Genomic DNA, 55,194 nt, shown 5'->3' with positions numbered 1-55,194 from the left:
ATCAGCCTCGGCAACCGTCAATTCCACCTGGCCGACATCGAGTTCGCCGAATGGGCGAGCGGTCGGCCGGGTTACGGCAGTGGCTACCTCGACGTCTACACCCGTGACGGCCAGCAGCACACGCTGTTCATCGACCTCCGGGACCGGTACGACAGCCAGGGATTCGAGTGGCTGCGGCACCACCTTGGACCCGATCGGCTCCGATAGTCCATCGGGCACGGCCCCGGCGGTGACCACCCGCCACCGGGGCCGCCATTTCAGCTCCTTCAGCTCTTGAAGAAGCCGCTCAGCAGGTTCGTCACGAACTGCGGCTGCTCTTCCATCACCCAGTGGTTGGCGTTCGGCACCACGACGGTGGTGACGTTGGTGGCCGCCAGCTTGCCCGTGTCGTCGCCGACCTCCGAGTTCATGCTGTACTGGCCGCCGACGCCGAGCACCGGGATGGTCAGCTTGCCGTTCTCGTCGATGAGGTCCTGGACCGCCCGCTCACCGACATCCTGCTGGCGGAAGAACTCGAAGCCCGCGTGGGTGCTGCCGGGCCGGCTGTACGCCTCGATGTACCGCTTGACCGTCTCCGGGCTGATCGTGCCGCCCTTGCCACCGGCCGGGCCCGCGTACACCGCCGAGTAGAAGACCTTCTCGCGGCCCGCCACCAGTTGCTCGGCCATGTCACCCTGCGGGCCGTTCACCATCGCGTCCCACCACAGGTAATCCGACTTCGTCTGCACGAAGTTGAGGTAGGCGGTGGTCGGCGGCGCCTCCAGGATGGCCAACTTGTCGACCTGGTCCCGGTATTCGGCCGCGTAGGCGAGGGCCACCCCGCCGCCCACATCATGGCCGGCCAGGTCGATCTTCTGGAGGCCGAGCTGCTGGGTGACCGCGTGCACGTCCGTGGCCAGCGTGAGCGCGGCGTAACTGCCCGGGGCGTCGCTGGGGGCCGGCTGGGAGTCGCCGAGGCCGCGCAGGTCGACCGCGATCACCGTGTGATCCTGGGCCAGTTGGGGCGCGATACCGCTCCAGGCCTGCCAGGTCTCCGGCCAGCCGTGCAGCAGCACCAGCGCCGGGCCGTGCCCGCCGACCACGTAGTGGATCCGGATCCCGTCGTTCTCCACGTACCCGTCCCGGAAGCCCGGGAGCGGGCCGGGGTGGTGGTGCGCGGCTTCCGGCGCCGCGTCGGCAAAAGTGGCACCCGAGGCGGTGACCAGGGCTAACGCGGCCGCTGCCGCTGCGCCTGCCAGACGCCAGTTCCAACGGTCCGTCAGTTTCTTTGCCATTGACACGATTTACCCCTTGCAAATGGTGATCAACTCAGGGTTCGCATCATAAGGACAAGCAGCCTCAGGGGTCACGGCAAGCCCACCACCCCAGCGACCGCCGGGCCCTCCGGTCCGAACGGGTGACATGGTGCATGCGGAGCCGGGGCAGACGGGAAGACGTCGTACACCAACCACCTCTGTCGAAAGGTGCCACCATGCGCCGCATCGCCGCCGTCCTCCTGGGAACCGCCGCGCTCGTCGGGCTCACGGTCACACCGGCAAGCGCCGGCTCCGACCCGACCACCGTGGCCCGCTGCATCGTGGGGGACACCACCGGCGGCCTCACCAATCCCATCGGGATCCCCAACGGAGTCCTCGGCTGCCTGAAGTAGCCGCATTCGCCCATCCGGCCGACAAGGTCACCCATCCCCAAGGAGAACTCAGCATGACCACACCACGTCGCTCCCACGGGACCGCGATCCTCGCCCTGGCAGCCGGCGCCGTCGCGGCCCTGCTGGCGACCGCCGCCCCGGCCACCGCCACCGCCGCCACCCCGCAGGGCGCGACCGGGAGCAGCGCTGCCGGGAGGAGCGCACCCACGGCGCGGGCCGGGGAGGTCTTCACCTGCACGTACATCGACGACAAGAAGGTGCCCGATGTGTACGGGCGAGGCTGCACACCCCAGAAGACCGGGGCCCTGTCCGACTTCACCATCCGCCCCGCCCTCCTCGGCTCCAGCTACCACTGCCAGACCGGCTGGGCCGACGGCCTTGAGGTGATCAACGGCTCCGGCTGCCAGAAGATCTCCTGACCGCTGCTCCCGCAGGCATGGCAGGGCCCCACCGGTTCCGCGGCTGCCGGTGGGGCCCTGCCATGCGCCACACGTGCGGTCACTCGCCGTCGAGCCGCCGGAGAATCTGTTCGAAGTCGCCGGAGTCAAGCAGACCGGCGATCACCTCGGCCATCTCAAGCGGGGTGGCGGGCGCTTCCGCCACAATGAGTCCATGGACTTCGACGACTCACGTCCCACGACATCAAGACTGTTGCTGGTTGACCGAGTCGGCTGGTTCCACCTGGAGCGGCCTGTGTTCATCGACGCGGGCTGCCGCTTCTGGACGGAGCCGCGAGCCCTGGTGGTAGAGACACCCGAGGGTGAGCAGCGGAGGTACGCGGGTTGGGTGTGCCGGTGAGGTCATCCGCCAAGCGGCAGCGGCACCGGAAAGCCCTGTCGGGCTCGTCAGGGGTCAGCGGGCCACGGGCCCCAACTTCGTGAGCCCGGCGCCGAATTACCACCGCCTGGGCTGCACCAAGAAGATGCCGTGGCCAGAAAGCCAAGTGCCGTCGCAACGTTGGACGACAGGTCGACAACCGTATCCAACACCAACCGGTCATCGGTCCACGGGGCGAACTCCTCCCGTAGCCGCTGCACCGCCTGCCAGGTCGGCTCCGGGAAGCCCTCGATCCCACGGGACCGGCTCTCCAGCCTCCGCCGATGCAGCGTCGGGTCCGAACACACCACCTCGATGAACGCCATCGGGACGCCGTGACGATCCGCCAGCGACCGCCATTGCCCCCGGGCCGCCTCCACAGCATTGACGGCATCGACGATCAGCGCCTGGCCCATGGCAAGCGCACCATCGGCCACGGCTTCGGCCACGACATACGCCGCCAGACCGGTGGGCTGACTACGCGCCACCCCCGCACGCCACATTGCTGCCTCGATCGGGTCAACGGAGACGACCGGAGCAGCCAGCCTCCGCCCCAACACCTCGGCAACGGAGCTCTTCCCCGCACCGGGCAGTCCTGCCATCACGATCAACATGACGACACCCTCGCACTCCTGACCGACTGTCGGTTGTCCGGTCACGCTCCACGCCGTCCACCGGGGAGTGTTCGCCTCGTGTGGGATACCGGACAGCTGCGACAAGACCGTCCACGCCACCACCGGCTGCCCGGATCGAAACCCGAACGCTGGCGGCCCGCAGGCCTGTTCACCACCGAGGCCCAGGCGCTGAGCGTCTGACGCACCCTCCCACCGCCCGCACCGCAAGTATGGCCTCGGCTACCTGCGGGCGGGGTCCAGCGCGGAGATCGCCGTGTTCACCAGGTCGGCCAGGTCCGGCTTCCCGTCGTGCTCCGCCCAGTACAGGACCGCCTCACTGGACGCCGCCAGCAGCGCCGCCACCAGCGCCCGCACCTCCAGCGCCTCGGCCGACTGCCCGGTCCGCTCGGCAATCAGCGCGGACAGCCGCTCACCGGTGTGCTGCTGCTCCACCAAAGAGCGGGCCCGGATCGCCGGCACCTCCCGGAAGAGCTGCATCCGCAGCAGCACCTCGTCGCGTTCGGCCGCGAGGATCTGCCGCAGCGGCCCGATCATCGCCTGGCGGAGCGACTCCATCAGCGGCTCGTCCGCCGGGCGGGACCGGAACCCGTTCTCCATCAGCGGGTCGTAGTCATCGCTGATGACCACGTCCTCCTTGGTCGGGAAGTAGCGGAAGAAGGTGCTGGGCGAGACCTCCGCCAGGGCCGCGATCTGGTCGACCGTGGTGGCCTCGTAGCCCTGCTCGGCAAAGAGGTCGAAGGCAGCCGAGCGGATCGCCCGGCGGGTCTTCAGCTTCTTGCGCTCGCGCAGGCCGAGCGGGGCCGCGAGGAGTTCCTCCAGCTCGGAGCCGGCGGCGGTTCGGGTGTCAGGCAGGCCGGGGGTCATGCCTTGGATTCTCCCTCACCCCCTGTCCGCCCCGGCATCCGCCAGGCGATCAACGCCGCCGAGAGCGCCGAACCGATCCCGCAGGCCAGCAGCACCAAGTTCATGCCGTGGATGAATGCGCCATGCGCGGAGGCGGCCAGCGCCTGGTCGTGCAGCTTGTCGGCGACCGCCTGGGCCGCCGAGACCGAGCCGCGAGCGGTGTGGGCGAGGGCGGCCGGGACCGTGCCGGTGCGCAACCGTGCGGTGTACCCGCTCGCCAGCAGGCTGCCGAGCAGTGCGACACCGATCGCGCTGGCGGACTGGCGCAGCGTCTGCAGCAGACCGGAGCCGACGCCGGCCCGCTCCTCCGGCAACGCCGCCATCGCTGCGCCCATGGCTGGGACCATGGTGAACCCCATGCCGACCCCGAGCAGCGAGAGCCAGAGCGCGGTGCGGCCGTAGCCGTCGCCCGTCGCGGTCGTGGCGCCGAGCAGCATCGACGCGGCTACCACCAGCATGCCCGCGGCGACCACCCAGCGGGCCGACAGCTTGGCGACCAGCCGCTCGGCCGCCCGCGCCGCGATCAGCAGGCCGACCATCAGGGGCATCAGCCGGAGCCCGGTGCCGAGCGCGTCGTACCCGAGCACCGCCTGCAGGTACTGCGGCAGCACGAAGAGCCCACCCACCAGCACGAAAGAGACCAGCACCGAGGCCACCGTGCTCCACCGGTAGACGCGGTTGGCGAGCAGGGTGAAGTCGACCATCGGGTGCGGCTGGGTGCGCTCGCGCCCGACCAGGCCACCGAGCAGCAGGACGGCCGCCACCAGCGCGGCCACCACCTTGCCCGACCCCCAGCCGTCGGCCGGCCCCTGGATGAAGCCGAAGGTCAGCGCGGCCAGCCCGAGCACCCCGACCGTGGCGCTGAGCGGGTCCACCCGTGGCACCGCCGGGTCCACCGACTCCGGCACCAGCCAGAGGCAGGCGACGATGCCGATCACGATCAGCGGGACGTTGATCAGGAAGATCGAGCCCCACCAGAAGTGGTTGAGCAGCAGCCCGCCCAGCATCGGGCCGAGCGGCATGCCGATCGCCATGCCCGCCGTCATCACCGCGACGGCGCGCGGTCGCTCGGCGGGGCTGAACAGGCTCGGCAGGATCGCGATGCCGAGCGGCATGATGAATGCGCCGCCGAGGCCCATCACGGCGCGCACGGCGATCAGGGTCTCCGCCGAATCCGCCAGCGTGCCAACCAGCGAGGCCGCCCCGAACAGCATCAGGCCCCCGATCAGTAACTTCCGCCGCCCGAACCGGTCGCCGAGCAGACCGGCCGGGAGCATCGCGGCGGCGAAGACCACCAGGTACGCGTCCACGATCCACTGCAGCTGCCCGGTGGAGGCACGGAGCTGGACCGACATGTCGGGCAGGGCGACGTTGAGGATCGTGCCGTCGAAGCCGATCACCAGCACGCTCAGGCAGACGGCGACCAGCGCCCACCAGCGGCGGTTTCCGTCCCGGGCCGACTCGGCGGGCGGGACGGGATCGGTTGGTGCGGTGGTGCTCGTGGTTCGGTCCATGCTCATGGCAGCCTCCTTTGAGAGCAACTTTCTTCTGACAGTAACTCTCAAATTCGATAGACTGTCAATATTGCTGGACGTCCATCTCCCGTTACGCCAGTCCTCCTGAAGCCTCCCTGCCGGCAGTTGCCTGGTTGCCTGGACCACTGGCGCCCGGCGGTTCGCTGTCGGCCCTCGCAGACCCCTCGGCGACGCCTGGCGATCCGAACCCCGGGGCTTCCCGGGCCGGATGCCGGGAAGCCCTCGCCTGCCCTACGGTCAGCCGGCCAAGGCGGCAGCGATGTCCGCATTACTGAGGGCGTTCCCACCGATGCCCCACGCACCGTCGCGGGCGTTCAGGATGTTGATCCAGGTGTCGTTACTGTCGTGCCCGTCGACCGTCAGGCGCTCGACGATGTCCGTGGCGGCGTAGATGAATTCGGCACGGGCCTCGATGGTGGGCAGGCCGATGTCGGGCAGCTTCAACTCGACCATGACGACCGGGCGATTCACGCCCCCGGCGTAGATGTGTTCCGGGGCGAGGATGTGGACGGTGCCGCCGACCATCGCGGTGAAGGCGGGGTTTGCGGCGAGGCCGCCGGCCTCCGCCAGGGCGGCGGTCAGTTGCGGCAGGATCTCGCGCTCTCCGGCGGGCGTGAGGACGCCGCGGGGAGCCGTGACGGTGATGGGCATGGGTCCCTCCAGATCAAGTAGTACGGACGTACTAGCTAGACCAGCTTCGGCTAGGATGGCCGTACTAGTCAAGAGGACGCGAGGACCGGAGGTGGCCTTGGCCAGGGAGACCCGCGAGCGCATGATCGAGGCGACCGTCATGGCGCTCCAGCACCGGGGCGTGGCGGGCATGTCGTTCACCGACATCCTGGCGAGCAGCGGCGCCGCGCGCGGTGCGATCTATCACCACTTCCCAGGCGGGAAGGCCCAACTCGTCGCGGAGGCCGCAGAACGCAACGGCTGCGAGGTCCGCGCGCGTCTCGCCGCCCTCCCGGCGGACAGTCCCTCAGGCGTCGTCGAAGCCTTCCTCGAACTGGTCAGGCCCGTTGTCGCAGCCTCTGCGGCGGGTGGCGGGTGCGCGGTCGCGGCGCTCACCGTCGGCACCGGTTCGGAGGCCGAGGACACGACGCTCCGTCAGATCGCGTCGACCGTGTTCGCCTCATGGGTGGATCAGCTCACCGAGCGGCTGACCACCGCCGGGCTCGACTCCGATGCCGCCGGCGACCTCGCCGGGACCCTGATCACGCTGCTCCAGGGCGCACATGTGATGTGCCGAGCCGTTGGCGACACCGCACCCTTCGAGCGGGTGGCGCGCACCGCGACCCTGCTGGTCGCGCACGGGTATACCGCCTGATCGGTGGTGCGGTGGTGGGGTGGTCGACAGAGGCCTGCCGACCGCGCCGCCCGGGCCGCGCCGGCATCCGCAACGTCAACGTCCATACCGGCGACGGCTATCACGGCCGCCCCGCAGACGCACCCTTCGACCTGGTCCCCCGAAACCGCCCCCCTCCCCCTCCCCCCTCCTCCTCCGATCACGTGGCGCGAAAGGTTATGGCTCGGCACGGCTACCGCAGGCTAACTTCGGACGATGCGGCTCTTGCATCTCTCTGACACTCATCTCGACCGGTCCGGTGGCCCCGACGCCGACGGGGCCGATGGCACTGCGGCGCTCCGCCACCTGCTGGCCGAACTGGGCCATCTGCACGACCTCGACGCGGTGGTGGTCACCGGCGATGTCGCGGACGACGGTTCCCGGGAGGCATACGCGCGGGCGCGTGGACTCCTGTCGGACTACGCCGGCCGACGAGGGGCGGACGTCTTCTACACGACCGGCAACCACGACGACCGCGCCGCCGACGAGGACGAGATGCGAGAGGTCATCGAAAAGCTCGGCCCCGCCACAGCGATCCGGAACTGAGCGTGCGCATGTCCGACTTCCCCAGGTCCGTGCGGGACTTCTACGACGAGCTGGCCCACGACTACCACCTCATCTTCCCGGACTGGGACGCGAGCATGGCGCACCAGGCCAAGGCGCTGGGCGGGCTGCTCCGCCGGCACCTGGGCGCGGGGCCGCACCGGATCCTGGACTGCTCGTGCGGGATCGGCACCCAGGCGATCGGGCTGGCGCTCGCTGAACATGACGTTGTCGCAAGCGACTTGAGCCCCGTCGCCGCCACCCGCGCGGCTGCCGAGGCGGCCGCGCGGGGTGTCCGGATGCCGGCGGCTGCCGCGGACATGCGGCAACTACCGTTCGCTTCAAGCATTTTCGACGCCGTCGTCTGTGCCGACAACTCGCTGCCGCACCTGCTCTCTCCGCAGGACATCCAAGCCGCGCTGCTCGGCATGCGGCGGGTGCTTCGCGACGACGGGCTGCTGCTGCTCACCGTCCGGTCCTATGACGAGGCGCGGCAGGGCAGGCCCACGTCGACGCCGCCCCAGGTTTCACAGACGCCGGGCGGCGAGGTGATCAACTTCCAGCTGTGGCACTGGCATGACGACGGCGAGCGCTACGACCTGGAGCACTTCCAACTCACCCCCGCCGCGAGCACCTGGGACGTCCGGGTCCGCCGAACCACCTACTGGGCGCTGACCAGCTCCCAGCTGACCGAGTTCGTGGCCGGGGCCGGCTTCACGGACATCAGCTGGCACACCCCGCCCGCCAGCGGGTACTACCAGCCCGTGCTCACCGCACGGCGCGCCCCCTCCGCGTAGTAGCCGGGAGCGACACCCCCGCAGGTCGATCAAGACCGATCAGTTTTGGAGAAGCCCAGGCCCCACGCCCCCGCCTAGCCTGAATTCCATGAACGACATCACCATTCACTGGACCTTCCTCCCCCACACCGACCCCGAGGCCTCGCTCGCCTTCTACCGCGACATGCTCGGTTTCGAGGTCCGCAACGACGTCGGCAACGGCACCATGCGCTGGATCACGGTCGGCCCGGCCAACCAGCCCGGCACCTCCGTCGTGCTGGAGCCGCCGCTCGCCGGACCGGGCTACACCGAGGAGGAGCACCGCATCGTCGCCGAGATGATGGCCAAGGGCACCTACGCCCGCCTCACCCTCGCCACCGCCGACCTCGACGGCGTCTTCGCCAAGGTGAAGGCCAACGGCGCCGAGGTCGCGCAGGAGCCGACCGACCAGCCCTACGGCGTCCGGGACTGCGCGTTCCGGGACCCGGCGGGCAACCTGGTCCGCTTCAACGAGGTGCGCTGAGCCCGCCGCCTCGTAGGCTGCAACAGCCCAGGCTGCGCAGACCACTCCCATAGGCTGCAGCGGCTCCCATAGGCTGCACCAGCCACTCGTAGGCCGCACCAACCAAGTGACCGCACCGGCGGGGGCCGCGAAGTCGGCCCCCGCCGCACCGATGCACGTAATGGAGAACCGATGAGCAAGGCCCCGCAGCAGGCGCCCGCCGCGCGGCACGCTGCCGACAGCCATGATCTGATCCGCGTGCACGGTGCCCGCGTGAACAACCTCAAGGACGTCAGCATCGAGATCCCCAAGCGCCGGCTGACGGTGTTCACGGGGGTGTCCGGCTCGGGCAAGAGCTCGCTGGTGTTCGACACCATCGCGGCGGAGTCGCAGCGGCTGATCAACGAGACCTACAGCGCCTTCGTGCAGGGGTTCATGCCGACGCTGGCCCGGCCCGAGGTCGACGTCCTGGAGGGGCTGACCACGGCGATCACCGTCGACCAGCAGCGGATGGGCGGGGACCCGCGCTCCACGGTCGGCACGGCCACCGACGCCAACGCCATGCTGCGGATCCTGTTCAGCCGACTCGGCGAGCCGCACATCGGCTCGCCCAAGGCGTTCTCCTTCAACGTCCCGTCGATCAGCGGCGCGGGCGCGGTCACCGTGGAGCGCGGCGGCAAGACCGTGAAGGAGCGGCGCAGTTTCAGCATCACGGGCGGCATGTGTCCGCGCTGCGAGGGCCGGGGCGCGGTCTCCGACCTCGACCTGACCCAGCTGTACGACGCTGACAAGTCGCTCGCCGAGGGCGCGCTCACCATTCCCGGGTACACGACGGCCGGCTGGAACTACCGGCTGTACAGCGAGTCGGGCTTCATCGACCCGGAGAAGCCGATCCGCAAGTACACCAAGAAGGAGCTGCACGACTTTCTCCACCACGAGCCGGTCCGGATGAAGATCGCGGGCATCAACATGACCTACGAGGGTCTGGTCCCGCGCATCCAGAAGTCCATGCTGGCCAAGGACAAGGAGTCGATGCAGCCGCACATCCGGGCGTTCGTGGACCGGGCGGTCACCTTCACCAGCTGCCCCGACTGCGACGGCACCCGGCTCAGCGAGGCGGCCCGGTCGTCGCGGATCGGCAAGGTCAACATCGCCGATGCGTGTGCGATGCAGATCAGCGATCTGGCCGCCTGGGTGCGTGGCCTTGATGAACCGTCAGTTGCCCCACTGCTCACGACACTTCAACACACCCTCGACTCGTTCGTGGAGATCGGCCTCGGCTACCTCTCGCTGGACCGGTCGTCGGGCACGCTGTCGGGCGGTGAGGCGCAGCGCGTCAAGATGATCCGCCACCTCGGCTCCTCGCTCACCGACACCACCTATGTCTTCGACGAGCCCACCACGGGCCTGCACCCGCATGACATCCAGCGGATGAACGAACTGCTGCTGCGGCTGCGGGACAAGGGCAACACAGTGCTGGTCGTGGAGCACAAGCCGGAGGTGATCGCGATCGCCGACCACGTGGTCGACCTCGGCCCCGGCGCCGGCTCGGGCGGCGGCACGGTCTGCTTCGAGGGCACGGTCGACGGCCTGCGCGGCAGCGACACCATCACCGGCCGCCACCTCGGCGACCGGGCGGCGCTCAAAGAGGCGGTGCGCGAGCCCAGCGGCACGCTGGAGATCCGCGGTGCGAGCGCCAACAACCTGCAAGACGTCGACGTGGACGTCCCGTTGGGGGTGCTCACGGTCATCACGGGCGTGGCCGGATCGGGCAAGAGCTCGCTCATCCACGGGTCGCTGCCACAACAGTCGGGGGCGACCGACTCCGGGGTCGTGTCGATCGACCAGGGGGCGATCCGCGGCTCCCGGCGCAGCAACCCGGCGACGTACACCGGGCTGCTGGAGCCGATCCGCAAGGCGTTCGCGAAGGCCAACGGCGTGAAGCCGGCCCTGTTCAGCGCCAACTCCGAAGGGGCCTGCCCGAATTGCAACGGCGCCGGGGTCATCTACACCGACCTGGCGATGATGGCCGGCGTCGCCACCACCTGTGAGGAGTGCGAGGGCAAGCGCTTCGACACCTCGGTGCTGGAATACCACCTGGGCGGCCGCGACATCAGCGAGGTGCTGGCGATGTCGGTGGACGAGGCCGAGGAGTTCCTCGGCACCGGCGAGGCGCGCACGCCGGCCGCACACACCATCCTCAAGCGGCTCGCCGATGTGGGGCTCGGCTATCTGACGCTCGGCCAGCCGCTCACCACGCTGTCCGGCGGCGAGCGGCAGCGGCTCAAGTTGGCGACCCACATGGCGGAGAAGGGCGGCGTCTATGTGCTGGACGAGCCGACCACCGGCCTGCACCTGGCCGATGTCGAGCAACTGCTCGGCCTGCTCGACCGGTTGGTCGACTCCGGCAAGTCGGTGATCGTGATCGAGCACCACCAGGCGGTGATGGCGCACGCCGACTGGATCATCGACTTGGGCCCCGGCGCGGGGCACGACGGCGGCCGGATCGTTTTCGAGGGCACCCCCAGCGCCCTGGTCGCCGCCCGCTCCACCCTCACCGCCGAGCACCTGGCGGCGTACGTCGGGGCCTGACCAAGATCAGCCGCAGGGCGGCGGCCAGGCCATCAGCTGCCGCAGGGCGGCGGCCAGGCCATCAGCTGTCGCGGGGCGGCGTGGTCGCCCGCCGTCTGCAGAGCCGTCGCAGCCCGGCGGTCGTACCGCGCGAGCAGCGGTTCGCCGGCCGGGCCGCGACCTGCTTACCCGACCGGCGGCCGATCGATGGCCCGCGTCGCGGTGCTGAACGGCGCCTGCGGTTCCCAGTGGGCCGGTAGGTCGCGCATCAGTAGGGCGCAGTCCACCGCCGCGCTGCCGGGCGGGAATTGGGCCGGGTCGTCGAAGTAGGAGGACTCGGCGGCGGCGACCTGGCAGGGCGCCATGTCCCAGGTGTCGGTGCGCAGGGTGACGACGTCCAGGTGGTCGGCGCGGCGGGGGCCGGGACGGGCGGGCTCGGAGAGGCCGCGGCTGCCGGCGCGGAAGAAGGCGGCCGCCTCGGCCAGGTCGTCGAAGAGGCGGCTGCCGGTCAGCTCGGGGGTGGTGGTGGCGGTGACGGATACCCGCAGGGCGTGGTCACGGGTGGTGAAGGACAGGCTCAACGTGTCGCCGGTGTCCCGGGTGCGGAAGTCGGCGCGGCCGTGTGGACCGGGAAAGAGGCGGCCGCCTGCCCAGGCGTTGAGGCGCGAGTCGGTGTCGCGGCGCGGTATGTAGACGCCCGTCTCGACGCCCGCCGGGCCGTCCCACTCGACGGCGAACCGGTGGGCGGCGTTCTCGCTGCGGGCGCCGAACCGCCAGGGCGCCCAGCTCGGACGGACCGCGCCGAGCCGGATCAGGCAGATGCCGGCGACGGCCTGCCCGTGGCTCAGCTTGGGCCGCAGCGGGGCGGGCAGGAGACGTGCGGCGATGTCCGGATCGACGCGGTAGTTCACCAGCAGCCGACGTTCGACAGTGCTGGCCATGGCGGGCTGGAGCATCAGACCTCCTCGTGGTCCGTGGTGCCCGGTGCGGTGCGCCACCTGGTGTGGCGCAGCACGATCTGCTCCGGACAGACGGCGCTGAGGAACCGTCCCACGCAGATCACCAGCCGGTCCTCGACCAGCGCGTAGAGGATCCGGTTGGCGTCCCGCCGCTCCGTGACCAGCCCGGCCTCCTTGAGCACCTTGAGGTGCCTGGAGACGGAGGGCCCGCTGATGGTGAACCGGGCCGCGATCTGCCCGGCCGCCAACTCGCCGTCCCTGAGGTCCTCCAGGATCTGACGCCTGGTCGGGTCGGCGAGCGCGCGGAAGACGCTCGCCTCGTCATCTGTCTGAGCCATGGTCAGTATTTAGCCTGATAGCTAAATTGCTAAACATGCAGGCTTCCAGGGGGTCGCCGGCAAGCGCACCCAAGCGCCGCGCCCGGGGCCGGATGACCGGTCCCGGGCGCGGCGGTAGCGCCGTGCCCGGGCCGGCCGGACCGACCTCGGGCACGGCAGCCGCGTCAGACCAGCGCCAAGCTGATCTGGTCGCCGAAGACCACCCAGTGCTGGCCGGGATCACGCGGGTCGCAGGGCTTGACCAGGATGTCCGGGGTGTCCCAGTCGTTGGCGAGGCAGTAACCGGGGGCAGTGGTGAGGAAGATCTGCTCGTCCGAGATGGACCAGTACTGCCCCTGGTCGCCGGCGTTGCACGGCTTCGACGAGACGGTCGGGGTGCCCCAGGTGTTGGCCAGGCAGTAGCCCGGCGCCCGGGTGAGCGAGATCTGGTCCCCTTCGATGGTCCAGTGCTGCCCCGGGTCGCCGGTGTTGCACGGCTTCGAGGAGACGGTCGGGACGTTCCAGGTGTTGGCGAGGCAGTAGATCCCGGGGGTGCGCGCGGCCCGGGGCGCGGTGGTGGTGGCCCCGGCCGCGGTGGCGGTGACGGGGAGGAAGGAGGCAGACAGCGCCAGCGCGGCGATGGCGACCGTCTTGCGGAATGCAATGGCCATGGAGCATTTTCCGTTCTCGCTGCGGAAGTTGTGCAGTTCGAGCACGAGCGGGAGGGGTTCGCCCAGCTCGGGCCCGAAGGAATTGCGATTGCTAGCATCGTCCGTCAGCGAATTGATGAAGCCCCGGATGGCGTACTTTCGCCCCTGCGAGTGAATGTGGGGCAGTCCGACGGCGCGTTCATCGATGTGCGCGCCCTGGAAGCATGCGTGAGCTCAGTGCGGCGGAAGCGCCGTCGCCGTGCCGACAGCCGCCAGCAGTTCGAAGGGCAGCTCCCGATCGCCCTGACCGATGGTCAGGGCGATCCAGCGGTCGGAGGACGGCAGTTCGGAGGACGGCAGTTCGGAGGATGGCAGTTCGGAGGATGGCGGCCGCCACACCTGCATGCTCCCGGCGAGGTTGCACAGGAAGGCCAGCGGCTCGGCAGCCTCCGGCGCGGTCTCCGGATCGTCGAGCCCGAGGTACGGCCACAGGTCGACCGTGGCCGGACTCCCCCAGCGTTCGGTCAACACCGCGGCCAGCGCGGCGAGATCGGCTGCCAGCTCCCGCTCGGCCGCATCGACGGTCTCCGCGCTGCGATCGTCCCAGAAGTCCTGGCTCTCCCTGAGCACGGCCACATGGTGTCCGGGCCCGCCCCAACTGGTGCCGTCCCAGGGCCGCTCCCCCTGCTCGGGGAACGGCCGGGCGGTCAACTCGTCGAGGATCGACAGCTGCTCGTCGATGGAACGCGTGAGGGGAGACCGGCTCGTCATGGGCGGAGCGTAGCCAGCACGGCCGACAGGCCACCTGGGGTGGCGGTCACTCACGGTCGACGGGCGGGCCGGCCGTGGCCGGCCGTGAGTGCCGTGTCGGCGGCGTCGAGGATCTTGCCGAAGGTGTGGGCGATGACGGGTTTGGCGAACACGCGGGTGATGGTCGCACCGAAGGGGAGGCGGACCTGGAAGGTGGTCGTCCACGCGACTTCGGTGCCCCCGGCGACCTCGGTGAAGGTCATCCGGCCGAGCTCGTGCCGGGACGGCGGGAAGCTGCGCTCGACGGTGTAGTCGAAGTCGTACGGCGGGTGGTAGCTGGTGACCCGCTCACGGAACCAGCCGATCGCCCACGTGTGCAGCCGGACCGCGCCCACTCCGTACGGCGCACCCGCACCCGCTCGGGCCAGTCGGGCCCTGAGGATGAGCGGGGAGCGGGTGTAGTTGGTGGTCGTGGCGCACCAGTCGAACACCTCCGCGATCGGCGCCGCGATGACGCGTCGAACGGTCAAGGTCTCCATCGTCGTCTCCCTCGTCCTGGCCGGTAGCGGTGCGGCCCGACGACCGCACCCGACAGGTGGACAGGGCACCGTCCGCGAATGTGACACCGCCGGGGGGTGCTGTGGGTCACTTCGCGGGCATCCGCGCGGGGGCTGCAGCCATTACTAGGTGTAGTCAAACAAACTCGCTCTTCCGTTCGATTCTGACTGGCTTTTGAACGAACGGATGTTCGATACTGACTCTGTGGCTACCCCTGTCCTGCTCCCCCAGGCGACGCCGGCGCCGTCCGAGGACGGTCCCGTGCCGGTTCCGGCTGCGCTGGCGCGGCTGCTGCCCGGGCGGGGACTGCGGCGCGGGGCGGCGGTTTCGGTGGCGGATGACGCGGGACTGCTGCTCGCGCTGGCCTCGGGCGGTGCGGGCGGTGCGGGCGGGGCCGATGCGTGGTGCGCCTCGGTCGGGCTGCCCGAGCTGGGGCTGCTGGCCGCCACCGGGTACGGGATCGACCCCGGGCGGCTGCTGCTGGTCGACGAGCCGGGGCGGCAGTGGCCCGAGGTGGTGGCGGCACTGGCCGGCGCGGTGGAGGTGCTGCTGCTTCGGCCGAGTACCGGGGCAGTGCCGCCGCAGCTGGCCGCCCGGCTCGGCGCGGTGCTGCGGCGCAGCGGCTGCGTGCTGCTGGTGGCCGGCCCGTGGCCCGGTGCGGAACTGCGGCTCAGTGTGCGGGCCAGCCGGTGGTTCGGGCTGGGCTCGGGGCACGGGCTGCTGTCGGGGCGGCAGGCGCAGGTGCTCGTCGAGGGTCGCGGGGCGGCGGCGCGCGGGCGGTCGGGGTGGGTGTGGCTGCCGGACGAGCACGGGGTGGTCCGGGGGCTGACCGAGGCCGAGCAGGCCGAGGTGGACTCCCACATGGACACCCGAGTGGGCTCTCATGTGGGCGCGGGCTCGGGCCTGGGCACCCGGGTGGAGCAGGCACGGGGCGGCGCACTCGCGCCCGCCGCCGTCGGGGTGGGGTTCGGCGAGCGAGGGCTGCCGGGCGACGCGGTGGGGCGGGGGCGGCTGACGGCGGTGTGAGATGACTGCGGTCGAGGAACGCGCGGGCGGCGACCCACTTGGTGGTGAGGCGACGGCTGGCGAAGGCGCAGGCGGTGTGGGCGACGTTGGTGGCGCAGGCGACGTTGGTGGCGCAGGCGACGCGAGCGGCAAGGGCTCAGGTGGTGACAAGGGTGCGGCCGCGGCGCGGGTGCTGGCGGTCTGGTACCCGGACTGGCCGATCATCGCCACCGGCGGACTGGCCGGCCCGGACGCGCTGGTCGCGGTGGTCGAGGACGGCCGGGTGCTGGCCTGTTCGGATGCGGCGCGGCGGGCCGGGGTGCGGCGCGGGCAGCGGCTTCGGCTCGCCCACCGGCTCTGCCCGGAGCTGCGGTTGCGCGAGCGGGATCCGGAGGCCGAGACCCGGCGGTTCGAATCCGTGGTGGCCGTGCTCACCGAGTTCACCCCGCGGGTGGAGGTGCTGCGGCCCGGGCTCTGCGTGCTGCCGGTCAAGGGGCCGGCCCGCTACTTCGGCGGGGAACGGGCGCTGGTCGGCTCGGTGCGTCGGGCGTTGGCCGAGCTGGCCGCCGAACGGCGGCCCCGAGGCGAGGCGGACCGCGAAACCGACTGGGGCGGCCCACTGACAGAGCCCCGGGAGGAGCCCGCCATGCTGCCACCCGGCCACCGGGTCGGAGTGGTGGACGGCGCCGCCACCCAGCTGACGAAACGCCAGGAGCAGGCCGACCCCCAGGCGCGGCCCGCCATGCTGCCACCCGGCCCCCGGGTCGGGGTCGCGGACGGGGTCTTCGCGGGCGTGCTGGCGGCGCGGGCCGGGGTGCTGGTGCCGGCCGGGCGGACGGCCGAGTTCCTGGCCCCGTACCCGGTCGGCGCGTTGGAGGACCCGGCGCTGGCGGAGCTGCTGGTCCGGCTCGGCCTGCCCACCCTGGGCGACTTCGCCCGGCTGCCCGCCGGGACGGTGGCCGACCGGTTCGGCCCGGCCGGGCGGTTGGCGCACCGGCTGGCCCGCGGCCTGGAGGCCCGCCCGCCGGCCGCGCCGGGGGCCGGGGTCGAGCTGGCCGTGGAGCACCGCTTCGACCCGCCCGAGCTGCTGGCCGAGCCGCTGGTCTTCGTCGGCCGCACCCTCGCCGAGCAGCTGCACAGCGGGCTCGCGGGGGCCGGGCTGGCCTGTCGGCGGGTCTCGGTCGAGGTGTCGTGCGCGGACGGCAGCTCGGCCGCCCGGCTCTGGCAGCACGAGGGTCGGCTCTCCGCGCCGGCGCTGGCCGAGCGGGTGCGCTGGCAGTTGCAGGCCTGGCAGGGCTCGGGGTTCTTCGCGCCGACGGCCGGGGGCTTCACCGCACTGCGGCTGGTCCCGGACGAGTTGGTGCCCGACCACGGCAGGCAGCTGGCGCTCTGGGGTCAGACCGTGATGGCCGACCGGGTGGAGCGGGCCGCCGCCCGGGTGCAGGCGCTGCTGGGTTACGGCGGGCTGAGCCGGGTCGAGCGGGTCGGCGGGCGCGGCCCGGGCGAGGTGCTGGTGCGGGTGCCGTGGGGGGAGCATCCGGAGCCGGCCGCCGATCGGGACGCGCCCTGGCCCGGGCGGCTGGGGCACCCCGCGCCCGGGGTGGTCTGGCCGGTGCCGGTGCCGGTGGCCGTGCTGGACGCCACCGGGCAGCCGGTCGGGGTGAGCGGCCGGGCGGAGGTGTCGGCGCCGCCCGCCGGGCTGCTGCTGGACGGCCGGCTGCTGGCGATCACCGGCTGGGCCGGTCCGTGGCCCGCGGTCGAGCAGTGGTGGGATCCGGAGCTGTCCCGGCGGCGGGCCAGGTTCCAGGTCACCCTGGCGGACGGCCGGGCGCTGCTGCTCGTGGTGGCGGGCGGCGGCTGGGCAGTGGAGGGCACTTATACGTAAGCACTTGTACAACAAGCCTCATACCTGAGCGTGGAGAGCATCTGATGGGATTCGACAGTCAACACCGCCTCCCCTGGAGCGAGTTGCGGCGCCGGATGACCACCGCCGCACCCACGGCGCTCCCCACCGCCGCACCCACGGCGCTCCCCGCCCCCGTACCGGTGGAAGCCCCGCCCGCGCCGCCCGCCGGCCTGCCCTGGGCCGAGCTGCATGTGCACTCCGCCTTCAGCTTCCTGGACGGTGCCAGCGAGCCGGAGGACCTGGTCGCCGAGGCACTCAGGCTGGGTGTGGAGACCCTGGCGGTGACCGACCACGACGGCCTGTACGGTGCGGTCCGGCTCGGCCTGGCCGCCAAGGGGACGGGCTTGCGCACCGTCTTCGGCGCCGAGTTGAACCTGCGCGACAGCCACGGCAGCGGCCTGCCCGACGAGCACCTGCTGGTCCTGGCCCGCTCCCCCGAGGGCTACCGCCGGCTCTCCGCCGTCATTGCCGCCGCCCAGCTGACCGGCGGGCACAAGGGGCGCCCGGACTACTCCTTCGCCGAGCTGGCCGAGGCACACGGCGGCGAGTGGGCGGTGCTGACCGGCTGCCGCAGCGGCCGGGTGCAGCGGGCCCTGGCCGAGCGCGGCCCCAAGGTGGCGGAAAGCGAACTCCGGTCACTGGCCGAGGCGTTCGGCCCGGAGAACGTCTTCGTCGAGCTGATCGACCACCGGCTGCCGGGCGACGATCCGCGCAATGACGCGCTGGCCCGGCTGGCGGACCGGACCGGGCTGGCCGTGGTGGCCTCCAACAACGTGCACCATGCGAGTCCGGCTGAGGGGCGGCTGGCCCAGGGGCTGGCCGCGCTGCGGGCCCGCCGGACCGTGCGGGAGGCGGCCGGCTGGACCAGGGCGGCGGGCACCGCGCATCTGCGGTCGGCGGCCGAGATGGAGCGCCGGTTGGCCAGGTTCCCGGGCGTGCGGCAGGCCACGGCGGAGCTGGGCCGTGCCTGCGCCTTCGAATTCACCGCGCTGACCCCGCAGTTGCCCGGGTTCCCGGTGCCGCCCGGCGAGAGTGAGTTCAGCCATCTGCGCGGGTTGACGCTGCGCGGCGCCGAGCGGCGGTTCGGCCCGAGGAGCGACCCGGACAACGCCGACGCCCACGCCCAGGTGGTCAAGGAGCTTGCCGTGATCGGGGAGTTGGAGCTGGCCGGCTACTTCCTGATCGTGCACGACATCGTGGAGTTCTGCCGGGCCGAGGACATCTGGTGCCAGGGGCGCGGCTCGGCCGCCAACTCGGCGGTCTGCTACGCGCTGGGCATCACCGCGGTGGATCCGATCCACTACGGGCTGCTGTTCGAGCGCTTCCTCAGCATGGAGCGGGACGGGCCGCCCGACATCGACCTGGACATCGAGCACCGGCGCCGCGAGGAGGTGATCCAGTACGTCTACCAGCGCTACGGGCGGGAGCACGCCGCCCAGGTGGCCAATGTGATCACCTACCGCCCCCGCCTCGCACTGCGGGACGCCGCCCGGGTGCTCGGCTACCCGATGGACCAGGTGAACGCCTTCTCCCGGCAGGTGGACTTCCACTCCGCGCCGCGCGAGGACGCCGTGATCCCGGCCGACGTGCTCGATCTTGGCCGCCAACTGCACGGGCTGCCACGGCACTTGGGAATCCACTCGGGCGGCATGGTGCTGACCCGGGAGCCGATCGGGCGAATCTGCCCGACCGAGTGGGCCCGGATGCCGGGCCGCTCGGTGCTGCAGTGGGACAAGGAGTCCACGGCCGGAGCCGGGCTGATCAAGATCGACCTGCTGGGCCTCGGCATGCTCTCCGCGCTCCACGACACCTGCGATCTGGTCGCCCGGCACCAGGGCGAGCACTGGGACTTGGCGAGCATCCCGCCGGACGACGAGGACGTCTACGAGATGCTCTGCCGGGCCGACACCGTCGGGGTCTTCCAGGTGGAGTCGCGGGCCCAGATGTCCACCCTGCCCCGCCTCAAGCCGCGCGGGTTCTACGACCTGGTGGTGGAGGTCGCGCTGATCCGTCCGGGCCCGATCCAGGGCGGCTCGGTGCACCCGTATCTGCGGCGCCGGGCCGGCCAGGAGCGCGCCGACTGCCCGCACCCGCTGATGAAGCGCGCCCTGGACAAGACCCTCGGGGTGCCGCTGTTCCAGGAGCAGATGATGCAACTGGCCATCGACTGCGCGGGGTTCAGCGGCGCCGAGGCGGACCGGCTGCGCCAGGCGATGGGCGCCAAGCGCTCCCATCAGCGGGTGGCCGAGCTGCGGCAGCGGCTGCTGGACGGCATGGCCGAGCGGGGCATCCCGCAGCAGGTGGCCGAGGACGTCTTCACCAAGATCGAGGCGTTCTCCAACTACGGTTTCCCGGAGAGCCATTCGATCAGCTTCGCCTATCTGGTGTATGCCAGCGCCTGGTTGAAGTACCACTACCCCGCAGCCTTCACCTGCGCACTGCTGGCCAACCAGCCGATGGGCTTCTACTCCCCGCTGAGCCTGATCTCCGACGCCCGTCGGCACGGTGTGAAGGTGCACCCGGTGGACGTCAACGCCAGTGCGGCGGGGCCGACTCTGGAGGGGCCGCGGGACGCACCGGCGATCCGGCTGGGGCTGGCCACGGTGCGCGGGCTCGGCGAGGAGCAGGCCGCGGCGGTGGCGGCGGGCCGGCCCTACCGGGATCTGGCGGACTTCGCGCAGCGGACCAGGCTGCCGGGGGCGGTGCTGGAGGCGCTGGCCACCGCCGGGGCGTTCCGCTGCTTCGGCCTGACGCGGCGTCAGGCACTGTGGGCGGCGGGCGCGGTGGCAGTCACCGGCGAGGCCGATCCGCTGCCCGGCACTGCCCCGGGGGCCGAGGCGCCGCAACTGCCGCCGATGACACCGGTGGAGGAGACCATCGCCGATCTGTGGGCGACCGGCGCCTCGGCCGACGGGCATCCGGTGGAGCACGTCCGCCCCGCGCTGCGGCACATCGGCGCCGTGCCCGCCGGAGAGCTGGCCGGTCTGGCGCACGGCTGCGAGATCATCGTGGGCGGCCTGGTCACGCACCGCCAACGGCCGCCCACGGCAGGCGGGGTGCTCTTCCTCAGCCTGGAGGACGAGACCGGCCTGATCAACGTGGTCTGCAACCGCCCGGTCTGGGAGGCCCATCGCCGCACCGCCCTGGACCGGGCCGGCCTGCTGATCCACGGCCGGTTGGAGCGCGACCACGGTGCGATCAACGTGGTCGCCACCCGGATCTCCGCGCTGCGGGTGGCGGTGCCCTGACCGGTGCCATGCGCCGGCCGGGGTCACGCGCTGCGAAGCAGCAGTGCGGAGAGCGGCACGAAGCCGCCGGGGCCGCCGGTGGCCGGGTCCTCGCCGCTGGTGCGGCGGATCAGGTTGACGGCGATCCGCTGGGCCCGCTCCTTGGCGCGTTCGGCGACCGGGCCCTGGTGGCGGCCGTCCACGGTGGCGGACCAGAGCTGCACCCAGCGGCCGTAGTGCTCGGCGGTCAGCGGCAGGGACGCGTGCGGGGCGAACAGGTTGCCGCGGTACTCACCGGTGCGCAGCAGCGAGCTCGCCCAGAAGTCGGTGATGCGCGGGAGGTGAGCCTCCAGGTCCATGCCGCCGAAATGCCGGCCGATCAGCGGGTCGGCGAAGGCGGCCGCGTAGAACCGGCGCAGCAGCAGTTCCAGGTCGCCCCGGGTGGCGATGTCGGTCCGCATACGGATCTCCTCTCCGGCCCCCCACCGTACTAGGGTGCAGGAGTGATCGAACTGGTGATCTTCGACTGTGACGGTGTGCTGATCGACAGCGAGCCGCTGGGCGTCGCCGTGGACCGGGTGGCGCTGGCCGACCTCGGGCTGCCGATGACGGAGCAGGAGGTCATCGACCGCTTCGTCGGGCATTCGCACGGCGCGAAGACCGCGCTGATCGAGAAGCTGCTCGGCCGCCCGCTGCCCGCCGACTGGTGGGAGCCGTACCGACCGCTGCACCGCGAGCTGACCGAGGAGCGGCTGGCCCCGGTGGACGGCATCACTGAGGCGCTGGCCGCCATCGAGCTGCCCAGTTGCGTGGCCTCCAACAGCAGCCACCGCTGGCTGCGCACCGGCCTGGGGCTGACCGGGCTGTACCAGCGGTTCGAGGGGCGGATCTTCAGCGGCGCCGAGGACGTGGCGCACGGCAAGCCCGCGCCCGACCTCTTCCTGCACGCCGCCCGCACCCTGGGCGCCGACCCGGCCGCCTGCGTGGTGGTGGAGGACAGCCCGCACGGCCTGGCGGCGGCCCGGGCGGCCGGGATGCCCTCGTTCGGCTACACCGGCGGGGTGATGCCGGCCGAGCGGCTGGCCGGTCACGGCACGGTGCTCTTCGACGACATGCGCAAGCTCCCCGAGCTGCTGGCCGCCCGTCACCGCGGCACCGAACTGGCAGGATGACCGTTATGACCTATCTCGCGGCCGACTCCCGCTACGCCTCGATGACCTACCGCCGCGCCGGGCGCAGCGGCGTCCAGCTGCCCGCCGTGTCGCTCGGCCTGTGGCACAACTTCGGCGACACCCAGCCCCTGGAGGTCCAGCGCGCGGTGCTGCGCCGGGCCTTCGACCGCGGCGTCACCCACTTCGACCTGGCCAACAACTACGGCCCGCCGTACGGCTCGGCGGAGCGCAACTTCGGCTACCTGTTCGCCCAGGACTTCCGCGCGTACCGCGACGAGCTGTTCATCGCCAGCAAGGCCGGCTACGACATGTGGCCGGGCCCGTACGGCGACGGCGGCAGCCGCAAGTACCTGCTGGCCAGCCTGGACCAGTCGCTGGCCCGGATGGGCCTGGACTACGTGGACGTCTTCTACTCGCACCGCTACGACCCCGACACGCCCCTGGAGGAGACCATGGGGGCGCTGGCCGGCGCGGTGCGGCAGGGCAAGGCGCTGTACGCGGCGATCTCCAACTACCCGGCGGAGCAGCACCGGGAGGCGGTGGCGATCCTGCGCGAGCTGGGCACGCCGGTGCTGCTCAACCAGAGCGCCTACTCGATCCTGGACCGGCGCCCCGAGCGGGAGGGCGTGCTGGATGCGGTGGGTGACACCCAGACCAGCCTGATCGCCTACTCCCCGCTCGCCCAGGGCCTGTTGACGGACCGCTACCTGACGGGGGAGGTGCCGGCCGGTTCCCGGATGTCGGTGGGGCACTTCCTGCGGCGGGAGGCGCTCACCCCGGCCAAGCTGGAGCAGCTGCGGTCGCTGAACCAGGTGGCCGAGCAACGCGGCCAGTCCCTCGCCCAGTTGGCGCTGGCCTGGGTGCTGCGGGATCCCCGGGTGGTGTCGGTGATCATCGGGGCCAGCAGTGTGGCCCAGCTCGACCAGAACCTCGACGCGCTGGCGGCCGGGCCGCTGGCTGCCGAGGAGCTGGCCGAGATCGACCGGCTGAGCGTCTGACACAGCGTCAGGCCATCCAGGACACCGTGCGGGCAGCCCGATGTCCGGCCCCTGCTGCTCAGGGGCCGGACATCTGGGTGATTGACGATATCTCAGCTACGCACGTTGGGCGCATACTTGTAGCCGACCCTGCGCACCGTGATGATGCTGCTACGGTGCGCCGCGCCCAACTTGCGGCGCAGGCGGGCGACATGGACGTCCACGGTGCGGCCGTCGCCGACGTGGCCGTAGCCCCAGACCGCGGTGACCAGGTGGTCCCGGGTGTGCACGCGGTGCGGGTGCTGGGTCAGGTGGGCGAGCAACTCGAACTCCAGGTAGGTGAGTTCGAGCGGTTGGCCGTCGACGTGGGCGGTCCGCCGCTCCAGGTCGACGCTGATGCCCCGGGCGGACGGGACGGGCGGAGCGGTCGGCGCCGCCGGGCGCGGAGCCGGCACCGCCGCCACTGGTGCCGCCGCGGCGACGGCGGTCGGCGCCGACTCGGCGGGCACCAGCACCAGGTAGCCGACCATCGGGCGGGCCGCGCCGGTCGGGTCCGACTGGGTGCCGTACTGGGCGAGCAGGCCCGGCGGCAGGGCGGATTGCGGAACCGTTGCGACCACGGTCGCACCGGTCGGCAGGGTGCCGAGCAACTCGGGTGGCAGCGGCAGCAGTTCAGGTGTCGGCGGCTGCCGACGCAGGTCGGCGGCGGTGGGCGGGTTGGTGACCGCGCGCAACGCTCGCAGCTGCGGGGCGGCGGGCGGGGTCAGGGTGACCGTAGAAGAAGGCATGGCAGCTCTTTCGCGCGAGAACGAGGGGTGGGCGTCGTCTGCGCGTCGGGGGACTCAGCGGTCCGCACCGCGTCACGAGGTCCGAGGACGTTGAGAGTCCGGGGACTTGAGGATCAGCGGTGGGCGAGCCGGGACGCGCGGTGCGAACCCGGACAGGTCTGGTCGAAGAGGTGCGGCTGCCGGGACGGCCAGAACGGCTCGAGGTCCTGGCGACCTCGGCTGCTGTCCACGGTGGTGTGCATAGGACCATTGAAGCAGATCAGCGCAGCGCGATCCATGCCAACGGGTGATCAGAGCGCCGATCACCGGGTTGACGACACCTCAGCGCCGCTCGATCGCGTGCTCCACCAACCGGGCCAGCAGCTCCTTGCCGTCCTCCCGGCGCCGCGCGTCGCAGAGCAGCACCGGCACATCGACCGACAGGTCGAGCGCGGCCCGGACGTCCTCCGGCGCGAACGTCTCGGCGCCGTCGAAGCAGTTGACGGCGACCAGGAACGGGATGCCGCGCTGCTCGAAGAAGTCCACCGACGGGAAGCAGTCGGCCAGCCGCCTGGTGTCGGCGAGCACCACCGCACCCAGCGCGCCCTGCGCCAACTCGTCCCAGACGAACCAGAACCGGTCCTGCCCGGGGGTGCCGAAGAGGTAGAGCGCCACGCCCGGGCGGATGTCGATCCGCCCGAAGTCCATCGCCACCGTGGTGGTCCGCTTGCCCGCCACCTGCGAGGTGTCGTCCAGCGGTCGGCCGAGCTCGCTCAGCCGTTCCTCGGTGCGCAGCGGCCGGATCTCGCTGACCGCACCGACCAGCGTGGTCTTGCCGGCGCCGAGGCCGCCGGCCACCAGGATCTTCAGCGCCGCCGCCGGCGCCCCGGCCAGACCACGGGGCGCGGTCGACGGTCGGTCAGAGTGCGCGTAGACCATTGATCACATCTCGGAGCAGGCGCTCGTCCGGCAGTTCGGCGAGCGGGACGGGACGGGTGACGTCGATCAGGCCAGCGGCGTGCAGGTCGCCGAGCAGCACCCGCACCACGCTGACCGGCAGATCGGTGTAGGAGCCCAGCTCGGCGACCGAGATCGGCCCGTCGGCGCTCAGCTGGAGCAGCGCTTCGTGCTCCGGGTCGAGCACCGGGGCCGGCTCGGTGGCGTCCCGGTCGGCTACGGGCCGCGCCGAGATCATCGAGATCAGGTCGAAGAACTCGTCGCCGGCGGGTCTGGCGCGCCCCCGGGTCATCGAGAACAACCGGACCACCGGGCCCGCCTCGTCGTCGAACCAGTGGTCCGGCTCCGTGGGCGAGCCCGGCTCCTGCGGGGTTCTGGCCATCAGGCGGGGTGCCGCGCCTCGGCGGCCAGGTGCTCTCCGACCCGCTTGACCAGCAGCGCCATCTCATAGGCGATCTGGCCGATGTCGGAGTCGGCGTCGGCCAGCACCGCCAGGCAGCTGCCGTCGCCGGCCGCGGTGATGAACAGGAAGGCCTCGTCCAGCTCGACCATGGTCTGCCGCACCCCGCCCGCGTCGAAGTGCCGGCCCGCGCCCTTGGCCAGGCTGTGGAACCCGGCGGCCACGGCGGCCAGGTGCTCGGCGTCCTCCCGGCTGAGGCCCTGCGAGGCGCCGGTCGCCAGGCCGTCGCTGGAGAGGATCACCGCGTGCCGCAGCGACGCGACCCGTCCCACCAGGTCGTCCAGGAGCCAGTTCAGCTCGCCGGCCGGCTGGTTCATTGCGGTCATCGATCAGATCCTTCCGCTGGTGCGGGTTGTGCTGGTTGAGGGGTGGCCGGCAGCGCCGGCGGGATCGGTGACGAGGCCAGGGCTCGTCGCGGTTCCGGGGCGGGCGTCGGCACGGTCCGCACGACCGGGGCCGGCGGCCGCGGGGCCGGGCGTTGCGGTCCGGCCGGGGCCGGGCGTTCGGGTGCGGCCGGAGCCGGGCGTTCGGGTGCGGCGCGGCCTCGGCTGAAGCCGCGTTGGAAGGAGCTGAAGGCGGCGCGGGCTTCTTCCGGCGAGCGGGCGGGAGCGGGGGCGGGCTGCGGGCGCTCGTCCCGTTCGCCCTTCAACTGCGGTGCCAGGTTGGCCTGCTTGACCCGGCGGGGCAGCAGCCCGCCGGCGGGGCGGCCGCCGGAGGACCCGTCAGCGGTCGAGGCACTCGTGGCCGACGGGACGGCCGTGACGGGGGCGTCAGCCCTGGCCGGAGCGTCAGCCGTGACCGCGGCGTCGGCCGTGACCGCGGCGTCGGCCGTGGCCGGACCGTCGGCCGTGACCGGGGTGTCGGCCGGCGTCGCCTCGGATGGCGCGTCAGACCGGCGGTGCCGCCCGGTGCCACCAGGTGCGGGCACCAGCACCGGACCGCCGGCCGCCCGGCGCCGCGGCAGCCCGCCCGGCGTGCGGGCCGGCTCGCTGCCGGCCGGCTGCGGTCCGGTGACCGCCCGGCCGTGGCCGCGCGTCCGGCCCCGGCGCGAAGGACCGCTCGCACCGCCGGCCACCGCCACCAGCTCGCGGTCCTTGTGCGGCTCGGCGCCGGGCGCGGCGGCCCGCGGGGTCGGCACCTGGCCGGGCACATCGGCCAGCAGCTCACGCGGGATCAGCACCACGGCGGTGGTGCCGCCGTAGGGCGAGGCGCGCAGGCTGACCCGGATGCCGTGCCGCCGGGCCAGCCGGCTGACCACGAACAGGCCGAGCCGGTCGGTGTCGGCCAGGTTGAACGGCTGCTCGACCTCCAGGCGCTGGTTGATCTCGGCGAGCGCCTGCTCGCTCAGGCCCAGGCCGCGGTCGTCGATCTCCAGCGCGAAGCCGTGCGCGACCACCTCGCCCTGCACCGTGACCTGGGTCTGCGGCGGCGAGAACACCGCGGCGTTCTCCACCAGTTCGGCGACCAGGTGGGTGACGTCGGCGACCGCGCTGCCGACCAGCCCGGTGCCGGGGAACGGGCGGACGATCACCCTGGCGTAGTCCTCGACCTCGCCGACGGCGGCCCGCACCACGTCGACCATCCGCACCGGCTTGCGCCAGGCCCGGCCCGGCGAACCGCCGGAGAGGATGATCAGACCCTCGGCGTGCCGCCGCATGCGGGTGGTCAGGTGGTCGAGCTTGAACAGGTCCTCGAGGTCGCCCGGGTCCTCGGTGCGCCGCTCCATGGTGTCCAGCAGGGTCAGCTGGCGGTGCAGCAGCACCTGGCTGCGCCGGGCGAGGTTGACGAAGACGGCGGAGACGCCGCGGCGCAGCTCGGCCTGTTCGACGGCCGCCTGGACGGCGGCCCGCCGCACCGCGTTGATGGCCCGGCCGACCTGCCCGATCTCGGCCGGCCCGAACGCCAGCTCGGGTGCTTCAGCGGCGATGTCCACCGCCTCGCCGTCCCGCAGCCGCCGCATCACCGCGGGCAGGCGGATGTCGGCCAGCTCGTCCGCGGAGTTGCGCAGGCCGATCAGCTCGCGGACCAGGCCGCGGCCGATCCGCAGCGAGATCAGCAGCGTGACCACGATGGCCAGCAGCCCGGCGATACCGGCGATGACGCCCCGCCAGAGCAGGCCCATGGCATAGGCGCGGGCCTGCTCGCCGAGGGCGGCGGCCAGCTTGGTGTTCTCGTTGTAGAGGTCGGAGAGCAGCGGGGTCACGGTCCCGTTCCAGCGGGTCTCGCTGATGAAGTGTGCGGCCTCGCTCGGGGAGGCGCTCTGGAACTCGCGCTCGGCCAGGTCGAGGTTCATCCAGTTGTCGCCGCTGTTCAGGCTCTGGTAGTAGCCCAGGTCGGGCTGGTCCAGCTCGTTGATGTAGATCTCGTAAAGGGCCTGCTGGTCGTGCATCGGGTCGATGACTGCCTGGTAGTCCAGCGCACCGGGGGTGTCGGTGTTGAGCAGGCCCTCCATGGCCGCGTCCTCTTGGGAGAGCATCTCGCGGGCCCGGCTGAGTTCGACCAGCACCATTCCCTGGCGGGGCAGTTGGCCGGTCTGCCGACTGAGGAACGCGGTGCGGAACTCGAAGGCGGGTTTGAGCAGGTCGGAGTAGCTGCTGATCGCGTACTCCCAGGAGAAGCTGTCCTGCCCGACCTGGCCGCGCAGGCCGGGCAGGTTGCCGAGGGACTTGAGGAAGTCCTGCAGCCGGGTCCGCTCGGTCCTGCCCAGCTGGCTGCCGGACGACCCGTTGAAGGTCCGCTGCAGCGCGGCCACGTCCTGGTCGGTGGTCTGCTGGGCCTTCAGGTAGTCGTCCTGCACTCCGGAGGCGGCGGGCCGGGCCAGCCGGAGCACCGCGGCCCGGCGCTCCACCTGCAGGTCGCGGGCCACCACGTCGACCGGGGCGCCGAAGGTGCGGTAGCTGGAGGCCACGTTCAACTGCTGCCGGAAGTCGCTGGTGGTGACCAGGGTGGCGTAGGCCCACAGGCCGACCAGGGCCACGATGGGCACCAGGAGCAGCGCGATGATCTTCGCGCGGATCGAGCTGCTGCGCAGACGCATGGAGTCCTCGGTCAGGTGTGCCCGCAACCGACCGGGCCGGGGCGCCGGGTCGATGGATCTGCGCGAGCTTACTACTGGATTGTGTGACGTTCGACGCGTCTGGTGGATCGTTTTTGAACATTTGTGGGCATGCGCATGACCGTTGGCACACTCGGGTATCAATCGTGCCCGTTCCATGGGGAATTCAGACTTCTCTGGGCAGCGCCCCGGCAATCCGCTACCGTCGCTTCCGGGGCCGCGGGCAAGGTCGCGATGGATCGGCGGGCGAACCACGGATCGTGCACGGCCTGCCGGGCGGGAGGCCGGACACCGTGCGCCAGCAGAACACCCCGCCCCTGGCCGGGCCCGCGTCGGGCGGCCTCGCGGACTCGGTCTACGACACCGCCGAACTCACTCCCCAGCTGGTCCTGTTGGCCCGCCGCACGGACGGCGGCGACCGCTGGCGGCCGGTCACAGCGGCCCGGTTCCGCGGCGAGGTGCTGGGACTGGCCAAGGGTCTGCTGGCGCGCGGGGTGCGGTTCGGCGACCGGGTCGCGCTGATGTCCAGGACCAGGTACGAGTGGACCCTCTTCGACTACGCGCTCTGGTCGATCGGCGCCATCCCGGTGCCGATCTACCCCACCGCGGCCGCCGAGCAGGTGCGCTGGATCCTCGCCGAGACCGGGGCGGTGGCCTGCGTGGTGGAGGACGAGGACCACGCGATGACGATCGGCGCGGTCTGCGACGCGCTGCCCGAGCTGACCGGGATCTGGCAGCTGGACCACGGCTGCGTGCGGTCCCTGACCGAGGAGGGCGCCGGCATCCCGGAGAGCCTGGTGCACCGTCAGCGCCTGGCCGTCACCCCGGAGACCATCGCCACCGTCATCTACACCTCCGGCACCACCGGTCGCCCCAAGGGCTGCCTGCTCAGCCACGGCAACTTCGCCGCCCAGGCCGACAATGTGCTGGCCGGCTGGAAGAGCGTGCTGTTCGAGACCGACGGTCAGCCCGCCACCCTGCTCTTCCTGCCACTGGCGCACGTGTACGGACGGATGCTGCAGGTGGCCGCACTGCGCGGCGGGATCCGGCTCGCCCACCTGGCCGAGCTGCGCGCCGAGGCGCTGCTCCCCGCGCTCGCGTCCTACCGGCCCACCGTGCTGTTCGCCGTCCCCTATGTGTTCGAACGGCTCTACGACGCCACCCGGATCGCCGCCGAACAGGCCGGTCGGGGCGAGCTGTTCGAGCAGGCCATGGCGGTCGCGGTCGACTGGGCCACCGGCAACGAGCGCCGCGCGCTGGGCCACGGCTCCGGCCCGGGCGCGACGGTGCGGATGCGTCACGTGGCCTACGACCGGCTGGTCTACCAGCGGATCCGGGCGCTGTTCGGCGGCCGGGTGCGGCATGTGATGTGCGGGGGGTCGACGCTCAGCCGCGAGCTCGGCCTGTTCTTCGCCGGTGCCGGGATGACCGTCTACGAGGGCTACGGACTGACCGAGACCACCGCGGCGATCATCGCCAACCCCGCCGACAGCCCCAAGTTCGGCACCGTCGGCCGACCCATCCCCGGCGCCGAGGTGGTGATCGCGGACGACGGCGAGGTCTGGGTGCGCGGCGGCGGCGTCTTCGCCGGCTACCTCAACCATCCGCGCTGCACCACCGAGGCACTGCACGACGGCTGGCTCGCCACCGGTGACCTCGGCCGGCTGGACGAGGACGGCTATCTGACCATCGTCGGGCGCAAGAAGGAGGTGATCGTCACCAGTAGCGGCAAGAACCTGGCACCGGCCGCGCTGGAGGAGCGGGTGCGGGCCCATCCGCTGGTCTCCCACTGCCTGGTGGTCGGTGACAACCGGCCCTACATCGCGGCGCTGATCACCCTGGACCCGCGGGCCCTGTCGCACTGGCAGCAGATGCACCGCCGGGCCGCGATGGACGAGTGGGCGATGCTCACCGACGAGGAGTTGCACCTGGAGATCCAGCGGGCGGTGGCGGCCGCCAACACCTCGGTCTCCCGAGCCGAGTCGATCCGGGCGTTCCGGCTGCTGCCGGGCGACTTCACGGTGGAGCAGGGGCTGCTCACCCCCTCGCTGAAGCTGCGCCGCAAAGCCATCGCAGAACACTTCGCCGCCGACATCGAGGCGCTCTACACGCCGTGAGCCTGACAGCCTGACGTTTCGCCAGTTCATCTGTCCACCCTTTGCGGCCCGCTGGGCTCGCGGACTACCTGCGCTGATCCTCAAGGCAGCCTTAACTCCCCGCACGCCCCCTTGACCTGACGGCTGGTCTAGTCCATTTTGTTCAGCACGCGGCCCGCTCCACCGGGTTCGCAACTCCGGGCAACCCGTATCCCACCCGTCCCGCGCTCCCCCGCCCGTGCGCGGAACGGCCCCCACACCTTCCCCACTGGAGAGGTTCCCCGCTCATGGAACGCGCCCAGAAGTCCCCCACCACCGAGCATCCGCCACCCGGCCGGCACCGGCGGCGGCGCACCACCGCGCTGACCGCCGTGGCCGCGCTCGGCCTGGCCGCCGGCACGCTCGCCGCCTTCAGCGGCGGGCAGTCCGCCCAGGCGGCCGCCAACACCGCGGCCGGCGCGGCGCTGAGCAGCAACTGGTACGCCTCCGCGCCGTATCTGATGCCGGAGGACAACTCCCCGCCGGACGCCGGCGCAGTGATGGACGCCACCGGCCAGAAGGCCTTCCAGCTGGCGTTCATCCTGGACGGCGGCAGCTGCTCGCCGGCCTGGGGCGGCACCTCCTCGATCGACACCGACACCACCATGCCCGCGGTGATCTCGCAGATCCGGGCCAAGGGCGGGGACGTCTCGGCCTCCTTCGGCGGCTACGGCGGCACCAAGCTCGGCCAGACCTGCGGCACTCCGGAGGCCACCGCCGCCGGCTACCAGAAGGTGATCACCAAGTACGGCCTGCACGCGATCGACTTCGACCTGGAGGAGCCGGAGTACGAGAACAGCGCGGCCATCCACAACGAGATCGGCGCCGCCAAGATCCTGCAGGCGGACAACCCCGGCCTGTACGTCTCGATCACCACGGCGGGCACCAATGCGGGCACCGGCTGGTTCGGGCAGCAGATGCTCAACGAGGCCAAGTCCCAGGGCTTCACGCCCGACAACTACTCGATCATGCCGTTCGACGGCGGGTTCAACGGCGCCGCCGCGCAGACCGCCGCGCTCACCCAGTTCAACTCCATCCTGCAGACCACCTTCGGCTGGGACGCGGCCACCGCCTACGCCCACGAGGGCGTCTCGATGATGAACGGGCGCACCGACGCGGCGGAGTACTTCACCCAGGCGGACTTCCAGACCGTGCTGGACTACGCCACCTCGCACGGGATGGCGCGCTACACCTTCTGGTCGGTCAACCGGGACCGCCAGTGCACCCCGGTGGTCGACCCGGGCCTGTCCGGCTCCTGTTCGAGCGTGACGCAGAACGCCTGGGACTTCACCAGGTACACGGTGAAGTTCGCGGGCGCCACCCCGGTGACCACGCCGCCGACCACCGCGCCGCCGACCACCGCGAGCCCGGGCGTGTGCACCGCACCGCCGTGGAACTCCGCCACCGCCTACACGGCGGGCGCCAAGGTCTCGTACAGCGGCCACGGCTACACCGCCAAGTGGTGGACGCAGAACGAGGTGCCGAGCGCCAGCGGGCCGTACGGTCCGTGGACCGACGACGGGCCCTGCTGAGCCTGCGCCCGGGTAAGCAGGACGGCCGTGCGGGTTGGGGGCCCCGCACGGCCGTGGTGCAGTCTGTGCCACTGCTGTCAGTGGCGCTGCTTGGCTGATGAGGGGTCAGCCAAGCATCAGGCGTTGGCCGCGAACTCCGGCAGGTAGGCGTCGGCCTGGCCGGCCGCGGTCGGGTGGTAGCTCTCGTTGGTCGGGATCGTGGTGCTGTGCAGCCACTGGTCGGAGTCGCCGCAGATCTCGTGGCCGGCGTCGAAGTCGCCTCTCACATCGGCGAAGCTGAAGCCGGCGTCGGCGGCGGCCTGGCTGATGACGCCGTCGATGACGTCGGCGGCACCGTCGATCGCGCTGCGCGAGGTGTCGCTGATGCCGAACACGCAGTTACCCGGGACCTGGTAGAGGTGCGGGTAGTCGAGCACCACCACATGGGCGTTCGGCGCCGCGTTGCTGATCGCCGAGAAGGTGTTCGCCAGCAGGCCCGGCAGGGTGTTCTGGGCGAACGACTCGGCGCTGTTGACGGAGCTCACGCAGGCGCTGGTGCCGCTCAGCACGCAGGTCTCCATGGTGTTGGCGAAGCCTGCGTCGTTGCCGCCGATGGTGATGCTGACCTCGCTGGTCGAGGAGTTGAGCGCCGAGACCTGGCTGTTCAGGACGTCACTGGTGGTGGCGCCGGAACAGGCCACGTCCGTGAAGTTGGACGCGTTCTGCGAGGCCCAGAGGTAGGGGTAGGAGTTGTAGCTGCGATCGCAACTGCCACTGCTGCCGACGTAGTTGCCGGCTCCCACCCCGGCCGAGTAAGAGTCGCCCAGCGCAACGTAGTTGACCGTGGCCGCGTTGGCGGGTGAGGCGAGGAAGAGGGTGCCGGCGGCGAGGGCGCTCGCCATGACCGCACCGGTGAGAACACGCGCGGAGCGCATGGGTCCTCCATTGGTAGGAGAGTGACGGGAGTTACTGGCTAGTACCAGCGGGACTGAGTAGACCAGTGGAAAGCGCCCCTCGGGAAGTGCTCATGCCAAAGTCGTTATCGTGAATTCTCTTGGCAGCCCCCAGAGTTGGCCGGAATGTAGAAGACCGTCCCGCCGGGGTGGCGTTCATCTGGCAATCGTCACAAAGGATTCACCGTCGACGGCCGCTCCGAGCGCGTCTCCACGGCCGCTCCGAGCGCGTCTCCACGGCCGAGACGCGCGTCGCACGGGCAGCACAACGGCCGCGCGGGCCCTCAAAACCCGCACGGTCGTTGCCGGTTGACCGCCCGAGGCGGCCGACCGGTCAGGCGTTCGCGGCGAACTGCGGCAGGTAGCCGAACTCCTGACCCGACGCGGTCGGGTGGTAGCTCTCGTTGACCGGCAGCGTGGTGCTGTGCAGCCACTGCGTGGAGCCGCCGCAGATCTCATGGCCGGCGTCGAAGGCGGCTCTCACGTCGGCGAACTTGAATCCGGCGTTGGCGGCGGCCTTGCTGATCACGCCGTCCAGGATGTCCGCGGCGCCGTCGATCGCGGACCGGGAGGTGTCGCTGATGCCGAACACGCAGCTGCCCGGGACCTGGTAGAGGTGCGGGTAGTCGAGCACCACCACATGGGCGTTCGGCGCCTTGGCGTGGATCGCCGCGTACGTCTGCGCCAGCCGGCCGGGCAGGCTGTTCTTGGCGAACGACTCCGCGCTGGACACCGCGCCCAGGCACTCGTCGGTGCCCTGCAGCACACAGGTCTCCATGGTGTTGGCGAACCCGGCGTCATTGCCGCCGATGGTGATGCTGACCTCGGTGGTCGACGAGCTGAGCGCCGAGACCTGGCTGTTCAGGACGTCACTGCTGGTGGCGCCGGAACAGGCCGCGTCGGTGAAGCCGGACGCGTGCCGAGCGGCCCACAGATAGGGGTAGGAGTCGTAGCTGCGATCGCAACTGCCGCTGCTGCCGACGTAGTTGCCGGTTCCCACGCCGGCGGAGTAGGAGTCGCCCAGTGCAACGTAGTTGACCGTGGCCGCATTGGCGGGCGCGGCGAGGAAGAGGGTGGCGGCGGCAAGGGAGCTCGCCATCAGCGCACCGGTGGCAACACGGGCAGAACGCATTGGTCCTCCATGGGGTGCTACGAGAGTTACTGAGTAGTACCAGTGGGACGCGCCACCTGGAAGCATCCGAACCGAATATGGCGCTACGGAATCCCTTAGTAGCCCTCGGTGCTGGTCCGGATGGAGCAAGCCGTCCCAGTGGCGGCCTTCGGCGGTGTGTTCGGTGACGGCGGCAACACCGCAGCACAACGGCCATGCGGGGCAGGGAGGGCCCCGCATGGCCGTTGTGCACAGCCGCGGCCGCGCTCATGGTGCGGGTGGCTCTGATGACGCTGGTGGCGCTGGTGGTCGTGATGGCCCGGCGTTGCGTTCGACTGGCGAGATCAGCCGATCATCCGGCCGGCGGTGATCAGGCGCTGGCCGAGAACTCCGGCAGGTAGCCGTACTGCTGGCCGTCCGCCGTCGGGTGGTAGCTGTCGCTGATCGGCCAGGTGGTGCTGTTCAGCCACTGGTCCGAGTCGCCGCAGATCTCGTGGCCCTGATCAAAGCTGCCTCTCACGTCGGCGAAGGTGAAGCCGGCGTTGGCGGCAGCCTTGTTGATCACGCCGTCCAGGATGTCGGCGGCGCCGTTGATCGCGGACCGGGAGGTGTCGCTGATGCCGAACAGGCAGCTGCCCGGGACCTGGTAGAGGTGCGGGTAGCTGAGCACCACCACATGGGCATTGGGCGCGTGGGAGTGGATCTGCGAGTAGGTGTTGGCCAGCAGACCGGGCAGGGTGTTCCGGGCGTACGACTCGGCGCTCGACACCGCGCTCAGGCACGAGCTGGTGCCGGACAGGACGCAGGTCTCCATGGTGTTGGCGAACCCGGCGTCATTGCCGCCGATGGTGATGCTGACCTCGGTGGTCGAGGAGTTGAGCGCCGAGAGCTGGCTGCTCAGGACGTCACCGGTCTTGGCACCGGAGCACGCCACGTCGGTGAAGTTGGCGCCGGTCTGGGCGGCCCAGAGGTAGGGGTAGGAGCTGTAGCTCCGAGAGCAGCTGCCGCTGCTGCTGTCGTAGTTGCCGGCACCAACGCCGGCCGAGTAGGAGTCGCCCAGCGCAACGTAGTTGACGGTGGCCGCGCTGGCGGGGGCGGCGAGGGAGACGGTGCCGGCGGCAAGAGCAGCGGCCGTGATCGCACCAGCAACAACACGAGCGAGACGCATTGAGCCTCCACGGGAGAGTGATGGGGGTTACTCAGTGGTACCAGTGACGCCCGTCCCCGGGAAGTGCCCATGCCAAATATGTTGATATGAATTCTCTTGGTAGAGTGCGGAGTTGGCCACGATGTAGCGAACTGGTCGCTTGAGACGGTGTTCGGTGACTATTCGTCACAAACGATTTCGAGCTCGAAGCCCTGACCGTCCACCAGGTGCACTGCCGCGCCGGTGTCCACGCGCAGCGTCCAACGAGCCGCGAGGGCGGCGCTCACCGCGGCCCGCGAGCCGTGCACCGCAAGATGGTTGAGTCCGGCGCGCAGCCGGTCGTGACCGCCGGGGCGCAGCGCCGGCGACTGCTCGAGCACCAGGTAGCTGTCGCCGAGGCGCCAGCTGCGTCCCGCGTCCCAGCTCTGGAACGGCAGGCATCCCAGGGCGAGCAACACCGGGGACCACTGCTCCTCGGCCAGCACCAGGTCGTCCACCCAGAGCTCGATGTGGTGGATGAACCCCCTGCGCGGCCCGGACATCTGGCTCCCCTCGGATCGTCAGCTTGCTCGCACCCGCCGGTCGCACCCGACCCTAGCCGACCCCGCGCGCATCGACCCGCAGAACCGAACATGATCCCGGCCACCCGTGGCAACCCTCACACCCCGATCGCTGCCCGAGCTGCGGTGGCACGAACCCCGGGCTGCGGTGCCACATGCGCCTGGCCACCCTGTGACGCACCCCGGACCGCAGTGCCACGCACACCGCCCCGGCGATGCACCCCGCAACCGCAGTGCACGGCCGTTCGCTCTGCAGCGCGCCCGGACCGCCGCGCCAATCGCACCCGGCCACCCTGCCGCGCCCCCGGACCACCGCGCGGCTCACACCCCGGGGAAGACCTCGCACCCCGTCACCGGCAGCTCCTCGATCTCCTCGTTCGCCGCCGCCGGCACCCCGAACTCCGCCACCGCGACCCGCACCGCAGCCCGCGCCTGCCGCAGCCCCGGCACGCCCCACCCCAGCAACTCGACTGCCAGGCCCGGCGCCACCAGCAGTCGCCGGTAGTGGCGCCCCGAGGCCGGGTCGGGCCTGCTCGGGCCGACCGCACGCAGCTCGGCGGCCATCCGGACCCGCGCGCACTCGTGCCCGTTGTTGGCGGAGCCGACCCGGTCGTAGAGGTAGCCCAGGTAGTGCGCCGGACCGATCACCGCTTGCGCCTCCTCGCCGGCCTCCCGCGCCAGCGCCGCCCCGGGATCCCCGGCGTCCTCCGCCTCCAGCGAGCCACCGGGCAGGCTGACCACGCCGTCCTTGGGGTTGATCAGGGTGAGCACTCGCCCGTCCGGCGCGAAGAGCCAGCCCCAGGACTGCTTCACGGGGAGCCACGGGGGCACCGGTTCCGCCGGCCGCCACGGCCAGCCTGCGGCTGGGCGACGCCGGACCCGGCCGAGCAGCTCAGCGATCTCTGCGCTGTACTCGATCCGCTGCATGGGGCCCCCTCCGGTCTCGGGCCGGTCGGTCCGGCTGCGCTGGTTCGTTCGCCGGCTTCGCCGCGCCGATCGGGGTTGCGCGGGGTCCGACCTGTTGATCTTCCCCGAACAGGCGGGCGATGAACAGCCCTCGCGCCCGCATGGGGCACAACCGCGACACGACTGCAGCACGTGTCGGACGCAACCGAGACTCGCCGCCTCCCAAGGGCCGTCACCTCACTCTCCCGCACCCGATGACACCCCCGATCCGCACCCCAACCCGAACCCGGCCCGGATCCGCACCGGCCCGCACCCCGGGCGCACCAGCCCCGCCCTCCGGTCCGGCAGCCGAGCCAGCAGCACCCGCAGCTCCTCGACGGCCAGCGGCGCCAGACCACCGCACGCCAGCCTCCAGCCGCGCACCGTGTGGCGCGGCGCCGCCCGGCTCCGGGCCGGCCCCGTACTGGCGGTCAGCAACTCACCACGCGCACCGCTCGCCAACCCGGCAGCCAGCAGCGCGCGGAACGCCTCGGCCTGCCGCTCCCCCGCGACCCGCCGACCGCCGGCCACACGGGCCTCATGCTCGGCGACCTGCCGCTGCTCGGCCCGCGCCCAGCGCAGCAGCAGCCGGTGACACCCCTCACCGAGCCCGCTCAGCAAGTCGTCATACAACCGCTCCGCAACCCGGACGGCCGCCCTCGCACCGGGCCGCCCGGCCAACTCCGCCAGGGCCACGGTCAGCCGCACCCGGGCCAAGTGGTCGTCGACCAGCGCGGGCAGCAGCTGCGCCATCCGCTGACCGGCATAGACGAACGGCTCGCCGGCCAGCTGCGGATCGGCCGCATACGCCACCTGTGCGGCCGGCGCACCGGGCCGCAGCCCGCGCACCATGCAGTAGTCCAGGTAGTCCACCGGCTCCAGCACCCGCAGGTGGACCGCCACCCCCTGACCGTCGATCCCGCGCAGCTGGCGCTCCGCCTCGCGCAGGTACCGCCCGTAGTCGGCCGGACCGCAGAGGCCGACCGCACGCAACCGGCCGTAGTCCATCGCGTCCGCCACGAGCGCGACCGCCACCGCCGCGCCGCCGGCCGCCGGCAGCGGCGCCGGAGCCACCAGGGACACCGCCTGCTCCATGATCACCACGTCCTCTCCCGGAACTGATCGAGTCGCTGTCACTTCGCCATCGAACCTACTCACTGCCACTGACAATCGACGTTCCGTCACCTTCGGAGCGCTCGGTCGAGGCTGCCGGGGTCGTCGGGGCCGCTGTTCTGTCAGAGGTGCCCGCTAGGGTCGAAGCATGCGACTGCTGCATACCTCCGACTGGCATCTGGGGCGCTCCTTCCACCGGGAGAGCCTCCACGAGGCCCAACACGCCTTCCTCGACCACCTGGTGCACGTGGTCGAAACCGAGCGCGTGGATGCCGTGCTGGTCGCCGGAGACGTGTACGACCGGGCGCTGCCCGGCCTGGAGGCGGTCGCGCTCTTCGACGAGGTGCTGCACCGGCTCGCCGACCTCGGCGTTCCGACCGTCTTCATCAGCGGCAACCACGACTCGGCCCGGCGGCTCGGGGTCGGCTCCGGTCTGATCCAGCGGGCGGGCATCCACCTACGGACCGATCCGGGAGCGGTCGCCAGCCCGGTGCTGCTGTCGGACGCGCACGGCGAGGTCGCGGTCTACGGTCTGCCGTATCTGGAGCCGGTGCTGGTCCGCGAGCGGTACGGGTTGGAGCGAGGCGGGCACGCGGCCGTGCTCGAAGCCGCGCTGGAGCAGGTCCGGGCGGACCTGGCCGACCGCCCGGTGGGCACTCGGTCGGTGGTGCTGGCGCATGCCTTCGTCACCGGCGGCGCACCGAGCGACAGCGAGCGGGACATCGCCGTCGGCGGCGTGGCCGGCGTGCCGGCCGAGCTGTTCGACGGGATCGACTACGTGGCCCTCGGCCATCTGCACGGCGCCCAGACCCTGGCCCCGCACCTGCGCTACAGCGGCTCGCCGCTGGCGTACTCCTTCTCCGAGGCCCGACAGCGCAAAACCATGTGGCTGGTGGACTTGGCGGCCGACGGCTCGGTGGCCGCCCAGCGGATCGACTGCCCGGTGCCCCGGCCGCTGGCCTGTCTGCGCGGCACCCTCGCCGAGCTGCTGACCGAGCCGGAGTACGGCGAGTTCGAGGACTGCTGGGTCCAGGCGACGCTGACCGATCCGAGCCGCCCCGCCGAGCCGATGGAGCAGCTACGCCGCCGCTTCCCGCACACACTCCAACTGCTCTTCGAGCCGGCCGAGGAGCCCACCGACAGGGCGGTCTCCTACGCCTCCCGGGTGCGCGGGCGAACGGACCTGGAGGTGGCCGAGAGCTTCGTGCGGCACGTCCGCCCCGGCGTCGAGCTGGTCGGGCGGGAGCGGGACTGGCTGCGCGAGGGCCTGGAGCAGGTCCGCACGGACCAGCAGCAGCGGGCGGAGCTGGCGCGATGAGGCTCCATCAGCTGACCGTCACCGCCTTCGGCCCGTTCGCCGGCCGCGAGCGGGTGGACTTCGACACGCTCACCACCGGCGGCCTCTTCCTGCTGCGCGGTGCGACCGGTGCCGGCAAGAGCAGCCTGCTGGACGCCGTGTGCTACGCGCTCTACGGCGAACTGCCGGGCACTCGGCGAGCGAACCGGATGCGCAGTGACCATGCCGACCCGGGGGTCCTCACCGAGGTGCGGCTGGAAGTCACCCTGGGCGGACGCCGGTTGGAGATCACCCGGATCCCCGAGCAACCGCGGCCGAAGAAGCGCGGCACCGGATTCACCGTGGAGAAGGCGCAGACCCTGCTGCGCGAGTGGGTGGCGGACGCCGGCGACGGCACGCCCGGCTGGCGGGCGGCCAGCCGCTCGCACCAGGAGGCCGGCGAGGAGTTGCTGCGCCTGATCGGCATGAGTCGGGAGCAGTTCTGCCAGGTGGTGCTGCTGCCCCAGGGTGACTTCGCGCGGTTCCTGCGGGCCGACGCGAGCCAGCGGGCGGAGCTGCTCGGCCGCCTCTTCGACACCGAGCGGTTCCGGCAGTTGGAGACCTGGCTGGGTGACCGGCGGCGCGACCAGGAGGCCGCCGTGCAGGCCGACCGGCACCGGCTGCGGGAGCTGATCAGCCGCACCGAGCAGGCGGCCGGCGAGCCCTGGCCGACCGAGGCGGCACCGGAGGAGGCGCTCGGCTGGGCTGCCGTGCTGCGCGAGTCGGCAGCCCAGGCGTTGGCGGTCCGCACTGCGGCACTCGCCGCTATTGAGCGTCACCATACGGACGCACAGGGTGAGTTGGCGGAGCAACAGGAGCTCGCCCGCCGCCAGGCCGAACACACCGAGGCGGTCAAGCACGCCGAGCGGCTGGCGGCCACGGCCGATCAGGAGGCGGCCGCACGGGAGCGGCTGACGCTGGCTCAGGCGGCGCTGACCGTGGAATCCGCACTCCGCCAGCACACCCAGGCCGCCGCCGCGCACGACCGCGCCCGTAACACCGAGGCCCAGGCCCGCGCCCACCTGACCCACGCCTGGGACCAGAGCCACCCCGCCCGCACCCCAGCGGGAGCCCCCAGCACTCCCCGCACCGAACCGCACGCGGACACCGCCACCCCGCTGGGGGCCCCCACCAGCCACCCCACCGCAGCCCACGCGGACACCACCGCGCGCCCCAGCGACCCCGCCAACCCCCAGACACCCTGGCCACCCACCACCCCGCCAGGAGCCCCCACCCCCACCGGGCGCAGCGGCAGCCCCGTAACCGCCACCACTCCCGTCCCCCATGCCCCCGCCGACCGCCTGGCGGCGGCGGAGGCCGCGACCCGGGAGGAGCTCGGGCGGCTTGAGGCCGCCGCGGCCGACGAGCGCCGAGCCGCCGCGCTCGCCGCCGAGCAGCAGCGGGAGGCGGCCGAGCGGCGGCGGGCCGAGGAGCTGGCCGAGGAGGCGGAGCGCTGGCTGGCCGAGCAGCAGGACGCCGCCGAGGCCCGCCACCAGCGCGAGGAGGCCGCCCGGGCCACCGCGCTGCGTGCCGAGCAACTCGCCGCCCAGCGGACCGAGGCCGAGCAGCGGGCCCAAGCCGCCCACCGCCGGGACGAGTTGCGGGCCCGGATCACCCACGACGAGCGCGCCCTGCTGCCGATCCAACAGGCCGCGCTGGCCGCCCGCGAGCACTCCCTCGATCTGCGTCAGCGCCGACTCGACGGCATGGCCGCCGAGTTGGCCGGCCGGCTGGGCCCGGACCAGGCCTGCCCGGTCTGCGGCTCCGCCGAGCACCCGGCCCTCGCCGTCGCGCCCACCGCCCCGGTCGGCGCGGCCGACGAGGAGGCCGCGGCCGCCGCCCAGCAGGCTGCCGAAGATGCCCGTGCCGCGGCCGAGCGCGCGCTGACCGAGCTGCGGCTGGGCGAGGCCGCCGCGACCGCGACCGCCGGCGAGCAGTCGGTCGACGACCTCGCCGCACACCTCGCCGAGCTCACCGAGCAGCACCGCGGCGCGCTGCGGGCGGGCGAGGAGCTGACCGTGCTGCTCCAGCAGCGGGAGCGGTTGGAGCAGCAGCACCAGCAGTTCACCGAGCAGTTGCGGCAGGCCCGGGATCGGGTGGTCGCCAGCACCACGGGCCTGGAGCAGCGGGCGGCGGAGCAGGCCGAGCTGGCCGCGCGGATCGCCGCCGCCCGGGGTGACGCCCCGTCGGTGGCCGCCCGCGCCGCCCGGCTGAGCCGCCTGGCGGAGGCTCTGTCCGCCGCCGCGCAGGCCGCCCGGGCCACCGAGCAGGCGGCAGCCCATCTGCGCGACGCCGAGCAGGAGTTGTCCCGCACCGCCGCCACGGCCGGTTTCGCCTCACCACGGCAAGCCGCCGGGGCCGCTCTGCCGCCCGCCGAACTGACCGCCCTGCGGCACCGTCTGGAGCAGCGGGCCGCCGAGCGGCGCAGCGTCGACCAGGCGTTGGCCCGCCCCGAGTTGGCCGCGGCCGCCGCCGCGCCGCCGGCCGATCCCGGCGCGGCCCAGGCGGCCCTGAACGCCGCGACGGCCGCGCTGCGTGCCGCCGCGGCGGCGGAGCACGCCGCCCACCAGCGGGTCGAGGCGCTGCGCGAGCTCGGCCACGGGCTGGCCGAGTTGGCCCGCGAGGCGGCACCACGGCTCGCGGAGTTCGGCGAGATCAGCCGACTGGCCCAACTGGCGGGCGGCACCAGCGGTGAGAACCGGCTGAAGATGCGCCTGGAGTCCTATGTGCTGGCGGCTCGCCTCGAGCAGGTGGCCGCCGCCGCGAGCGCCCGGCTGGTCAGGATGTCGGGCGGCCGCTACACCCTGGTGCACAGCGACGAGCGCAGCGCGGGCGGCAAGCGGTCCGGCCTCTCGCTGCTGGTGGTCGACTCCTGGACGGGCACCGAGCGGGACACCGCGACGCTCTCCGGTGGTGAGAGCTTCTTCGCTTCACTGGCGCTCGCGCTGGGCCTGGCGGACGTGGTGACCGACGAGGCGGGCGGCATGCCGCTGGACACCCTCTTCATCGACGAGGGCTTCGGCACCCTGGACGAGCAGGCCCTGGAGGAGGTCATGGACGTGCTCGACGGGCTGCGCGAGCGGGACCGGGCGGTGGGCATCGTCAGCCATGTCGCCGATCTGCGCCAGCGGATCCCGTCCCAGCTGCTGGTGCACAAGACCCGCCGCGGCTCGACCCTGCGCCCGACGACGGCGGACGCTCCCTGAGCCGGACGACCGACGCCCACCGCCGTCCCCTGGACCCGCGCCCACCGCCGTCCCCTGAGCCGGACGACCGCGAACGCCCCCTGAACCCGCGGGCAGGCGTCAGCCCGAGCAGGCGCTGCGCTGGGCCTGCTGCCAGGCGCAGCGCGGGCAGAGCGGGCTGCCCGCGGCCTCGGCCGGGTACTCGGTGGGTTCGCCGCACAGCACGCAGGCGGCGCGTGGGCCGTCGCCCCGGCCATCGCCCCGGTTGTCAGCCCGACCGTCACCACGACCGTCGGCCGGACGGTGGCCGGCCAGGTTCAGGGCGCGGAGCGGGTCATCGATGCCCGGCGCCGCGCAGTAGCCGCTGTCGTCGCTCACCCGAGCCCGCTCCTCCCGATCCCGCTCCTCCCGATCCCGCTCACCTCGATCACACCCACCCCGACCACGCCCACCCCGACCTCACCCCAGGAACGAGAGCCGGACGGTGCGCCGCGGGTTGTCGCCGTTGGTGTCGACCAGCACCACCGACTGCCAGGTGCCCAGGGCCATCCGGCCGCCGATCACCGGCAGGGTGGCGTGCGGGGCGATCAGGCCGGGCACGACGTGGTCGCGGCCGTGGCCGGGGCTGCCGTGGCGGTGGCGCCAGCGGTCGTCGGGGGGCAGCAGATCGCGCAGCACGGCCAGCAGGTCGTCGTCGCTGCCCGCGCCGGTCTCCAGCACGGCGACCCCGGCAGTGGCATGCGGCACGAAGACGTTGAGCAGCCCGTCCCGCTCGACCGCCACCTCCTTGAGGTACGTCGCGCAGTGCTCGGTGATGTCGAGCGCGACCTCGCGATCGCCGGTGATGATCTCGAAGATCCTGGACTGGAAGCTCTCGGCCATGGCGCCCATCCTGCGCTCTGCCGAGGCTTGGGGACAACTTCTCGCCCGTACCCGGGCATGTCTATGACCCGATGGGCGGATATCGCCCGTCGGGTCGACCGCCCCCGCGCCCGGCCCTCAGCGGGTCGGGACGCAGGGGTCCTTGCCGGACACCACCCGCCGGGGTCAGCCCCGGCTGCCGAACAGGCTGCGCTTGAGCCGCCGAAGCGGCGCGAGCAGCCGAACACGGGTGGTACTGCGGCGCGGGGCCGCATGGGTACTCACGCCACGGGGCGTCAGTTCCCTTATCAAACCGAGTGCCTCCGCGGTGTCGACCGTGGAGAGCGCGGGCGCGCCAAGCACTGACAGGTGGCGATCGATCCGCCGACCTGCCGCACCCGTGCCGCACTGAATGGCCGGCACGCGGGGCCTGGTCCGCACTTGCATGTGTTCCATCAGTAATTCCCACCCCTACGAGGCGCCAGGGCCGTGAGGCGAAGACTATCCGTGTTCGACGGTCCTCACGCAACCGTCCTGGTGTTCTTGCCACCGTATCGTGTGATGACAAGTCACGTGGCATCCGGTGCCCGGAGCTCGGTCACGACTGCGCATCGATGCGTCCGTAGCGGCCTGCTGACGACCCGTCACGCAAGTGATCGCGCAACCTTCCGGCGCCCCCATCCGCACGGCGGCCGGCTTCGCGACCGCCCGGCATTCACCCCCGCGGGCAGGCTCGCGCCGCGCGCGTGCCACCCTTGCGCTCCCCTTTGCGCACCCCTCGCGACCGCCTTCTCAGCCTCGGCACTCATTATTCAGAAACTGAACGCAAACGGGGGATTGACGTGGGGCTTCCTTCCAAGGAGTATCTGATTCAACGCGCGATACAAGCGTGAGCTCCACCGCGCGTTCGATATCTGAACACATTGTGTGATAACTTCCACCACTTCCTGGAACCAATGTCCGGCCGTCTCGACGCTGCGGCGGCCCGGCTTCAGGCAGTGGGGGATCGGCGGCCGGTCGTTGAGGGTCGGCCTGGCCGCCACAACCGACTGCCGGTGTCGTGCGCCTCCCGCTGGTGCGGCACCGGCGGTCGCCGTTGCGTCTGACAGCCACTGTTACGTCTCACCGTCGCCGTTGCGTCTCACGGTCGCCATTGCCCTGACGGCCACCGTCGCTCTGATGGTCACCGTTGCCTCTGTAGAGTGACGAGGTCAGGCGCCCCGCTCCGCGGCGGGCAGCCCCAGCCCGGAGAACAGAGAACAGGAAGCGCGTGCCAGCCCTCCTCAGCATCGTCGTCCCGGTCCACGGCGTGGAGCGCTTCCTCCCGCACTGCCTGGACTCCATCCTGGCCGGCCAGCAGGCCCAGGACTTCGAGGTCATCGCGGTCGACGACCTCTCCCCGGACGGCTGCGGCGCGATCCTGGACGAGTACGCCGCCCGAGACCCCCGACTGCGGGTGCTCCACCTCACCGAGAACCAGGGCCTGGGCGGCGCCCGGATCGCCGCGCTGCCCGAGGTGACCGGCGAGTTCCTGTGGTTCGTGGACAGCGACGACTGGCTGCCCGAGGGCGCCCTGGACGCCGTGCTGGCCGAGCTGCGGACCGAGCGCGCCGCCGAGGTGCCACTGGACGTGCTGATCACCGGCTTCAACCACGTCTACCCGGACGACAGCACCGAGCCCAACCCCTGGCGCCACCTGCTGGCCGGGTCACCGCTGGAGACTCCCGAGGGCAGCACCCTGCGCGCTCACCCGGCACTGCTGCGCACGGTGCTGTCGGTGTGGAACAAGGTGTTCCGCCGGGCGTATCTGGACGACCTGGGCGTCGCCTTCGGCCGCGGCTACTACGAGGACCTCTCGGTCACCTATCCGGCGCTGATGGCCGCCATCCGGCTGCGCTACCTGGACCTGCCCTGCTACAACTACCGCCGCGGCCGGCCGGGGGCGATCACCGCGACCTCCTCCCCCAAGCACGCCGACGCCTTCGCCCAGTACAACGCGATCTTCGCCTTCCTGGACCGCCACCCGGAGCTCGCCGACCTGCGCACCCTGGCCTTCGAACGGACCGTCAAGCAGGCGCTGACCGTGTACGACTCCCCCGGCCTGGTCCCCACCGAGTTGCGCGGCCAGTTCTTCGGCCGGATCGGCGAGCACTTCGCCGCCCACCGCCCCGACGGCTACCGGTTCCCAAGCGGGGTGACGGGCGTTCAGTACCGGCTCGCGGCGCGGGGCAGCCGGCGCGGCTACGACGAACTGCGCCGGGCCGGCCGACTGCTGCGCCGTGGTTGACCGATCCGCGGTCACCAGGAGCCAAGGACCCGGCACAGATGATATGAAGGGGCCTTCGGAAAAGTAACCGGCCGGTAACGCCGATTCGGACAGCTCCGGTGACCGGGGAGGGACACATGATCAAGATCATCACCAAGCTGGTGCTCAAGCCGTTCTCCAAGGCGGTCTACCGGCCCGTCGTCGAGGGCCTGGAGAACGTGCCGCGCAAGGGCGGGGTGATCCTGGCCAGCAACCACCTGTCCTTCATCGACAGCGTGGTGATCCCGCTGACCGCACCGCGTCCGATCAGCTTCCTCGCCAAGGTCGAGTACTGGCAGGGCAAGGGCTTCAAGGGCCGGGTGATGCGCGGCTTCTTCGAGGCGATCGAGGCGGTCCCGGTGAAGCGCGGCGAGATCCACCTGGCCCAGGTGGCGCTGGACTCCGCCCTGGCGGTGCTGGAGAACGGCAAGGCGTTCGGCATCTACCCGGAGGGCACCCGCTCGCTGGACAAGCGGCTCTACCGCGGCAAGACCGGGGTGGCCTGGCTGGCCCTGAAGGCGGGCGTGCCGGTGGTCCCGGTGGCGCTGGCCGGCACCGACGAGATCCAGCCGGTCGGCACCCGCCGCCCCCGGATCCGCAAGGTGACGGTCAAGTTCGGCGAGCCGCTGGACTTCTCCCACCTGCACGGCCAGGAGCGCAACGCCCGGGTCCGCCGCCAGGTCACCGACGAGGTGATGGCGGCCATCCACGCGCTCTCCGACCAGGAGTTGGCCGAGGTCTACAACGAGGTGCCCAAGGCCGCCTGAGCGGCCAGCACCCCCACCGGCTCCAGCCCCATCGCGGCCGACTCCGACTCCACCGGGTTCGACCCCACCGGGTCCGACCCCACCGGCGCCTGGTCGCCGCCCTCCCGGCGCAGCAGCGCGGCATAGCGGCCACCCTGCTCCAGCAGCTCCCGATGGGTCCCCAGCTCGACCACCCGGCCGTGGTCGAGCACGGCTATCTGGTCGGCCTGGCGGATCGTGGACAGCCGGTGGGCGATGGTGATCGTGGTGCGGCCGGCCGAGAGCGCGTCGAGCGCCTGCTGCACGGCCCGCTCGGTCCGGTTGTCCAGCGCGCTGGTGGCCTCGTCCAGGATCAGCACCGGCGGGTTGCGCAGCACGGTCCGGGCGATCGCCAGCCGCTGCTTCTCGCCGCCGGAGAAGCGGTAGCCGCGCTCCCCGACCAGGGTGTCGTAGCCGTCCGGCAGGCTCGCGATGTGGTCGTGGATCTGCGCGGCCCGGGCGGCGGCCACCAGCTCCTCGTCGGTGGCGTCGGGCTTGGCGAACCGCAGGTTCTCGGCGATCGAGGCGTGGAACAGGTAGGTCTCCTGGGAGACCACGCCGACGGAGGCCGCCAGGGTGTCGAAGGCGAGCTGGCGCACGTCGACGCCGTCGATGGTGACACGCCCGCCGGTGACGTCGTAGAGGCGGGGCACCAGGTAGCTCAGCGAAGTCTTGCCGGAGCCGGTCTCGCCGACCAAGGCCAGCGAGCTGCCGGCCGGCACGGTGAGGTCGATGTCGGCCAGGGTGCCGGCGGGCTGCTCGGTGTCGTAGCCGAAGTCGACCCGTTCCAGCCGGACTTCGCCGCGCACCTGGGGCAGCCGGATCGGCTCGGCGGGTTCGGCGAGCTCCACCGGCAGGTCCAGGTACTCGAAGATCCGCTGGAAGAGCGCCAGCGAGGTCTGCACGTCGACGCCCGTGGAGAGCAGCGAGACCGCCGGGCGGAACAGCGCCTGCTGCAGCGAGACGAAGGCCACCAGGGTGCCGATGGAGATCAGCGGGGCGCCGTGGTGGGCGGTCAGGCCCGCCGCCCAGTAGATCAGCGCGGGCATCGCGGCCATCACGATCTGGATGATGTTCATCCGCCAGCGCCCGGCCATGCTGGAGCGCACCTCCAGGTCGGCGAGCTGGTCGGACTGCTCGGCGAACGACCGGGAGAGCGAGTCGGAGCGCCCCATGGTGCGGCCGAGCAGGATGCCGCTGACCGACAGCGACTCCTGGACGGCGGAGGAGAGCACGGCGAGCTGCTTCTGCCGCTCGGAGGTGATCCGCTTGCGTTCCCGGCCGACCCGCCGGCTGATCCAGACGAAGACCGGCAGCAGCACCAGTGAGACCACGGTGAGCCGCCAGTCCAGCGCGACCATGGCGACCACGGTGGCCACCACGCTGGTCAGGTTGGAGACCAGTGAGGTGGCGGTGGAGGTGACGGTGGCCTGCATGCCGCCGATGTCGTTGGCGATCCGGGACTGCACCTCACCGGTGCGGGTGCGGGTGAAGAAGGCCAGCGACATCCGCTGCAGATGGGCGTAGACGGCGGTGCGCAGATCGTGCATCACCCGCTGGCCGACGGTGGTCGAGATCAGCGTCTGCAGCACGTTGAAGACGCTGTTGACCACGGCTGCGGCGATCATGCCGAGGACGAGCAGGCTGAGCAGGCCGGTGCGGCCGTGCGGGATCGCGGTGTCCAGTACGGCACGCAGCAGGAACGGGGTGACCACCGAGACCACTGCGGAGGCGGCCACCAGCAGGCCGACGACGGCCAGCCGGGCGCGGTAGGGCTTGAACAGGCACAGGATCCGCCGCAGTTGGGCGGGCGGGCGGGGCTCGCCCTCGGCGCGCGCGGGCGGCGTCCAGTCGATGCGGTCGGGCCTCACGACACCTCCAGGCAGGACGCGGACGGGTTGGCCGGCACTGGGCACGGCCACCTTGGCGAGGATAGCTCATTGTTAGCGTAACTAATAATGAGCTACCGTCACCGAATATTCCGCCCCAGCCGGGGTGACCCCGTCAGTACTTCCGGCCCGCCTTGCTGGACATCTTGCCGAGCCGCCCGCTGGGCAGCACCCGGCCCAGCGCCACGACCAGCTTGTAGCGCTTGCTGGGCACCGACAGGGCCCGGCCGTGGGCCAGGTCGCGCATCGCGTCGTCCACCACCCGGTCCGCGTCCAGCCAGGCCCAGGACGGGATGTTCTTGGTGCCCATCCCGGCCCGCTGGTGGAACTCGGTGTGCACGAAGCCCGGGCAGAGCACCATCAGCCGCACGCCGGTGCCCGCCAGGTCGCGCGCCACGCCCTGGGTGAAGCTCACCACCCAGGCCTTGGTCGCCCCATAGGTGCCGCGCGGCACGAAGGCGGCCACCGAGGCGACGTTCACCACTCCCCCGAAGCCGCGCTCCCGCATCCCGGGCAGTGCTGCGCTCGTCAGCCGCAGCACGGCCTCCACATGCACCTTGAGCATGTCCAACTCGGCCTCCAGCGGCACCTGGAGGAAGGTGCCGCGGTTGCCGAAGCCGGCGTTGTTGATCAGGATCCCCACCGGCCGGGCGTCGTCCCGCAGCCGGTCCTCGACCGCGCCGATCCCGGTCTCGGTGGCGAGGTCCGCGGTGAGCACCTCCGCATGGACGCCGTAGCGCTCGTGCAGTTCGGTCGCGGCGTCGTCGAGGCGCTTGGTGTCCCGGGCTACCAGCACCAGGTCGTGGCCTTCCCTGGCCAGTCGGCGGGCGAAGGCGGCACCGAGCCCGGCGGTGGCGCCGGTGATGAGGGCAGTTGTCATGACCCGACGCTAGCGGGTGGGCCGCGGCGGCGGCACGCGACCCTGTCCGCGTGCCGCCGCCGACTGCTACGGCAACGGTGCCTCAGTGGGGAGGTGGCGGCGGCTGCGTCCCGGTGCTGGGAGACGGTGGCTGCGCCGCAGGCGGTGCCGCGTATCCCCTGGGTGCTTCCACTCTGTGCGTACCGGCCGTCAGCGCCCAGATGATGAAGACGTCGATGGCGATGAGCACGATGGCCCAGAACGGGTAGTACGGCAGCCAAAGGAAGTTGACGACCATGTTGAAGCCGACGACGGCCACGCCGATCACCCGGGCCCACACCGCACCCGTGAAGATCGCGACGCCCGCGAGCATGATCAGGATGCCCAGGATCAGGTGGAACCAGCCCCAGCCGGTGACGTTGAACTTGTAGACGTAGTCACCGGTGATCACGTACCGGGTGTGGTTGGCGATCGCGGCGATGCCCTCGAACACCGCCATCAGGCCACCGAAGATCATGAGGCAGCCCGCGAACATGGTCCATCCGGTCGCGAACGGTTTCCGATAAGTCTCAGCGCCGCCCGGCGACATACTGACACTACTGCCCATTTCCGGTCTCCTTAAGGAGCAGACTGTCGCTGGTTCAGCGACCCGGTCGGAGGCCTCCTGCTATCAACGCTGGCACGGCACAACCCCGGCCGCTACTCAGGCGGTGGACGACAGCGGGGCCCAGCCCGAGAGCTGGAGCCCCGACACGGCGAACACCGTCGCCGTACTAGCCGCGCACGGCCTCCGGGGTCGGCGCCGGCGGCTGGGCCGACTGCCGGGCCGCGGCCTTGCGGGCCCGCCGGTAGAGCCGGTGCACCCGCTGCAGCGCGATCATCTCGTCCATCCGGTCGGCCAGGGTGAGCTGGTACTTCAGCTTCGCCGGGCCGCTGCGGAAGTCGGCGACCCGCTCGACGCCGATCGCCCGGAGCAGCCGGCTGACGTGCTCCTGGTAGAGCTTGCGGTAGTTCTTGTCGCCCTCCGGCAGCCACCAGAAGAACATCGGGATCTCCTCGACCAGGCAGTTGTGGTCGTAGGAGTCCAGGTACTCGCGGAACTTGGGCTCCGGGCGGGACGCCAGCCACTCGCGGACCAGCTCCATGGAGCGGACCCGGTCCACCAGGCCCCTGGGGTTGGTGTGCATCTGGGTGATCGAGACCTCGCCGGCCTCGCGCTCGCGCCAGTGGTAGATGTGGTCGCTCAGCACGTCCACGCTCTCGGCCAGGTAGTGGTGCGGCACGCTGACCGGCGCGTCCTCGTAGAGGATGCCCTCGGGGTAGAGGATGCCGGCGCCGTCGAAGAAGCTGCGGCGGTAGACCTTGTTCCAGGCGGTGCGGTCGGTGACCAGCGCCGGGAGCTCGGTGACATGGGTCTTCAGCCGGGTCTCGCGGAACGGCTTCACATGCGCGCCGGACTGGTAGTAGCCGACCGAGCGGAACCGCAGCACGTTGCCGCACGCGAAGTCGGAGCCGGTCTCGTCCAGCGTGCTGATCATCAGCTGGTAGGCGTGCGGCGGCAGGGTGTCGTCGCTGTCCACGAAGGTCAGGTACTCGGTGCCCTCGGCGAGGTTGCGCCAGCCGGTGTTGCGGGCCGCGCCCAGGCCCTTGTTCTGCTGGCGGACCAGCCGGAACCGGGCGTCCTTGGCGGCGTAGGCCTCGGCGATGGCGGCACTGGAGTCGGTGGAGCCGTCGTCCACCATCACGCACTCGAAGTCCGCGAAGGTCTGGGCCGCGATCGAGTCGAGGCACTCTTCGAGGTAGCGCTCGACGTTGTACACCGGGACGACGACGGAGAGGCGGGGGGCCATCGGCGGGGCGGGCCTTTCGATCAGGGGCGGTGCGACCCGGCCGGAGGCGATCGGGGCCGTGCGACCCGGCCGGTGGCCGGTCACCTTGGGTGACCGGCCATGGGTGCAGGCGCGATCCTACCGCTCGATCGGAGCAGGCGCCCAAGGCCGCCGCGCACGACGCCTTGGGCGGCCAGCGCGATCAGCCCTGGCGGCCGGCCCGCTCAGAGCCGCCGGAGCCGCCGGGCCGCCTCGTCGGCCGCGCCGCCGGCGCCGACCGCGTGCATCCGGCTCACCGCGGTCAGCGCCAGTCGGGGTGCCATCCGGGCCACCTCGCGGGAGCCGACGACGGCCACCAGGCTCGGCAGCACCCAGCGCATCGGCTGCATGCCGCGCAGCCAGGCCTGGGCGTAGACGTGCGGGGAGCGCCGGGCGATGCCCGCGACCAGCCGGTCCACCGCCGGGCCGATGGGGTAGGTGCGGTTGGCCGGCCACGGCAGCTTGGCGCGCATCTCGCGCATCAGCTCGTCCTGGTCGGCGCCGCGCACCATGTCGGTGTCGGTCCAACTCAGGTATCCGACGCCCACCTTGATCCCCTGGTAGGCGACCTCGGCGCGCAGCGAGTGGGCGAAGGCCTCCACCCCCGCCTTGCTGGCGCAGTAGGCGCTCATCAGCGGGGCCGGGGTGAGCGCGGCCAGCGAGGCGATCTGCAGCAGGTAGCCGTGCGACTCGGCGAGCGCGGGCAGGAACGCCCGGGCGGTGGCGATGCTGCCGAGCAGGTTGACCTCGATCACCCGGTTGTAGGCCGCCGGGTCGCTGTCCAGCATCGGACCGCCGATCGCGATCCCCGCGTTGGCCACCACGGTGTCGATCCGGCCGTACTTCTCCTTGATCGCCTGGGCGACCAGGCTCAGCCCCTCCAGGTCGGTCACGTCGGCCTCCCAGTAGCCGGCGTCCGGCCCGCAGAGCGCGGCAGCGGCCTTGAGCTCCTCGGGCTCAAGGCCGACCAGCGCGACCTTGGCGCCGCGGTCGGCGAGCTTGCGGGCCATCAGTGCGCCCAGCCCGCGGGCGGCTCCGGTGACCACGACGACCTGGGAGTGCAGCGGCGGAACGGTGGTCATGCGACATCGGTCCTCTCGGTGGGCAGGTGGGTGGTGACCAGCCGGCGGAGCTCGGCGGAGACCTCGTCGGGGCGCTCGACCGGGGACATGTGGCCGACGCCGGGCAGCAGGAGCCGGCCGTCGGGCTCGGCGAGGGCGGCGAGCATCGTCTCGGCGTGCGGCGGCGGGGTGAGCTTGTCGTGGCTGCCGACCAGCACGGCGGTGGGCGCGGCGAGCCGGGCCAGGCCCGCTCGGACGTCCAACTCGCAGAGCACCCGCCCCCAGTTGGCCCGCACCGCGCTCGGGCAGGCGTGCACCACCTCGGCGCACGCCCGCACCGCCTCCGGGCCGCTGTCCGGGCCCAGCACGCCGAATTTCAGCACCGCCTGGCCGGGCGCCGTGACCGGTCCCAACGGCAGCCGGGAGTTGAGCAGTTGACGATGGAACAGGCGGCGCAGTCCGGCCGGCAGCCAGCGCGGCGCCAGCCGGGCTTGGCGGACCAGATCGGCCGGTCCGGTGCTGCAGAGCAGCACTGCGGCGGTGCGTTCGGCGATCGCGGCCCGGCCGCCGGCCGCCATGATGGTCATCCCGCCCATGCTGTGCCCGGCGAGCACCGCGCGCTCCCCCGCCGGCACCACGGCGGTGACCACGGCCTCCAGGTCGTCGGCCAGCGCGTCGGTGGAGTAGCCGTGCCGGGTGGGCGGGATGTCGCTGCGGCCGTGCCCGCGCTGGTCGTAGGCAACCACCCGGTGGTCGGCGGCCAGCCGGTTGATCACCGGCGCCCAGAAGGCGATCGCGCAGGCCCAGCCGTGCGCCAGCACCACCAGCGGGGCGTCGGCGGGCCCGAAGGACTCGACGTTGATCCAGTGGCCGTCGGCGGAGCGGATCCGGCGGCGCTCGGCCGGCTCCGGGAGCAGGTAGTCGTTCATGCCATCACCCGCTGCTGGGAAGGGATCTGACGCTTGATCAGCTCGTACTCGGCGAGGTCGATGCGCCGGGTGGCGCGGCGGTAGGAGCTGGTCGAGCCGGGCCAGAGGGTGGTGTTCTTGCCGTCCTCGGTGAGGTACCAGCTGCGGCAGCCGCCGGTGGTCCAGACGGTGCGCGCCATCTTGTGCTGCAGGCGCTGGTTCCAGACCCGCTGGGCCCGCTCGGTGGGGTGCAGGGCGGTGGCGCCGAGCGACTGGAGGGTGGTCAGCGCCTCGACCATGTAGGTCAGCGAGGACTCGATCATCAGGATCATCGAGCTGTTGCCCAGGCCGGTGTTGGGGCCGATCACGAAGAACAGGTTGGGGAAGCCGTGCACGGTGGTACCGCGCAGCGCCTCCATCCCGCTGTCCTTCCACTCTTCGGCCAGGCTCTGGCCCCGGTCACCGAAGATCTTGGCCGCGACCGGCATGTCGGTCACGTGGAAGCCGGTGCCGAAGATCAGCACATCGGCCTCGGCTTCGGTGCCGTCGGCGGCGACCAGGGTGCTGCCGCGCACCTCGCGCAGACTGCTGGTGACCACCTCGGCGTTGGGGGCGGCCAGCGCCGGGTAGTAGCTCTGGCTGAGCAGGATCCGCTTGCAGCCGATCCGGTAGTCGGGCGTCAACTTGGCGCGCAGCACCGGGTCCTTGATCTGCTGGGCGATCTGCCGCTCGGCCATCCGCTGGACCAGCTTGAGCAGCGCGGGGCGCCGCACGAACGCGTCCACCTGGATCTCGCGGACCGCGAAGAGAGCCGCCCGGCGCAGCGCGGTGGTGGCCGGGACGGCGCGGTGCAGGGCCTTCTCCAGCGCGCTGATCTCCCGGTCGACCTTCGGCAGGACCCAGGCGGGCGTGCGCTGGAAGACCGTCAGCCGGCCCACCTTGGGCTGGATCGACGGGACGATCTGGATCGCCGAGGCGCCGGTGCCGACCACCGCGACCCGCTTGCCGGCCAGGTCGTAGTCGTGGTCCCACTGCGAGGAGTGGAAGACCTTGCCGGGGAAGTCGGCCAGCCCGGGCAGCTCCGGGATCTGCGGCGCGGAGAGCGGACCGGTGGCGGAGACGATCGCGTCGGCGGTCCACTGCCCCTGGCTGGTGGTGACCCGCCAGCGGGCCGCGTCGGACTCCCAACGGGCCTCGACGACCTCGTGGTTGAAGCGCAGGTGCGACCCGAGCCCGTAGGTGTCGGTGACCTGCTCCAGGTAGGCGCGGATGTCCGCCTGGCCGGAGAAGCTGCGCGGCCACTCGGGGTTGAGCGCGAAGGAGAACGAGTAGAGGTGGGACGGCACGTCGCAGGCGCAGCCCGGGTAGCTGTTGTCGCGCCAGGTGCCGCCGACCGAGTCGGCCCGCTCCAGGATCACGAAGTCGGTGATCCCGGCGCGGCGCAGGCGCACCCCGGCGCCGATGCCGCCGAAGCCGGAACCGATCACAACGACTCGCACATGCGGCGGGTCGGTGGGCTGGGCGCTGCGCGGTTTGGGGGTTCGGGCGGCCATGCGGGTCCTCTCTGGTGCACACGCGGGGTGGGGGCTCGGACCTCGGAGTTCGTGGGTGAGCTTAGGTGCCGTCCGCCCCGTTCCGGGACCCGTGGTCCTGGTGGACGGCACGGCGATGATCGTGCCAGTAATTACTGGCACGATGGGAGGGTAGCTGTTGACACTGAATCTCGTAAGGGGTCCGGCATGGCCGAATTCCAGGGCCCGCGCCCTATGCTGAGCCGTGTGGCGGAGATCGACGAGCAGCCGGCGGAGCAGCCCGCACGGGAGTACCGGGTGGAGGAGCTGGCCGCGGCCGCCGGCATCACCACCCGGACGCTGCGCTTCTACCGCGAGCGCAAGCTGCTGCCACCGCCGCGCAAGGAGGGGCGGATCGCCTGGTACGGCGAGGCCCACCTGTCCCGGCTGCGCATGATCACCGAACTGCTGGAGCGCGGCCACACCCTGGGCGGCATCGCCGAGCTGATCGGCGCCGGCGAGAGCGGGCGGGACGTCGCGGAGCTGATCGGCCTGGCCGACGCCATCATCTCCCCCTGGTCCAACGAGACGCCGGTCTCGATGAGCTGGGACGAACTGGCACAAGCCTTCGGCGACCAGCTGACCGACGCCAACACCGCCGAGTCCATGGCCCAGGGCTACATCACCGTCACCGAGGACGGCATCACCCACATCAGCCGCCGGCTGATGGAGGCCACGGTGGCGCTGATCCAGGAGGACATTCCGCTCGCCGCCGTGCTGGACGTCAGCCGCAAGGCGCAGGAGTACGCGGACGCGATGGCGGAGGTCTTCGTCGGCCTGATCCGCGATCAGCTGCTCGGCGCGCTCACCGGGGACGAGCCGCTGCCCCCGGGTGAGGCGGCGCACCTGACGGAGCAGCTGCTACGGGTCCGGCCGCTGGCGCGTACCGTCGCCGATGCGCAGTTCGGGCTGGCGATGGACCGCCGGGTGCACGCGGAGTACGACGAGGTGCTGCGGCGGCGTCAGGGCTGACAGTGAGGATGTGTGGTGGCTTCTCCGGCGGGTCTGACTCACGGGCTGACCGACGCCGGCTGGCTGTCCTTTGCGGGATTCGTCGGCC

General features: G+C 71.8%; 53 protein-coding genes (1 of these 53 only partly in view). 20 read left to right on the top strand and 33 right to left on the bottom strand.

Translation table 11 applies throughout. The features are described from left to right. On the top strand, positions 1-207 hold the 3' portion of the coding sequence (locus tag P3T35_RS35100) for a tetratricopeptide repeat protein (RefSeq protein WP_180356729.1). The gene continues 627 nt to the left of window position 1, outside the view; only the last 207 of its 834 coding nucleotides appear in the window; the start codon falls outside the window, past its left edge; it ends in the stop codon at positions 205-207. 59 nt (positions 208-266) lie between these two features. Here the strand turns inward: P3T35_RS35100 and P3T35_RS35095 are convergent, their stop codons facing one another. Then, positions 267-1,274: an alpha/beta hydrolase gene (locus tag P3T35_RS35095; RefSeq protein WP_101383607.1), complete on the bottom strand. Its 1,008-nt coding sequence runs from the start codon at positions 1,272-1,274 to the stop codon at positions 267-269. Positions 1,275-1,471: 197 nt separating this feature from the next. On the opposite strand from P3T35_RS35095, the gene P3T35_RS35090 reads away from it, so the two are divergent. Both P3T35_RS35090 and P3T35_RS35085 read left to right on the top strand, forming a co-directional pair. Beyond that, positions 1,472-1,648, top strand: a complete 177-nt coding sequence (locus P3T35_RS35090) for a hypothetical protein (protein ID WP_180356728.1) — start codon at positions 1,472-1,474, stop codon at positions 1,646-1,648. 53 nt (positions 1,649-1,701) lie between these two features. Beyond that, positions 1,702-2,067, top strand: a complete 366-nt coding sequence (locus tag P3T35_RS35085; RefSeq protein WP_101383606.1) for a hypothetical protein — start codon at positions 1,702-1,704, stop codon at positions 2,065-2,067. A 426-nt stretch (positions 2,068-2,493) separates the two neighbouring features. Here the strand turns inward: P3T35_RS35085 and P3T35_RS35080 are convergent, their stop codons facing one another. The 4 genes from P3T35_RS35080 to P3T35_RS35065 all read right to left on the bottom strand — a co-directional run bounded on the left by P3T35_RS35080 (position 2,494) and on the right by P3T35_RS35065 (position 6,188). After that, the gene (locus P3T35_RS35080) at positions 2,494-3,078 is read right to left on the bottom strand and encodes an ATP-binding protein (RefSeq protein WP_101383604.1); all 585 of its coding nucleotides are present in this window, start codon (positions 3,076-3,078) and stop codon (positions 2,494-2,496) included. A 240-nt stretch (positions 3,079-3,318) separates the two neighbouring features. After that, positions 3,319-3,963, bottom strand: coding sequence for a TetR family transcriptional regulator (locus P3T35_RS35075; protein WP_101383603.1), 645 nt, complete (start codon positions 3,961-3,963; stop codon positions 3,319-3,321). Beyond that, positions 3,960-5,522 (bottom strand): MFS transporter, encoded by a 1,563-nt coding sequence (locus P3T35_RS35070; RefSeq protein WP_280709142.1) that lies wholly within the window; start codon positions 5,520-5,522, stop codon positions 3,960-3,962. The genes P3T35_RS35075 and P3T35_RS35070 overlap by 4 nt, the downstream gene beginning before the upstream one ends. Positions 5,523-5,774: 252 nt before the next feature. Further along, the gene (locus tag P3T35_RS35065; RefSeq protein WP_101383602.1) at positions 5,775-6,188 is read right to left on the bottom strand and encodes a hypothetical protein; all 414 of its coding nucleotides are present in this window, start codon (positions 6,186-6,188) and stop codon (positions 5,775-5,777) included. A 121-nt stretch (positions 6,189-6,309) separates the two neighbouring features. On the opposite strand from P3T35_RS35065, the gene P3T35_RS35060 reads away from it, so the two are divergent. The 5 genes from P3T35_RS35060 to P3T35_RS35040 all read left to right on the top strand — a co-directional run bounded on the left by P3T35_RS35060 (position 6,310) and on the right by P3T35_RS35040 (position 11,292). After that, positions 6,310-6,861 carry a TetR/AcrR family transcriptional regulator gene (locus P3T35_RS35060; protein ID WP_218976736.1) on the top strand — a complete coding sequence of 184 codons (552 nt, stop codon included), beginning with the start codon at positions 6,310-6,312 and terminating at the stop codon, positions 6,859-6,861. Between the two features lie 243 nt (positions 6,862-7,104). Next, a complete protein-coding gene (locus P3T35_RS35055; RefSeq protein WP_180356727.1) occupies positions 7,105-7,425 on the top strand; it encodes a metallophosphoesterase in 321 nt (106 codons plus the stop codon). Positions 7,426-7,433: 8 nt separating this feature from the next. Next, complete coding sequence (locus tag P3T35_RS35050) at positions 7,434-8,219, top strand: class I SAM-dependent methyltransferase (protein ID WP_101383599.1); 786 nt, start codon at positions 7,434-7,436, stop codon at positions 8,217-8,219. Between the two features lie 88 nt (positions 8,220-8,307). Further along, positions 8,308-8,721, top strand: coding sequence for a VOC family protein (locus P3T35_RS35045; RefSeq protein ID WP_101383598.1), 414 nt, complete (start codon positions 8,308-8,310; stop codon positions 8,719-8,721). Positions 8,722-8,892: 171 nt separating this feature from the next. Beyond that, positions 8,893-11,292, top strand: a complete 2,400-nt coding sequence (locus tag P3T35_RS35040) for an excinuclease ABC subunit UvrA (RefSeq protein WP_101383597.1) — start codon at positions 8,893-8,895, stop codon at positions 11,290-11,292. Positions 11,293-11,456: 164 nt separating this feature from the next. Here P3T35_RS35040 and P3T35_RS35035 read toward each other — a convergent pair whose 3' ends face one another. The 5 genes from P3T35_RS35035 to P3T35_RS35015 form a co-directional block, all read right to left on the bottom strand. After that, complete coding sequence (locus tag P3T35_RS35035; RefSeq protein WP_101383596.1) at positions 11,457-12,227, bottom strand: DUF2071 domain-containing protein; 771 nt, start codon at positions 12,225-12,227, stop codon at positions 11,457-11,459. Beyond that, positions 12,227-12,568 (bottom strand): metalloregulator ArsR/SmtB family transcription factor, encoded by a 342-nt coding sequence (locus tag P3T35_RS35030; RefSeq protein WP_101383595.1) that lies wholly within the window; start codon positions 12,566-12,568, stop codon positions 12,227-12,229. Before P3T35_RS35030 ends, P3T35_RS35035 begins: the two co-directional genes overlap by 1 nt. Before the next feature lie 164 nt (positions 12,569-12,732). Beyond that, a complete protein-coding gene (locus P3T35_RS35025) occupies positions 12,733-13,218 on the bottom strand; it encodes a ricin-type beta-trefoil lectin domain protein (RefSeq protein WP_101383594.1) in 486 nt (161 codons plus the stop codon). Between the two features lie 213 nt (positions 13,219-13,431). Continuing rightward, complete coding sequence (locus tag P3T35_RS35020) at positions 13,432-13,968, bottom strand: hypothetical protein (RefSeq protein WP_101383593.1); 537 nt, start codon at positions 13,966-13,968, stop codon at positions 13,432-13,434. 50 nt (positions 13,969-14,018) lie between these two features. Then, on the bottom strand, positions 14,019-14,486 hold the full coding sequence (locus P3T35_RS35015; RefSeq protein ID WP_101383592.1) for an SRPBCC family protein: 468 nt from the start codon (positions 14,484-14,486) through the stop codon (positions 14,019-14,021). Between the two features lie 223 nt (positions 14,487-14,709). Between P3T35_RS35015 and P3T35_RS35010 the strand changes: the two genes are divergently transcribed. From P3T35_RS35010 to P3T35_RS35000, 3 genes are all read left to right on the top strand, one after another. Further along, on the top strand, positions 14,710-15,531 hold the full coding sequence (locus P3T35_RS35010; RefSeq protein WP_143676984.1) for a hypothetical protein: 822 nt from the start codon (positions 14,710-14,712) through the stop codon (positions 15,529-15,531). 76 nt (positions 15,532-15,607) lie between these two features. After that, positions 15,608-17,395, top strand: coding sequence for a DNA polymerase Y family protein (locus tag P3T35_RS35005; RefSeq protein WP_218976735.1), 1,788 nt, complete (start codon positions 15,608-15,610; stop codon positions 17,393-17,395). Positions 17,396-17,439: 44 nt separating this feature from the next. Next, complete coding sequence (locus P3T35_RS35000) at positions 17,440-20,664, top strand: error-prone DNA polymerase (RefSeq protein ID WP_101383589.1); 3,225 nt, start codon at positions 17,440-17,442, stop codon at positions 20,662-20,664. A 23-nt stretch (positions 20,665-20,687) separates the two neighbouring features. Here P3T35_RS35000 and P3T35_RS34995 read toward each other — a convergent pair whose 3' ends face one another. Beyond that, on the bottom strand, positions 20,688-21,104 hold the full coding sequence (locus P3T35_RS34995) for a group III truncated hemoglobin (protein WP_101383588.1): 417 nt from the start codon (positions 21,102-21,104) through the stop codon (positions 20,688-20,690). A gap of 42 nt (positions 21,105-21,146) precedes the next feature. Here P3T35_RS34995 and P3T35_RS34990 point away from each other — a divergent pair, with 42 nt between their 5' ends. Then, positions 21,147-21,815 carry an HAD family phosphatase gene (locus P3T35_RS34990; RefSeq protein WP_280709131.1) on the top strand — a complete coding sequence of 223 codons (669 nt, stop codon included), beginning with the start codon at positions 21,147-21,149 and terminating at the stop codon, positions 21,813-21,815. A 5-nt stretch (positions 21,816-21,820) separates the two neighbouring features. Then, on the top strand, positions 21,821-22,813 hold the full coding sequence (locus P3T35_RS34985; RefSeq protein ID WP_101383587.1) for an aldo/keto reductase: 993 nt from the start codon (positions 21,821-21,823) through the stop codon (positions 22,811-22,813). A 92-nt stretch (positions 22,814-22,905) separates the two neighbouring features. On the opposite strand, the gene P3T35_RS34980 is transcribed toward P3T35_RS34985, so the two are convergent. The 6 genes from P3T35_RS34980 to P3T35_RS34955 all read right to left on the bottom strand — a co-directional run bounded on the left by P3T35_RS34980 (position 22,906) and on the right by P3T35_RS34955 (position 28,013). Further along, a complete protein-coding gene (locus P3T35_RS34980) occupies positions 22,906-23,580 on the bottom strand; it encodes a winged helix-turn-helix domain-containing protein (protein WP_101383586.1) in 675 nt (224 codons plus the stop codon). A gap of 113 nt (positions 23,581-23,693) precedes the next feature. Next, complete coding sequence (locus tag P3T35_RS34975; protein ID WP_267286679.1) at positions 23,694-23,822, bottom strand: hypothetical protein; 129 nt, start codon at positions 23,820-23,822, stop codon at positions 23,694-23,696. Between the two features lie 79 nt (positions 23,823-23,901). Then, positions 23,902-24,498 carry an ATP/GTP-binding protein gene (locus tag P3T35_RS34970; protein WP_101383585.1) on the bottom strand — a complete coding sequence of 199 codons (597 nt, stop codon included), beginning with the start codon at positions 24,496-24,498 and terminating at the stop codon, positions 23,902-23,904. Next, a complete protein-coding gene (locus P3T35_RS34965) occupies positions 24,479-24,898 on the bottom strand; it encodes a DUF742 domain-containing protein (protein WP_101383584.1) in 420 nt (139 codons plus the stop codon). Before P3T35_RS34965 ends, P3T35_RS34970 begins: the two co-directional genes overlap by 20 nt. Then, entirely contained in the window at positions 24,898-25,302 is a 405-nt protein-coding gene (locus tag P3T35_RS34960; RefSeq protein WP_101383583.1) for a roadblock/LC7 domain-containing protein, read from the bottom strand. Before P3T35_RS34960 ends, P3T35_RS34965 begins: the two co-directional genes overlap by 1 nt. Beyond that, positions 25,299-28,013: a nitrate- and nitrite sensing domain-containing protein gene (locus P3T35_RS34955; RefSeq protein WP_180356726.1), complete on the bottom strand. Its 2,715-nt coding sequence runs from the start codon at positions 28,011-28,013 to the stop codon at positions 25,299-25,301. Before P3T35_RS34955 ends, P3T35_RS34960 begins: the two co-directional genes overlap by 4 nt. A 311-nt stretch (positions 28,014-28,324) precedes the next feature. Between P3T35_RS34955 and P3T35_RS34950 the strand changes: the two genes are divergently transcribed. Together P3T35_RS34950 and P3T35_RS34945 are read left to right on the top strand one after the other, a co-directional pair. Next, a complete protein-coding gene (locus P3T35_RS34950; RefSeq protein ID WP_101385455.1) occupies positions 28,325-30,148 on the top strand; it encodes a long-chain fatty acid--CoA ligase in 1,824 nt (607 codons plus the stop codon). Positions 30,149-30,414: 266 nt separating this feature from the next. Further along, positions 30,415-31,698, top strand: coding sequence for a carbohydrate-binding protein (locus P3T35_RS34945; protein WP_101383581.1), 1,284 nt, complete (start codon positions 30,415-30,417; stop codon positions 31,696-31,698). Positions 31,699-31,814: 116 nt separating this feature from the next. On the opposite strand, the gene P3T35_RS34940 is transcribed toward P3T35_RS34945, so the two are convergent. From P3T35_RS34940 to P3T35_RS34915, 6 genes are all read right to left on the bottom strand, one after another. Next, positions 31,815-32,612 carry an SGNH/GDSL hydrolase family protein gene (locus P3T35_RS34940; RefSeq protein ID WP_101383580.1) on the bottom strand — a complete coding sequence of 266 codons (798 nt, stop codon included), beginning with the start codon at positions 32,610-32,612 and terminating at the stop codon, positions 31,815-31,817. Between the two features lie 352 nt (positions 32,613-32,964). Next, entirely contained in the window at positions 32,965-33,762 is a 798-nt protein-coding gene (locus P3T35_RS34935; protein ID WP_101383579.1) for an SGNH/GDSL hydrolase family protein, read from the bottom strand. A gap of 349 nt (positions 33,763-34,111) precedes the next feature. Then, positions 34,112-34,909: an SGNH/GDSL hydrolase family protein gene (locus P3T35_RS34930; protein ID WP_101383578.1), complete on the bottom strand. Its 798-nt coding sequence runs from the start codon at positions 34,907-34,909 to the stop codon at positions 34,112-34,114. A 158-nt stretch (positions 34,910-35,067) separates the two neighbouring features. Beyond that, a complete protein-coding gene (locus P3T35_RS34925; protein ID WP_101383577.1) occupies positions 35,068-35,430 on the bottom strand; it encodes a glyoxalase in 363 nt (120 codons plus the stop codon). Positions 35,431-35,769: 339 nt separating this feature from the next. Further along, positions 35,770-36,375, bottom strand: a complete 606-nt coding sequence (locus tag P3T35_RS34920; protein WP_180356725.1) for a hypothetical protein — start codon at positions 36,373-36,375, stop codon at positions 35,770-35,772. Between the two features lie 216 nt (positions 36,376-36,591). Then, positions 36,592-37,497, bottom strand: coding sequence for a hypothetical protein (locus P3T35_RS34915; RefSeq protein WP_143676983.1), 906 nt, complete (start codon positions 37,495-37,497; stop codon positions 36,592-36,594). Between the two features lie 157 nt (positions 37,498-37,654). Between P3T35_RS34915 and P3T35_RS34910 the strand changes: the two genes are divergently transcribed. Further along, positions 37,655-38,824: an exonuclease SbcCD subunit D gene (locus tag P3T35_RS34910; RefSeq protein ID WP_101383575.1), complete on the top strand. Its 1,170-nt coding sequence runs from the start codon at positions 37,655-37,657 to the stop codon at positions 38,822-38,824. Continuing rightward, on the top strand, positions 38,821-42,048 hold the full coding sequence (locus tag P3T35_RS34905; RefSeq protein WP_101383574.1) for an SMC family ATPase: 3,228 nt from the start codon (positions 38,821-38,823) through the stop codon (positions 42,046-42,048). Before P3T35_RS34910 ends, P3T35_RS34905 begins: the two co-directional genes overlap by 4 nt. 99 nt (positions 42,049-42,147) lie before the next feature. Here the strand turns inward: P3T35_RS34905 and P3T35_RS34900 are convergent, their stop codons facing one another. The 3 genes from P3T35_RS34900 to P3T35_RS34890 all read right to left on the bottom strand — a co-directional run bounded on the left by P3T35_RS34900 (position 42,148) and on the right by P3T35_RS34890 (position 43,344). After that, positions 42,148-42,369: a hypothetical protein gene (locus P3T35_RS34900; protein WP_280709148.1), complete on the bottom strand. Its 222-nt coding sequence runs from the start codon at positions 42,367-42,369 to the stop codon at positions 42,148-42,150. Between the two features lie 117 nt (positions 42,370-42,486). Then, positions 42,487-42,909, bottom strand: coding sequence for a secondary thiamine-phosphate synthase enzyme YjbQ (locus P3T35_RS34895; RefSeq protein ID WP_101383572.1), 423 nt, complete (start codon positions 42,907-42,909; stop codon positions 42,487-42,489). 165 nt (positions 42,910-43,074) lie between these two features. Beyond that, complete coding sequence (locus tag P3T35_RS34890) at positions 43,075-43,344, bottom strand: hypothetical protein (protein WP_101383571.1); 270 nt, start codon at positions 43,342-43,344, stop codon at positions 43,075-43,077. Between the two features lie 814 nt (positions 43,345-44,158). Between P3T35_RS34890 and P3T35_RS34885 the strand changes: the two genes are divergently transcribed. Together P3T35_RS34885 and P3T35_RS34880 are read left to right on the top strand one after the other, a co-directional pair. Then, positions 44,159-45,175 carry a glycosyltransferase family 2 protein gene (locus P3T35_RS34885; RefSeq protein ID WP_101383570.1) on the top strand — a complete coding sequence of 339 codons (1,017 nt, stop codon included), beginning with the start codon at positions 44,159-44,161 and terminating at the stop codon, positions 45,173-45,175. Positions 45,176-45,291: 116 nt separating this feature from the next. Further along, on the top strand, positions 45,292-45,960 hold the full coding sequence (locus P3T35_RS34880; protein ID WP_101383569.1) for a lysophospholipid acyltransferase family protein: 669 nt from the start codon (positions 45,292-45,294) through the stop codon (positions 45,958-45,960). Here the strand turns inward: P3T35_RS34880 and P3T35_RS34875 are convergent. The 7 genes from P3T35_RS34875 to P3T35_RS34845 form a co-directional block, all read right to left on the bottom strand. Further along, the gene (locus tag P3T35_RS34875) at positions 45,933-47,849 is read right to left on the bottom strand and encodes an ABC transporter ATP-binding protein (protein ID WP_101383568.1); all 1,917 of its coding nucleotides are present in this window, start codon (positions 47,847-47,849) and stop codon (positions 45,933-45,935) included. The two genes, P3T35_RS34880 and P3T35_RS34875, sit on opposite strands and share 28 nt — an antisense overlap. Positions 47,850-47,982: 133 nt before the next feature. Beyond that, a complete protein-coding gene (locus P3T35_RS34870) occupies positions 47,983-48,747 on the bottom strand; it encodes an SDR family oxidoreductase (protein WP_101383567.1) in 765 nt (254 codons plus the stop codon). An 82-nt stretch (positions 48,748-48,829) separates the two neighbouring features. Further along, positions 48,830-49,333: a hypothetical protein gene (locus tag P3T35_RS34865; protein ID WP_280709116.1), complete on the bottom strand. Its 504-nt coding sequence runs from the start codon at positions 49,331-49,333 to the stop codon at positions 48,830-48,832. Between the two features lie 166 nt (positions 49,334-49,499). Continuing rightward, on the bottom strand, positions 49,500-50,576 hold the full coding sequence (locus P3T35_RS34860) for a glycosyltransferase family 2 protein (RefSeq protein WP_143676982.1): 1,077 nt from the start codon (positions 50,574-50,576) through the stop codon (positions 49,500-49,502). A 203-nt stretch (positions 50,577-50,779) separates the two neighbouring features. Beyond that, positions 50,780-51,676, bottom strand: coding sequence for an SDR family oxidoreductase (locus tag P3T35_RS34855; protein WP_101383565.1), 897 nt, complete (start codon positions 51,674-51,676; stop codon positions 50,780-50,782). Then, complete coding sequence (locus tag P3T35_RS34850) at positions 51,673-52,584, bottom strand: alpha/beta fold hydrolase (protein ID WP_101383564.1); 912 nt, start codon at positions 52,582-52,584, stop codon at positions 51,673-51,675. The genes P3T35_RS34855 and P3T35_RS34850 overlap by 4 nt, the downstream gene beginning before the upstream one ends. Further along, entirely contained in the window at positions 52,581-54,116 is a 1,536-nt protein-coding gene (locus tag P3T35_RS34845; RefSeq protein WP_101383563.1) for an NAD(P)/FAD-dependent oxidoreductase, read from the bottom strand. The genes P3T35_RS34850 and P3T35_RS34845 overlap by 4 nt, the downstream gene beginning before the upstream one ends. A 225-nt stretch (positions 54,117-54,341) precedes the next feature. Between P3T35_RS34845 and P3T35_RS34840 the strand changes: the two genes are divergently transcribed. Then, the gene (locus P3T35_RS34840; protein ID WP_348533450.1) at positions 54,342-55,106 is read left to right on the top strand and encodes a MerR family transcriptional regulator; all 765 of its coding nucleotides are present in this window, start codon (positions 54,342-54,344) and stop codon (positions 55,104-55,106) included. Positions 55,107-55,194: the final 88 nt, after the last annotated feature.

The sequence above is a fragment of the Kitasatospora sp. GP30 genome (genome assembly GCF_029892145.1).
GTDB lineage: Bacteria > Actinomycetota > Actinomycetes > Streptomycetales > Streptomycetaceae > Kitasatospora > Kitasatospora acidiphila.
The sequence above is the reverse complement of the archived record's forward strand: the minus strand, read 5'-3'. Positions and strand labels throughout refer to the sequence as shown.

What these genes read in the sequence shown, in the direction of transcription:
- P3T35_RS35095 (WP_101383607.1), bottom strand. Translation starts at nt 1,274, where the DNA reads ATGGCAAAGAAACTGACGGACCGTTGGAACTGGCGTCTGGCAGGCGCA.
- P3T35_RS35090 (WP_180356728.1), top strand. Translation starts at nt 1,472, where the DNA reads ATGCGCCGCATCGCCGCCGTCCTCCTGGGAACCGCCGCGCTCGTCGGG.
- P3T35_RS35085 (WP_101383606.1), top strand. Translation starts at nt 1,702, where the DNA reads ATGACCACACCACGTCGCTCCCACGGGACCGCGATCCTCGCCCTGGCA.
- P3T35_RS35080 (WP_101383604.1), bottom strand. Translation starts at nt 3,078, where the DNA reads ATGTTGATCGTGATGGCAGGACTGCCCGGTGCGGGGAAGAGCTCCGTT.
- P3T35_RS35075 (WP_101383603.1), bottom strand. Translation starts at nt 3,963, where the DNA reads ATGACCCCCGGCCTGCCTGACACCCGAACCGCCGCCGGCTCCGAGCTG.
- P3T35_RS35070 (WP_280709142.1), bottom strand. Translation starts at nt 5,522, where the DNA reads ATGAGCATGGACCGAACCACGAGCACCACCGCACCAACCGATCCCGTC.
- P3T35_RS35065 (WP_101383602.1), bottom strand. Translation starts at nt 6,188, where the DNA reads ATGCCCATCACCGTCACGGCTCCCCGCGGCGTCCTCACGCCCGCCGGA.
- P3T35_RS35060 (WP_218976736.1), top strand. Translation starts at nt 6,310, where the DNA reads ATGATCGAGGCGACCGTCATGGCGCTCCAGCACCGGGGCGTGGCGGGC.
- P3T35_RS35050 (WP_101383599.1), top strand. Translation starts at nt 7,434, where the DNA reads ATGTCCGACTTCCCCAGGTCCGTGCGGGACTTCTACGACGAGCTGGCC.
- P3T35_RS35045 (WP_101383598.1), top strand. Translation starts at nt 8,308, where the DNA reads ATGAACGACATCACCATTCACTGGACCTTCCTCCCCCACACCGACCCC.
- P3T35_RS35040 (WP_101383597.1), top strand. Translation starts at nt 8,893, where the DNA reads ATGAGCAAGGCCCCGCAGCAGGCGCCCGCCGCGCGGCACGCTGCCGAC.
- P3T35_RS35035 (WP_101383596.1), bottom strand. Translation starts at nt 12,227, where the DNA reads ATGCTCCAGCCCGCCATGGCCAGCACTGTCGAACGTCGGCTGCTGGTG.
- P3T35_RS35030 (WP_101383595.1), bottom strand. Translation starts at nt 12,568, where the DNA reads ATGGCTCAGACAGATGACGAGGCGAGCGTCTTCCGCGCGCTCGCCGAC.
- P3T35_RS35025 (WP_101383594.1), bottom strand. Translation starts at nt 13,218, where the DNA reads ATGGCCATTGCATTCCGCAAGACGGTCGCCATCGCCGCGCTGGCGCTG.
- P3T35_RS35020 (WP_101383593.1), bottom strand. Translation starts at nt 13,968, where the DNA reads ATGACGAGCCGGTCTCCCCTCACGCGTTCCATCGACGAGCAGCTGTCG.
- P3T35_RS35015 (WP_101383592.1), bottom strand. Translation starts at nt 14,486, where the DNA reads ATGGAGACCTTGACCGTTCGACGCGTCATCGCGGCGCCGATCGCGGAG.
- P3T35_RS35000 (WP_101383589.1), top strand. Translation starts at nt 17,440, where the DNA reads ATGGGATTCGACAGTCAACACCGCCTCCCCTGGAGCGAGTTGCGGCGC.
- P3T35_RS34995 (WP_101383588.1), bottom strand. Translation starts at nt 21,104, where the DNA reads ATGCGGACCGACATCGCCACCCGGGGCGACCTGGAACTGCTGCTGCGC.
- P3T35_RS34985 (WP_101383587.1), top strand. Translation starts at nt 21,821, where the DNA reads ATGACCTATCTCGCGGCCGACTCCCGCTACGCCTCGATGACCTACCGC.
- P3T35_RS34980 (WP_101383586.1), bottom strand. Translation starts at nt 23,580, where the DNA reads ATGCCTTCTTCTACGGTCACCCTGACCCCGCCCGCCGCCCCGCAGCTG.
- P3T35_RS34975 (WP_267286679.1), bottom strand. Translation starts at nt 23,822, where the DNA reads ATGCACACCACCGTGGACAGCAGCCGAGGTCGCCAGGACCTCGAGCCG.
- P3T35_RS34970 (WP_101383585.1), bottom strand. Translation starts at nt 24,498, where the DNA reads ATGGTCTACGCGCACTCTGACCGACCGTCGACCGCGCCCCGTGGTCTG.
- P3T35_RS34965 (WP_101383584.1), bottom strand. Translation starts at nt 24,898, where the DNA reads ATGGCCAGAACCCCGCAGGAGCCGGGCTCGCCCACGGAGCCGGACCAC.
- P3T35_RS34960 (WP_101383583.1), bottom strand. Translation starts at nt 25,302, where the DNA reads ATGACCGCAATGAACCAGCCGGCCGGCGAGCTGAACTGGCTCCTGGAC.
- P3T35_RS34955 (WP_180356726.1), bottom strand. Translation starts at nt 28,013, where the DNA reads ATGCGTCTGCGCAGCAGCTCGATCCGCGCGAAGATCATCGCGCTGCTC.
- P3T35_RS34945 (WP_101383581.1), top strand. Translation starts at nt 30,415, where the DNA reads ATGGAACGCGCCCAGAAGTCCCCCACCACCGAGCATCCGCCACCCGGC.
- P3T35_RS34940 (WP_101383580.1), bottom strand. Translation starts at nt 32,612, where the DNA reads ATGCGCTCCGCGCGTGTTCTCACCGGTGCGGTCATGGCGAGCGCCCTC.
- P3T35_RS34935 (WP_101383579.1), bottom strand. Translation starts at nt 33,762, where the DNA reads ATGCGTTCTGCCCGTGTTGCCACCGGTGCGCTGATGGCGAGCTCCCTT.
- P3T35_RS34930 (WP_101383578.1), bottom strand. Translation starts at nt 34,909, where the DNA reads ATGCGTCTCGCTCGTGTTGTTGCTGGTGCGATCACGGCCGCTGCTCTT.
- P3T35_RS34925 (WP_101383577.1), bottom strand. Translation starts at nt 35,430, where the DNA reads ATGTCCGGGCCGCGCAGGGGGTTCATCCACCACATCGAGCTCTGGGTG.
- P3T35_RS34920 (WP_180356725.1), bottom strand. Translation starts at nt 36,375, where the DNA reads ATGCAGCGGATCGAGTACAGCGCAGAGATCGCTGAGCTGCTCGGCCGG.
- P3T35_RS34910 (WP_101383575.1), top strand. Translation starts at nt 37,655, where the DNA reads ATGCGACTGCTGCATACCTCCGACTGGCATCTGGGGCGCTCCTTCCAC.
- P3T35_RS34905 (WP_101383574.1), top strand. Translation starts at nt 38,821, where the DNA reads ATGAGGCTCCATCAGCTGACCGTCACCGCCTTCGGCCCGTTCGCCGGC.
- P3T35_RS34895 (WP_101383572.1), bottom strand. Translation starts at nt 42,909, where the DNA reads ATGGCCGAGAGCTTCCAGTCCAGGATCTTCGAGATCATCACCGGCGAT.
- P3T35_RS34890 (WP_101383571.1), bottom strand. Translation starts at nt 43,344, where the DNA reads ATGGAACACATGCAAGTGCGGACCAGGCCCCGCGTGCCGGCCATTCAG.
- P3T35_RS34880 (WP_101383569.1), top strand. Translation starts at nt 45,292, where the DNA reads ATGATCAAGATCATCACCAAGCTGGTGCTCAAGCCGTTCTCCAAGGCG.
- P3T35_RS34870 (WP_101383567.1), bottom strand. Translation starts at nt 48,747, where the DNA reads ATGACAACTGCCCTCATCACCGGCGCCACCGCCGGGCTCGGTGCCGCC.
- P3T35_RS34865 (WP_280709116.1), bottom strand. Translation starts at nt 49,333, where the DNA reads ATGGGCAGTAGTGTCAGTATGTCGCCGGGCGGCGCTGAGACTTATCGG.
- P3T35_RS34860 (WP_143676982.1), bottom strand. Translation starts at nt 50,576, where the DNA reads ATGGCCCCCCGCCTCTCCGTCGTCGTCCCGGTGTACAACGTCGAGCGC.
- P3T35_RS34855 (WP_101383565.1), bottom strand. Translation starts at nt 51,676, where the DNA reads ATGACCACCGTTCCGCCGCTGCACTCCCAGGTCGTCGTGGTCACCGGA.
- P3T35_RS34850 (WP_101383564.1), bottom strand. Translation starts at nt 52,584, where the DNA reads ATGAACGACTACCTGCTCCCGGAGCCGGCCGAGCGCCGCCGGATCCGC.
- P3T35_RS34845 (WP_101383563.1), bottom strand. Translation starts at nt 54,116, where the DNA reads ATGGCCGCCCGAACCCCCAAACCGCGCAGCGCCCAGCCCACCGACCCG.